Annotated in this window: 36 protein-coding genes and 1 riboswitch; of the genes, 18 read left to right on the top strand and 18 right to left on the bottom strand. The window is 68.5% G+C overall.

Going from position 1 to position 44,117, the window contains the following annotated elements; translation table 11 throughout:
- Positions 1-628: 628 nt before the first annotated feature.
- Complete coding sequence (locus ABFX36_RS17440; RefSeq protein ID WP_006897966.1) at positions 629-2,083, bottom strand: glutamate synthase subunit beta; 1,455 nt, start codon at positions 2,081-2,083, stop codon at positions 629-631.
- The gene (gene gltB, locus ABFX36_RS17435) at positions 2,076-6,710 is read right to left on the bottom strand and encodes a glutamate synthase large subunit (protein WP_006897965.1); all 4,635 of its coding nucleotides are present in this window, start codon (positions 6,708-6,710) and stop codon (positions 2,076-2,078) included. The genes ABFX36_RS17440 and gltB overlap by 8 nt, the downstream gene beginning before the upstream one ends.
- A 211-nt stretch (positions 6,711-6,921) precedes the next feature.
- On the opposite strand from gltB, the gene ABFX36_RS17430 reads away from it, so the two are divergent.
- From ABFX36_RS17430 to ABFX36_RS17415, 4 genes are all read left to right on the top strand, one after another.
- Positions 6,922-7,914 (top strand): alpha/beta hydrolase, encoded by a 993-nt coding sequence (locus ABFX36_RS17430; protein ID WP_039868056.1) that lies wholly within the window; start codon positions 6,922-6,924, stop codon positions 7,912-7,914.
- 129 nt (positions 7,915-8,043) lie between these two features.
- Positions 8,044-9,498 (top strand): catalase, encoded by a 1,455-nt coding sequence (locus ABFX36_RS17425; RefSeq protein ID WP_006897962.1) that lies wholly within the window; start codon positions 8,044-8,046, stop codon positions 9,496-9,498.
- A gap of 82 nt (positions 9,499-9,580) precedes the next feature.
- Complete coding sequence (locus ABFX36_RS17420) at positions 9,581-11,353, top strand: DUF2207 domain-containing protein (RefSeq protein ID WP_346077586.1); 1,773 nt, start codon at positions 9,581-9,583, stop codon at positions 11,351-11,353.
- A 70-nt stretch (positions 11,354-11,423) separates the two neighbouring features.
- Positions 11,424-11,987, top strand: coding sequence for a LemA family protein (locus ABFX36_RS17415; RefSeq protein WP_346077585.1), 564 nt, complete (start codon positions 11,424-11,426; stop codon positions 11,985-11,987).
- A gap of 37 nt (positions 11,988-12,024) precedes the next feature.
- On the opposite strand, the gene ABFX36_RS17410 is transcribed toward ABFX36_RS17415, so the two are convergent.
- Positions 12,025-12,288 carry a hypothetical protein gene (locus ABFX36_RS17410; protein ID WP_045538737.1) on the bottom strand — a complete coding sequence of 88 codons (264 nt, stop codon included), beginning with the start codon at positions 12,286-12,288 and terminating at the stop codon, positions 12,025-12,027.
- A 34-nt stretch (positions 12,289-12,322) separates the two neighbouring features.
- Here ABFX36_RS17410 and ABFX36_RS17405 point away from each other — a divergent pair, with 34 nt between their 5' ends.
- Positions 12,323-12,715 carry a YccF domain-containing protein gene (locus tag ABFX36_RS17405; protein ID WP_045538738.1) on the top strand — a complete coding sequence of 131 codons (393 nt, stop codon included), beginning with the start codon at positions 12,323-12,325 and terminating at the stop codon, positions 12,713-12,715.
- A gap of 79 nt (positions 12,716-12,794) precedes the next feature.
- Entirely contained in the window at positions 12,795-13,937 is a 1,143-nt protein-coding gene (locus tag ABFX36_RS17400) for an SLC13 family permease (protein WP_346077590.1), read from the top strand.
- 55 nt (positions 13,938-13,992) lie between these two features.
- Here ABFX36_RS17400 and ABFX36_RS17395 read toward each other — a convergent pair whose 3' ends face one another.
- The 5 genes from ABFX36_RS17395 to ABFX36_RS17375 all read right to left on the bottom strand — a co-directional run bounded on the left by ABFX36_RS17395 (position 13,993) and on the right by ABFX36_RS17375 (position 19,289).
- Entirely contained in the window at positions 13,993-15,687 is a 1,695-nt protein-coding gene (locus ABFX36_RS17395) for a SulP family inorganic anion transporter (protein ID WP_006897956.1), read from the bottom strand.
- Positions 15,677-16,342 (bottom strand): MBL fold metallo-hydrolase, encoded by a 666-nt coding sequence (locus tag ABFX36_RS17390; RefSeq protein WP_006897955.1) that lies wholly within the window; start codon positions 16,340-16,342, stop codon positions 15,677-15,679. Before ABFX36_RS17390 ends, ABFX36_RS17395 begins: the two co-directional genes overlap by 11 nt.
- The gene (locus tag ABFX36_RS17385; protein WP_346077584.1) at positions 16,339-17,427 is read right to left on the bottom strand and encodes an S-(hydroxymethyl)mycothiol dehydrogenase; all 1,089 of its coding nucleotides are present in this window, start codon (positions 17,425-17,427) and stop codon (positions 16,339-16,341) included. Before ABFX36_RS17385 ends, ABFX36_RS17390 begins: the two co-directional genes overlap by 4 nt.
- A gap of 36 nt (positions 17,428-17,463) precedes the next feature.
- Positions 17,464-18,009, bottom strand: coding sequence for a Rho termination factor N-terminal domain-containing protein (locus ABFX36_RS17380; protein ID WP_039868051.1), 546 nt, complete (start codon positions 18,007-18,009; stop codon positions 17,464-17,466).
- Positions 18,010-18,140: 131 nt separating this feature from the next.
- Positions 18,141-19,289: an N-acetylglucosamine-6-phosphate deacetylase gene (locus ABFX36_RS17375; protein WP_346077588.1), complete on the bottom strand. Its 1,149-nt coding sequence runs from the start codon at positions 19,287-19,289 to the stop codon at positions 18,141-18,143.
- 202 nt (positions 19,290-19,491) lie between these two features.
- Between ABFX36_RS17375 and ABFX36_RS17370 the strand changes: the two genes are divergently transcribed.
- A complete protein-coding gene (locus ABFX36_RS17370) occupies positions 19,492-20,079 on the top strand; it encodes a DUF2812 domain-containing protein (protein WP_006897951.1) in 588 nt (195 codons plus the stop codon).
- 59 nt (positions 20,080-20,138) lie between these two features.
- The gene (locus ABFX36_RS17365) at positions 20,139-20,618 is read left to right on the top strand and encodes a TY-Chap domain-containing protein (RefSeq protein WP_346077583.1); all 480 of its coding nucleotides are present in this window, start codon (positions 20,139-20,141) and stop codon (positions 20,616-20,618) included.
- A 10-nt stretch (positions 20,619-20,628) separates the two neighbouring features.
- Here the strand turns inward: ABFX36_RS17365 and ABFX36_RS17360 are convergent, their stop codons facing one another.
- Positions 20,629-24,384: an NACHT and WD repeat domain-containing protein gene (locus ABFX36_RS17360; protein ID WP_346077582.1), complete on the bottom strand. Its 3,756-nt coding sequence runs from the start codon at positions 24,382-24,384 to the stop codon at positions 20,629-20,631.
- Positions 24,385-24,574: 190 nt separating this feature from the next.
- Here ABFX36_RS17360 and ABFX36_RS17355 point away from each other — a divergent pair, with 190 nt between their 5' ends.
- Positions 24,575-25,252, top strand: coding sequence for an MspA family porin (locus ABFX36_RS17355; protein WP_006897948.1), 678 nt, complete (start codon positions 24,575-24,577; stop codon positions 25,250-25,252).
- A gap of 229 nt (positions 25,253-25,481) precedes the next feature.
- The gene (gene gdhA, locus ABFX36_RS17350) at positions 25,482-26,825 is read left to right on the top strand and encodes an NADP-specific glutamate dehydrogenase (RefSeq protein ID WP_006897947.1); all 1,344 of its coding nucleotides are present in this window, start codon (positions 25,482-25,484) and stop codon (positions 26,823-26,825) included.
- A gap of 61 nt (positions 26,826-26,886) precedes the next feature.
- On the opposite strand, the gene ABFX36_RS17345 is transcribed toward gdhA, so the two are convergent.
- The 7 genes from ABFX36_RS17345 to ABFX36_RS17315 form a co-directional block, all read right to left on the bottom strand.
- Positions 26,887-27,612, bottom strand: a complete 726-nt coding sequence (locus ABFX36_RS17345) for a hypothetical protein (protein ID WP_346077579.1) — start codon at positions 27,610-27,612, stop codon at positions 26,887-26,889.
- Between the two features lie 106 nt (positions 27,613-27,718).
- Positions 27,719-28,420, bottom strand: a complete 702-nt coding sequence (locus ABFX36_RS17340) for a hypothetical protein (protein WP_346077577.1) — start codon at positions 28,418-28,420, stop codon at positions 27,719-27,721.
- Positions 28,421-28,506: 86 nt separating this feature from the next.
- On the bottom strand, positions 28,507-29,241 hold the full coding sequence (locus ABFX36_RS17335; RefSeq protein ID WP_346077575.1) for a (2Fe-2S) ferredoxin domain-containing protein: 735 nt from the start codon (positions 29,239-29,241) through the stop codon (positions 28,507-28,509).
- On the bottom strand, positions 29,241-30,053 hold the full coding sequence (locus ABFX36_RS17330) for an ABC transporter ATP-binding protein (RefSeq protein ID WP_346077573.1): 813 nt from the start codon (positions 30,051-30,053) through the stop codon (positions 29,241-29,243). Before ABFX36_RS17330 ends, ABFX36_RS17335 begins: the two co-directional genes overlap by 1 nt.
- Complete coding sequence (locus ABFX36_RS17325; protein WP_346077571.1) at positions 30,050-31,090, bottom strand: FecCD family ABC transporter permease; 1,041 nt, start codon at positions 31,088-31,090, stop codon at positions 30,050-30,052. The genes ABFX36_RS17330 and ABFX36_RS17325 overlap by 4 nt, the downstream gene beginning before the upstream one ends.
- Before the next feature lie 7 nt (positions 31,091-31,097).
- The gene (locus tag ABFX36_RS17320; RefSeq protein ID WP_346077570.1) at positions 31,098-32,063 is read right to left on the bottom strand and encodes an ABC transporter substrate-binding protein; all 966 of its coding nucleotides are present in this window, start codon (positions 32,061-32,063) and stop codon (positions 31,098-31,100) included.
- Between the two features lie 29 nt (positions 32,064-32,092).
- A riboswitch (cobalamin riboswitch) is annotated at positions 32,093-32,278 on the bottom strand.
- 38 nt (positions 32,279-32,316) lie between these two features.
- Positions 32,317-33,117 carry an acyl-CoA thioesterase gene (locus ABFX36_RS17315; RefSeq protein ID WP_006897939.1) on the bottom strand — a complete coding sequence of 267 codons (801 nt, stop codon included), beginning with the start codon at positions 33,115-33,117 and terminating at the stop codon, positions 32,317-32,319.
- A 49-nt stretch (positions 33,118-33,166) separates the two neighbouring features.
- On the opposite strand from ABFX36_RS17315, the gene ABFX36_RS17310 reads away from it, so the two are divergent.
- The 6 genes from ABFX36_RS17310 to ABFX36_RS17285 all read left to right on the top strand — a co-directional run bounded on the left by ABFX36_RS17310 (position 33,167) and on the right by ABFX36_RS17285 (position 39,160).
- The gene (locus ABFX36_RS17310) at positions 33,167-33,724 is read left to right on the top strand and encodes a TetR/AcrR family transcriptional regulator (protein ID WP_346077569.1); all 558 of its coding nucleotides are present in this window, start codon (positions 33,167-33,169) and stop codon (positions 33,722-33,724) included.
- Positions 33,725-33,805: 81 nt separating this feature from the next.
- Positions 33,806-34,354 (top strand): TetR/AcrR family transcriptional regulator, encoded by a 549-nt coding sequence (locus tag ABFX36_RS17305; protein ID WP_346077567.1) that lies wholly within the window; start codon positions 33,806-33,808, stop codon positions 34,352-34,354.
- Complete coding sequence (locus tag ABFX36_RS17300) at positions 34,354-35,901, top strand: MFS transporter (RefSeq protein WP_346077565.1); 1,548 nt, start codon at positions 34,354-34,356, stop codon at positions 35,899-35,901. The genes ABFX36_RS17305 and ABFX36_RS17300 overlap by 1 nt, the downstream gene beginning before the upstream one ends.
- A gap of 100 nt (positions 35,902-36,001) precedes the next feature.
- Positions 36,002-37,138 (top strand): galactose-1-phosphate uridylyltransferase, encoded by a 1,137-nt coding sequence (gene galT, locus ABFX36_RS17295; RefSeq protein WP_006897935.1) that lies wholly within the window; start codon positions 36,002-36,004, stop codon positions 37,136-37,138.
- Positions 37,131-38,291: a galactokinase gene (gene galK, locus ABFX36_RS17290; protein WP_006897934.1), complete on the top strand. Its 1,161-nt coding sequence runs from the start codon at positions 37,131-37,133 to the stop codon at positions 38,289-38,291. The genes galT and galK overlap by 8 nt, the downstream gene beginning before the upstream one ends.
- 5 nt (positions 38,292-38,296) lie before the next feature.
- Positions 38,297-39,160, top strand: coding sequence for an SCO6745 family protein (locus tag ABFX36_RS17285; protein ID WP_346077563.1), 864 nt, complete (start codon positions 38,297-38,299; stop codon positions 39,158-39,160).
- Positions 39,161-39,331: 171 nt separating this feature from the next.
- On the opposite strand, the gene ABFX36_RS17280 is transcribed toward ABFX36_RS17285, so the two are convergent.
- Positions 39,332-40,678, bottom strand: a complete 1,347-nt coding sequence (locus tag ABFX36_RS17280; RefSeq protein ID WP_006897932.1) for a lipase family protein — start codon at positions 40,676-40,678, stop codon at positions 39,332-39,334.
- The gene (locus ABFX36_RS17275; protein WP_006897931.1) at positions 40,675-41,943 is read right to left on the bottom strand and encodes a hypothetical protein; all 1,269 of its coding nucleotides are present in this window, start codon (positions 41,941-41,943) and stop codon (positions 40,675-40,677) included. Before ABFX36_RS17275 ends, ABFX36_RS17280 begins: the two co-directional genes overlap by 4 nt.
- A gap of 290 nt (positions 41,944-42,233) precedes the next feature.
- On the opposite strand from ABFX36_RS17275, the gene ABFX36_RS17270 reads away from it, so the two are divergent.
- Positions 42,234-43,439 carry a CaiB/BaiF CoA transferase family protein gene (locus ABFX36_RS17270; RefSeq protein ID WP_006897930.1) on the top strand — a complete coding sequence of 402 codons (1,206 nt, stop codon included), beginning with the start codon at positions 42,234-42,236 and terminating at the stop codon, positions 43,437-43,439.
- 114 nt (positions 43,440-43,553) lie between these two features.
- The coding region (locus ABFX36_RS17265) for a DUF222 domain-containing protein (protein WP_346077560.1) at positions 43,554-44,117 on the top strand (564 nt) is incomplete at its 3' end.

The raw sequence follows: 44,117 nt of genomic DNA, 5'->3' as shown, positions 1-44,117 counted from the left end.
AAAACAAAAAATAGTGGCACAAGAAATCCAAAACACACTATCGAGTTCTCAAAGAACACACACCCACCAGAACCAACCCCCACAAACAAGGGCCGAACACCAGCAGACATCTGCAATTAACTGTCAGCCACCCCGTCTCCGGAGCAACCTCACCAGCCTAACACAATCCTCCAGACACCCACCAATCAGTGATCCCTCACAGGACTCACTGATAGTCGAAGCTTTCAGACCCGATTCGGCCGACCCCGCACAAGAACACCACGACCGAAATCGCGGCGATCAGAGTAAGGGGACGTCATCGCGGCCGGGCCGCTCTGACTCCGAATAAGTTACGCACAGATGGACGTGAGGTCAAATCGGCGCAGGTGTGACCTGCGACAAGTTCTTGGCGCAGTGGTGGTGGGAACGGCGCAGGGCGGCCCGGCTTTCGGCCGGACCGCCCTGTGGGGGTGTTTTGGTGGGGAATCTCGATGCGCTCCCCCGCTTCGCTCCTCCGCTTACTCGATGAGCCTAGTTCGCTCCTCCGCTTACTCGATGAGCCTAGTTCGCTCCTCCGCTTACTCGATGAGCCTGGGAGAGGTTCGATGAGAGTGGGGAAGCTCGACGATTCCTGACCGGCCCCGCGTCGCTACCGCTGCGCGACCGTCGTCGGGAGGATCGGCGACGGGAGCTGGGTGGAACCCATCAGGTACGCGTCGGCGCCGGCGGCGGCGGACCGTCCCTCGGCGATCGCCCAGACGATCAGCGACTGTCCGCGTCCGGCATCGCCCGCGACGAACACGCCGGGGAGTCCGACGGCACCGAAATCGCCTCCGCGGGCCACGTTGCCTCGAGCGTCGTAGGTGGCTCCGAGCTTGTCGAGCAGATCGCCGCGCTCCGGGCCGACGAAGCCCATCGCGAGCAGCACCAGGTCCGCCTTCAATTCGAAGTCCGTGCCCTCCACCTTCTCGAAGCGGCCGCCGGTCATCTTGACCTCGTGGGCCTTGAGCGCGGTGACCTTGCCGTTCTCTCCGACGAACTCCTCGGTGTTCACGCTGTACACGCGCTCGCCGCCCTCTTCGTGAGCGGACGAGACCCGGTACATCAGCGGGTACGTCGGCCACGGAGTCGATTCGGCACGCTCGATCGGCGGCTTGGGCATGATCTCGAACTGGTGCACCTGTGCGGCACCCTGGCGCAGCGAGGTGCCGAGGCAGTCCGCGCCGGTGTCGCCGCCGCCGATGATCACGACGTGCTTGCCCTCCGCCGTGATCTGGCCGTCCACCACGTCACCGTGCTGGACGCGGTTGGCCTGCGGCAGGAACTCCATCGCCTGATGGATGCCGTCGAGCTCGCGTCCCGGAATCGGGAGGTCACGGCCGATGGTGGAACCGTTGGCCAGGACCACCGCATCGAAGTCGCCGCGGAGTTGCTCCACCGTGACGTCGACACCGACGTTGACTCCGGTACGGAAGACGGTGCCTTCGGCCTCCATCTGCTCGAGCCGGCGGTCGATGAACCGCTTCTCCATCTTGAACTCGGGAATCCCGTATCGGAGGAGACCGCCGATACGGTCCGCGCGCTCGAAGACGGTCACATCGTGGCCGGCACGCGTGAGCTGCTGTGCGGCCGCCAGTCCGGCGGGTCCCGAACCGACCACGGCCACCTTCTTGCCCGTGCGCTGCGTGGGGATCACCGGAGTCACCGTCCCGTCGCCCCAGGCCTTCTCGATCAACTCCACCTCGACCTGCTTGATGGTCACGGCGGGCTGATTGATGCCCAGCACGCACGACGCCTCGCAGGGCGCCGGACACAGCCGCCCGGTGAACTCGGGGAAGTTGTTGGTGGCGTGGAGTCTGTCCATGCCTGCGTCCCACTGGTCGCGGTACACCAGATCGTTCCACTCGGGGATCAGGTTACCGAGCGGGCATCCGTTGTGGCAGAACGGAATTCCGCAGTCCATACAGCGGCTCGCCTGCGTCTGCAGGGTGCCCTTGTCGAACTCGGTGTACACCTCTTTCCAGTCGAGCAGCCGCAGTTCGACGGGCCGGCGGACCGGCGTCTCCCGCTCGGGGTGCTTGAGAAAACCTCTCGGATCAGCCACGTGCCGCCTCCATGATCGCTTCGTTCACATCTCGTCCGGAGCGCTCGGCGGCGTCGATGGCGACGAGCACCTTCTTGTAATCGCGGGGCATCACCTTCACGAAGTGCCCGCGGGCGACGTCCCAGTCGTCGAGGATCGCCGCGGCGACCGGCGAACCGGTCTCGTCGCGATGCTCGGTGAGCAGGCCCGACAGCACGGTCAGATCGTCGGCGTCGAGCTCTTCGAGCTCCACCAGTTCGGTGTTCAGGTCGGCCTCGAACTCACCGTGCGGGTTGTAGACGTATGCGACGCCGCCGGACATGCCCGCCGCGAAGTTCCGTCCGGTACGTCCCAGAATCACGGCGGTACCGCCGGTCATGTACTCGCATCCGTGGTCGCCGACGCCTTCGACGACCGCCTGGACACCCGAGTTGCGGACACAGAACCGCTCGCCGACCACACCGCGCAGGAAGATCTTGCCCGCCGTGCCGCCGAATGCGATCACGTTGCCGCCGATGATGTTGTCCTCGGCCACGAATTCGGCGGGCGCGTTGCGCGGCGGCCGAACGACGATCTTGCCGCCCGAGAGCCCCTTGCCGACGAAGTCGTTCGCGTCGCCCTCGATGCGCATGGTGATACCGCGCGGGACGAAGGCGCCGAAGCTGTTGCCCGCCGAACCGGTGAAGTCGATGGAGATCGTCCCCTCCGGCAGTCCCTGGGCACCGTAGGCCTTGGTGACCTCGTGGCCCAGCATGGTTCCGACCGTCCGGTTCACGTTGCTGATCGGGGACGCCAGCGTGACGCGGGTGCCGGACTCGATCGCGGCCCGGGCCTTCTCGATCAGCTCGTTGTCGAGGGCCTTGTCCAAGCCGTGGTCCTGAGTGCCGGAGCAGTACAGGTCCTGGTTCATGAACGGCGACTCGGGCATCGTCAGAATCGGCGTCAGGTCGAGCTTGCCGGCCTTGTGGTTCTTCCAGTGTTCGAGCGCCTTGCGCGTATCGAGCGCCTCGAACCGTCCGACGGCCTCCTGCAGGGTGCGGAAGCCCAGGCGCGCGAGCAGTTCGCGCACCTCCTCGGCGACGTAGAGCATGAAGTTCTCGACGAACTCCGGCTTGCCGGAGAACCGCTCACGCAGCAGCGGGTTCTGCGTGGCGACGCCCACCGGGCAGGTGTCGAGGTGGCACACGCGCATCATGATGCAGCCCGAGACCACCAGCGGAGCGGTCGCGAAACCGAACTCCTCACCACCGAGCAGGGCGGCGATCATCACGTCGCGGCCCGTCTTCAGCTGACCGTCGACCTGCACCACGATGCGGTCGCGCAGACCGTTGAGCAGCAGTGTCTGCTGGGTCTCGGCCAAGCCGATCTCCCACGGGGCGCCGGCGTGCTTCAGCGAGGTCAGCGGGCTCGCACCGGTGCCGCCGTCGTGTCCGGAGATCAGGACGACGTCGGCGTGCGCCTTGGAGACGCCCGCGGCGACGGTGCCCACACCCAGTTCCGACACCAGCTTCACGTGGATCCGGGCCTGCGGATTCGCGTTCTTCAAGTCGTGGATCAGCTGAGCGAGATCCTCGATCGAGTAGATGTCGTGGTGCGGCGGCGGCGAGATGAGGCCGACGCCGGGCGTGCTGCCGCGCACCTCGGCGACCCACGGGTACACCTTGTGCGGAGGCAGCTGGCCGCCCTCGCCTGGCTTGGCGCCCTGCGCCATCTTGATCTGGATGTCGGTGCAGTTGCTCAGGTAGTGGCTGGTGACACCGAAGCGGCCGGAGGCGACCTGCTTGATCGCACTGCGGCGCCAGTCGCCGTTCTCGTCGTGGACGAAGCGGCGCGGGTCCTCGCCGCCCTCACCCGAGTTCGACCGGCCACCCAGACGGTTCATCGCGATCGCGAGCGTCTCGTGCGCCTCCGCCGAGATGGAGCCGTAGCTCATCGCGCCCGTCGAGAAACGCTTGACGATCTCGCTGGCCGGCTCCACCTTGTCGATCGGGATCGGGTCGCGGTCGCCGAAGTTGAAGTCGAACAGACCGCGCAGTGTGCCCAGCTTGGCGGCCTGGTCGTCGACCAGCTTGGTGTACTCCTTGAACACCGAGTACTGACCGGTGCGGGTGGAGTGCTGAAGCTTGAACACCGTGTCCGGGTTGAACAGGTGGTACTCGCCCTCGCGGCGCCACTGGTACTCGCCACCGACCTCGAGTTCGCGATGAGCGCGCTCGGCGGGACGCTTGGTGAACGCGAGAGCGTGACGCTGGGCCACCTCGTCGGCGATCTCGTCGAGCCCGATGCCGTCGAGCTGGCTGTTCAGACCCGTGAAGAACTCGTCGACGACCTCCTGCCCCAAGCCGATGACCTGGAACAGCTGAGCGCCGGTGTACGACGGCACCGTCGAGATGCCCATCTTGCTCATCACCTTCAGGACGCCCTTGCCCGCCGCCTTGATGTAGTTGGCGCGCGCGACGGCGAAGGTGGCCTCGTGGCTCATGTCCTCGGTCCCCGGGACGTCGAGGCTGCCCGACTCGAGCATGTCCTCGATGGTCTCGAAGGCCATGTAGGGGTTGATGCCGCTGGCGCCGAAGCCGACGAGCAGCGCCATGTGGTGCACCTCGCGGGCGTCGCCCGACTCGATGATGAGGCTGGCCCGGGTCCGGGTCCGCTCACGCACCATGTGGTGATGAACCGCCGCGGTCAGCAGCAGCGACGGGATCGGCGCGAGGGTCTCGTCCGACTCGCGGTCGGAGAGCACGATGATGCGGGCGCCGTCGGCGATGGCCGCCGACACCTTGCTGCGGACTCCGTCGAGTGCCCGACGCAGACCTTCGCCGCCCTCGGCGACCGGGTACAGACCGTGGATGTGCACGGAGGGGAAGCCGGTGGCCGGGTCGATCTCCACGAGCCGCGCCAGATCGTCGTTGTCGAGAATCGGCTGGCTCAGCACGATCTGCTTGGCCGAACCCGCGGCCGGGTTCAGCAGATCGCGCTCACCGCCGATGCGGCCGCCGAGGCTGGTGACCACCTCCTCGCGGATGGCGTCGAGCGGCGGGTTCGTGACCTGGGCGAACAGCTGCTGGAAGTAATCGAAGAGCATCCGCGGCCGGTTCGACAGGACGGCGACCGGGGTGTCGGTGCCCATCGAGCCCAGCGCCTCGCCGCCCGTCGCGGCCATCGGCGAGATGAGCAGCTTCAGATCCTCGGTGGTGTAGCCGAACATCTGCTGACGCAGCGTCACGCGATCGTGCGCCATGTGCTTGTGCGGCGGCGCGGGCAGGTCGGACAGTGCGACCTGGTTGGCGTCGAGCCACTCCTGGTACGGCTGCTCGCCGGCCAGCGAGTCCTTGATCTCCTCGTCGGCGACGATGCGGCCCTGCGCGGTGTCGACCAGGAACATCTTTCCGGGCTGGAGTCGCTGCTTGGCGACCACATCGGCGGGGTCGATGTCGAGGACGCCGACCTCCGACCCCAGAACCACGAGCCCGTCCTTGGTGACCCAGATGCGGGACGGACGCAGTCCGTTCCGGTCCAGGACGGCGCCGATGACAGTGCCGTCGGTGAAGCAGACCGACGCCGGTCCGTCCCATGCCTCCATCAGTGCCGAGTGGTACTCGTAGAACGCCCGATGCTCGGGCTTCATGTCCTCGCTGCGCTCCCAGGCCTCCGGGACCATCATCAGCACGGCGTGCGGCAGGGTGCGTCCGCCCAGGTGCAGCAGCTCGAGGACCTCGTCGAACCGTGCGGTGTCCGACGCGCCGGGAGTGCAGACCGGGAACACCTTGTCGAGGCTGTCGCCGAAGACGTCGGTCTTGATGAGCGACTCGCGGGCGCGCATCCAGTTCTCGTTACCGCTGACGGTGTTGATCTCGCCGTTGTGCGCGACTCGGCGGAACGGGTGGGCGAGAGGCCACGACGGGAAGGTGTTCGTCGAGAAGCGGCTGTGGACCATGCCGAGCGCGCTCTCCACACGCTCGTCCTGCAGGTCCAGGTAGAAGTCGCGCAGCTGAGGCGTGGTCAGCATGCCCTTGTAGACGAACGTCTGCCCCGACAGGCTCGGGAAGTAGACGGTGTCGCGGCCGGGGCCGTCCTGGCCGGCGCCCTTCTCGCCGAGCTCGTACTGGACGCGCTTGCGGACCACGTAGGCCTTGCGCTCGAGTTCCATGATCTCCGCGCTGGACGGTGTGCGCCCGCTCGCCTCGCTCCCGGCGAGCGCGAGGAAGACCTGCCGGAAGGTCGGCATCGCATCGCGCGCCAGTGCGCCGAGCGAGCTCTCGTCCACCGGCACGTCGCGCCATCCGAGGAGAGTGAGCCCCTCCGCGGCGATGATCTCCTCGACGCCCTCGACCGCCTCGGCGGCGTCGCCGGCCGACTGGGGCAGGAAGGCGATGCCGGTGGCGTACGAGCCCTCGGCGGGGAGGTCGAAGTCCACCACCTCGCGCAGGAAGCGGTCGGGGACCTGAATCATGATGCCCGCGCCGTCGCCCGTGTTGGGCTCGGCACCGGCCGCACCGCGATGCTCGAGGTTCACCAGGGCGGTGATGGCCTTCTCGACGATGTCGCGGCTGCGGCGACCGTGCATGTCGACGACGAACGCGACGCCGCACGCGTCATGCTCGTTGATCGGATCGTAGAGCCCGACGGGCCCCGGCAAGTGCTTCATGAATCTGCCTACTCCGCACGCGACGCTGCGTACTGATACGTACTGGAGAGAGTCCCGGGTCAGAGGTCAGTGCGAACCAGCGCACCGCCCGGGGATTCAGCTTCATTGCTGGCCCGCTCAGGTCGCAGGGGGTGACCCCTCGACGCAAAGCGCAGTACTTCAAGTATTCCACTCGGGCCCGGCTGAGGCAAAAAGTGGATACAGTCCCACTGTGTACACCACGTCACACGCGGGTGAAAGTCGCGCGTCACTGCGTGCCCGCGCCTTCTCGAGGTCGACGTTCGCCTCGCGGCCGCTGATGGCCGCGGCGGGGCGGAGTGTCCTGGCCAGTCCGCGGCTCCTGACGATGACCCGCCCGGGCGTCAACCGCGGCCTGTCGCTGCTGAGCCCGGTTCCGCGCGGCACCCGCATCACCCCGGTCCGCGAACTCACCGACTCCGGGCAGGTCCGCGGCGAGTGGGTTCACGGGCGCGGGCGAGCCGACGTCCCGGCACCGTCGACCGACGACACGATTCTCTATTACCTGCACGGAAGCGGATACGTGATCTGCTCGGCGCGCACCCATCGCGGGCTGGTCGCACGGCTCGCCGGGCGCGCGGGGATCGGCGCGTTCAGCCTCGACTACCGGTTGGGTCCGGAGCATCGTTGGCCCAGCGGCGGCGACGACACCGTCCGCGGATACCGCTGGCTGCTCGATCAGGGGTTCGACGCCGGGCAGATCATCGTGGCCGGCGACTCGGCCGGTGGCCACCTGGCGCTCGACCTCCTGGCCGCCAATCACTCCGACGGCGTGCCGCAACCGCGGGCGATGGCACTGTTCTCGCCGCTGTACGACCCCACTTTCCAGCTCGCACGAGATCTGGCCGACCGCGGCGTCCGAGACCCGATCATCGACGTCGGCGCGGCGGTGACCTTCCTCGGTCTCTACACCGCGGGCGCCGATCCCGACCATCCGCGGATGCGGATCAAGCTCTCCCCCGCGATGGACCTGCCGCCGACCCTCATCCAGGTGGGCGCGCGAGAGATCATGGCCGACGACGCCCGCACCGTCCACCGCAGGCTGCTCGACGCCGGTGGACTGTCGGAGCTGCAGGAGTGGCCTGGTCAGGGGCATGTCTTCCAGATGTTCCCGTACTTCTCCCCCGAGTCGGAGCGGGCTGTGGGCGCGGCCGCTGAGTTCATCTCGCGGCAGCGCCGCCGATAGCGGACGCCACGCGGCGACCGATGTCCGTTTGTCGGGCACGTCTGCCGGACGGGCGATAGTGTCGAAGGCGGGGCCTCGGCAGGCGCCGAGCCCCGTACAGCCCGCACTCAACCTTCCTGGGAGGGTGATATGTCCGAGGAGACCACCAACTACACGACTACCGACTCCGGCGCTCCGGCCGGCAGCGATGAGCACTCGCTCACCGTCGGCCCCGGAGGGCCGATCGTTCTGCACGACCACTATCTGCTCGAGCAGATGGCCCAGTTCAATCGTGAACGCATCCCCGAGCGCCAGCCCCACGCCAAGGGAAGCGGCGCGTTCGGCACTTTCGAGACCACCGCCGACGTCTCGCCCTACACCTGCGCTTCGCTGTTCCAGCCGGGAGTGAAGACCGAGATGGTCGCGCGCTTCTCCACCGTCGCGGGCGAGCGGGGCAGCCCCGACACCTGGCGCGACCCCCGCGGATTCGCCCTGAAGTTCTACACCGACGAGGGTGTGTACGACATGGTCGGCAACAACACGCCGGTGTTCTTCATCAAGGACCCGATGAAGTTCCAGCACTTCATCCGGTCGCAGAAGCGGCGTGCCGACAACAATCTCCGCGACCACGACATGCAGTGGGATTTCTGGACGCTGTCGCCCGAGTCCTCACACCAGGTCACCTGGCTGATGGGCGATCGCGGCATCCCGCGCACCTGGCGGCACATGAACGGCTACAGCTCCCACACGTACCTGTGGGTCAACGCCGAGGGCGTCAAGCACTGGGTGAAGTACCACTTCATCACCGATCAGGGCATCGAGTTCCTGACCCAGGAGGAGGCCGACCGGCTCGCCGGGCAGGACAGCGACTACCACATGCGGGATCTGTACGAGTCGATCGATCGCGGCGATCATCCCACGTGGACGTTGAAGGTGCAGCTGATGCCGTTCGACGACGCCGCGGGCTACCGCTTCAATCCGTTCGATCTGACGAAGGTGTGGCCGCACGGCGACTATCCGCTGCACGAGGTCGGGAAGATGACCCTGCACACCAATCCGACGGACAATCACGCGCAGATCGAGCAGGCGGCCTTCGAGCCGAGCAACGTGGTCCCGGGAATCGGTTTCAGCCCCGACCGGATGCTCCTGGGCCGGGTCTTCTCGTACTCGGACGCACACCGCGCACGGCTGGGAGCCAACTACAAGCAGATCCCTGTCAACCGTCCGCGCAACGAGGTGCGCAGTTACTCGAAGGACGGGGCGATGCGGATCGATCCGGTCACCGACCCCGTGTACGCGCCCAACTCGAAGGGCGGTCCGGCCGCGGTGTACCCCGGACAGGCCGAACCGCAGTGGGCGGCCGACGGTGAGATCGTGCGCAGCGCCTACGTCGATCACCCGGAGGATGACGATGTGACGCAGCCCGGAACACTCGTCCGCGACGTGATGGACGACGCCGCGCGAAGCCGGTTGGTCGACAACGTGGTCGGTCACCTGCTCGACGGTGTCTCCGAGCCGGTCCTGTCCAGGGCTTTCGAGTACTGGCGGAACATCGACGCCGACACCGGTGCGGCGATCGAGGCGGGAGTGCGCGCGGCACAGTGATGCCGTCGCGGTAATCCTGGGCGTCGCCGGCCGAGTCATTCATCGAACAGAGAACTCGGCCGGCGGCGCATAGGATCGCCGCATGAAACGATTCCTGCTGTCGCTGGTGGCGCTCATCGCCACCGTGATCGGCGTCTTCTGGCCGCTGGTCGCGAACTCGGCGTCGTCGGGCGACGAGACCGTCGACACGGCCGTGATCACCGATTACCGCGCCGACTACGCCCTCGCGCGCGACGGCGAACTGGCCGTGGACGAGACGCTGACGGTCGATCTGCCGGAGGGCAAGCACGGGATCTTCCAATTCTGGGATGTCTCCGACGCGGACCCGGAGAACAAGGGCGTGCGTTACGAACCCCGCGACATCCGGATCACGATGGACGGGCAGGCGGTTCCGTTCGAGCTGGGTTCCGAGGAGGGCGGCAAGTTCGAGACGGCACGGATCGGCGACGCCGACACCCTCGTCTCGCCCGGCGAGCACGTGTACCGGGTGTCGTACCGGATCGCAGACACCATCGCGGACGGCGACCCGGGCCGCTTCATCTGGCGCGTGGTGGGCAACGGCTGGCGGATGCGGATGGAGCGCTCCACCAGCACCGTCCACTTCCCCGAGGCGCCGACGTCGTTCGCGTGCAGCACCAACAACGGAACCGCGTGCCAGGTGTCGGAACCGGACCCGGCCACGCGAGTGGTCACCACCGGCCCGCTGGAACCGAACGTCGGCGTCGCGGTGAAGGCCGACCTGCCCTTCCCCGGTCCCGGCCGCGCACAGTTGCCGTGGTCGGTGTCGATGGACCCGATTCTGGGCACCTCGAAGGCCATGCCGATCGTCATCGTTCTGCTCTCGCTTCTGACGTTCGCCGGGGGCTTCTACTGGATGTGGCGCAGCCGGGAGCACGCGCCGCTGCTGCCGGTCATGTACGAGCCGCCGGCCGACCCGCAGAATCAGAGCCGCGAGCTCGGACCGGTCCAGACCTACTACGTCGCATACGAGGACATGCCCAAGAAGGCGCTGGTCTCCACCCTCTTCCACCTCGCCGAGCAGGGACACGTCCGGCTCGACCGGACGTCGAACAAGGACTGGACCGTCATCTCGCAGCTCACGCCGGAGCGGTTCGCCTCACTCGATCCCGCCGCCAACGCGGTGGTCGCGGCACTGGGCCTGTCGCACGAGGGCTCGACCTTCACCGCCGACGGATCCAAGAACGCCGGACTGCGGCTGTCCACGGCGACCAAGGAGATGGACGCCGCGACCGCCAACTGGGGCACCGGGAGCGGAGCGCTGCGGGTCAGCCGCTCGGAGCTCGCTGGGCGCGTGGTCGTGGCGGCGGCGGTGGTCGTCGCAGCCGTGTTGATGATCTTCCAACTCCTCCCGGGCACGATCATGGCGCTGCCGTTCGCAGCGTTCGCGGTCGGCGGCGCCGGACTCTACGTGGCGGGGGTCGGCACCCGGCGTACGCGGCTGGGCCGTGAGGTGTGGTCGCGGGCCGGCGGTTTCGAGCGGCTCCTGTCGACGACGTCGAACCGGGAACGACTCGACTTCTCCGCCCGCAAGGACCTCTTCACCAGCTACATTCCGTACGCGATGGCCTTCGACTGCGCCGACGCGTGGGCCGCCAAGTATCGCTATGCGACCGGGCAGGAACCGCCCGACCCGATCTGGTTCCCCGGCTTCTACATCGGCAGCTCGCATGCCCTGTTCGGCGGCGCCGGCTCCGGCATGGACAGCTTCGAATCGAGCCTCTCGTCGTCCCTGTCTGCGTACAGCTCGTCGCAGTCGTCCTCAGGCGGCGGCGGAGGATTCGGCGGCGGCTTCGGCGGCGGAGGAGGCGGTGGCGGAGGAGGCGGTTCGTGGTGAGCCCGTCGCGGCCGACCGTCCCTCCATGCCATTCTCTGTGCACGTCCCTTAATAGAAAGAGGCACCAATCGTGATCTGGGCACTGATCGTCATCGTTGTCCTGCTCGTCCTGCTGGCCGTCTTCGCGATGGTCGGCTTCAACAAACTCCGCAAGGCGGACATCACCGCTCAGGAAGCGCTCGGCGGTATCGACGTCCAACTCACTCGGCGCGCCGATCTGATCCCCAACCTGGTGAACACGGTGAAGGGGTACGCGGCCCACGAGTCGGGCGTGCTGGAGGCGGTGACCGAGGCCCGCGCTCACATGCAGCAGGCGGCGCAGGGGGCGTCAGTGGCCGACAAGGCCGCCGCTGAGGCGCAGATGAGCGGAGCCCTCGGCCGGCTGTTCGCTGTCGCTGAGAACTACCCGCAGCTGCAGGCAGCGCCCAATTTCATGGCGCTGCAGACCGAACTCGGAGAAACCGAGAACAAGCTCTCGTTCGCGCGCCAGTACTACAACGACGCCGTCTCGCGCCTGAACCAGGCGGTGCAGACCATCCCGTGGATGCTGTTCTCCGGCATGGCCGGGGTTCGCGTCCGCGAGTTCTACCAGGCCCCGGCGGGACAGGAGCAGCCGCCGCAGGTTCAGTTCTGAGCAGCAGCGCACTCGCGAGCCGCCGGGAGGGAAGGCCTCAGGGCTCCCACCGGCGGCTCGTGCTCGGATAGCGGACCCGCAGGTAGCTGTACAGATACCAACTGATCGCCATGGCGATGGCCGCGCCGGCGGCCCACCACAGCCAGCCGTTGAGCAGGCTCGAACGCACCGCGGCGACCAGCCAGGCGATCGTGAAGAAGACGGTCGCGATGGTCGCCAGGACTCGGACGGTGAGCACGATGAGCGCGGCCGCCGACCAGATCGCTCGGCGACCGGCTCCGGGTTCGGGGTCAATACCCATTCCGAAAGCGTAGGCGACGCAGGACAATGGGGCCATGAGGACGATACTGAACGTGTTGTGGCTGGTCCTGTGCGGACTGTGGATGGCGATCGGTTATGTACTGGCCGGCATCGTCTGCTGCATCCTCATCATCACGATCCCCTTCGGTATCGCGTCGTTCCGCATGGCGAACTACGCGCTGTGGCCCTTCGGACGCACCGTGGTCCGCAAGCCGACCGCGGGCGCCGCGTCGACGGTCGGCAACGTCATCTGGATCATCGTCGCGGGTATCTGGCTGGCGCTGGGCCACCTCACCACCGGCCTCGCCCTGTGCATCACCGTCATCGGCATCCCGCTGGGTGTCGCGAGCTTCAAGATGATCCCCATCTCCCTGGTACCGCTCGGCGCCGAGATCGTCTCGACCAACGATCCGCGCGCGGCGTACTGAATCGACCGGTGACGGGGCGGTGCCGGCGGTGTCCGGTCCCGCGGGTCGCTGTTCGGCCGGGCATCATTGATCCGTGGCGATGGCGTGGATCGGCGGCGCACTGGTGCTCGCCGGTGCGACGGCCCTGGTGACGGGAGTTCTGCCCGCCGCGGACGCCGCCGCGACATTCGACCGAGCGTGGCCGGTGCTGCTGTTCGTCGTAGCGATCACGGTGGTCGCGCAACTGGCCGCGGAAGCCGGGGTGTTCGAAGTGGTCGCGGCGCGGCTCGGCGTTCTGGCCCGCGGCCGGGTCTTCGGCCTGTGGCTGCTGACGGTCCTCTTGGCCGTGGTCTGCACGGCCTTCCTGTCGCTCGACACCACCGCGGTCCTGCTGACACCGGTCGTACTCGCATTGGCGCGCGTCGCGGGCGTCGCGCCCGCACCGTTCGCGCTGACCACGGTGTGGCTCGCGAACACCGCTTCGTTGTTGCTTCCCGTCTCCAACCTGACGAATCTGCTGGCACTGGACCGTATGAACGTTCGCGGCGCCGCGGGCTTCGTCTCCCTGCTCGGGCTGCCGGCCGTGTGCGCAACGGCTGCAACGGTCGGGGTCCTGTGGCTGCTGCATCGACGCGAGCTCCGCGGCCGATTCCGTGCGTCGCCGGTCCCGTACGTCGGCGATCAGACACTGTTTCGGATCTGTTCGTCGATACTCCTGCTTCTCATCCCGCTGCTGGTGGTGATGCCCGCACCGTGGGTGCCTGCCTGCCTCGCCGCGCTCGCCCTCACGGCGACGTTCGCCCTCCGCCGACCCGAGGCGCTGCAGTTCGGCCTGATTCCGTGGTCGCTTCTGTTGTTCGCCGGCGGCCTGTTCCTGGTGGTGGGCGCGGTCGAGGCCTCGGGCCTGCTCGACCCCATCGGTCGGCTCTCCGAACACGGCACGGCGAGTGTCTGGGCGTTCGCGGGGGCGGGCGCAGTCGGCGCGAACCTGGTGAACAATCTGCCGGGCTTCCTGCTCCTCGAACCCGCGACCACCTCGCCGATCACCTTGGCGGCACTGCTGATCGGAGTCAACGCGGGACCCCTGGTGACGCCGTGGGCCTCGCTGGCGACGCTGCTCTGGCATCAGCGGCTGGTCGACGACGGAGTCGAGTTCGGCTGGCGCAGATACGTCTTCGTCGGTGCTGTCGCCGCTCCGGCCATCGTCGCGGCGGCCACGCTGACGCTGTCGGCGACATCCTGACAGGGCGGCCGGCGGTCCAGCGCCTGCGCGGCGTGACGACTCGGCGCGGACCGGCTCAGTGCGGTGACTGCTCGAACGCGCGAACCGCCGAGCCGACGCTCGGATACACGCTGTCGGGTGCCAGATCGGCGAGCAACTGCGCGGTCTCGAGTGCGCCCCGCAATTCCGGGGTCACACCGGCGAGGATGAACCTCGCATGCACCGAATGCACGTAGTCGATGAGATCGCGCAGTGCCTTCGCCGCCGAATAGTCGACGTCCGAGATCGCCGAACAGTCCAGCACCAGCCATCGCACCGGGTCGGGCGCAGCTTTGATCAGCGCGGTCACGTCGTCGGTGAACCGTCCGACGTTGGCATAGAAGAGGTCCGCGTCGTAACGGAAGACGATGAGCCCGGGCAGGGTCTGATGCCCGGGTCGGGCGCTCTCGTACTCGCGCTGCCCGTTCCGGCCGACCCCGACGACGAACCGCTCCGGGCGGTACTGACGGTGAATGATCTGCAGCACCGACATCACCATCGCGGCGACGATGCCGGTCAACACGCCGAAGACCACCACCATCACGGTCGTCAGCACCGCGATGGCGAACTCCACGCGCCGGATCCGCCAGATGTGCGCGAACCCCGCCCAGTCGATCAGATCGAGTCCGACCATGAACACGATCGCTGCCAGCACCGCCTCCGGGAGATCACCGAGCGGGCCGGACGCGGCGACCACCACCACGAGCGTCACAACGGCGGTCGTGATGTTCGCGACCTGAGTGCGGCCGCGCTGCCGGTCGAGGATCGCGGTCTTGGTGGGACTGCCGTTCACCACGAACGAGCCGGTGAGGGACGCGGAGACGTTCGCCGCCGACAGCCCGAGGATGTCGCGGTTGACGTCGATCCGATCTCCGTGGCGCTGAGCGAAGCTGCGTGCCGTCGCCGCACTCTGCGCCAAGATCACCAAGACGCACCCGAAAGAGACCGTGAGAACGGTGGGAAGGCGCCCGAGCACCTCGCTCATCGGTGGAAAGTCGATCGACGGCGGACCGGCGTCGACGGGCCCGACCGTCGGCACCCAGCGATCGAGGCCGAATACCGCCACGGCGACGATCGACCCGATCACGATCAGAATCGGCGTCGGCAGGCTGGGCCGCAGCCGTCGGACGCCGAGCAGGCCGGCCAGCGTCACCGCGGCGAACAGCATCGACTGCCAGTGCACTCGGTCGACGTCCCCGATCACGTGCGCCCACTTCTCGAGAGTGTGGCCGGCGTCGCGCTTCGGTTCGCCGAGCATACCGGGGATCTGCTCGGTCACCACGAGCACGCCGACGCCGGCCAGGAAGCCGACGAGCACGGAGGTCGACAGGAAATCGCCCAGGAAGCCCAGGCGCAGAACTCGGGCGACCAGCAGCATCACGCCGGTCACCAGTGCGATGAGGCCGGCCCAGGCGAGCCACTGCTCCGTGTCGGGCCGCAACCCGACCACTCCGAGACCCGCGATGCCCGAGGCGAGCAGCGCCGCGGTGGCCGAATCCGCTCCGACCACCAGCAGCCGAGACGCACCGATCAGCGCGAAGACCACCGCCGGCACGATCAGCGAGTACAAGCCGGCGCCGATCGGGACATGGGCGATGGAACTGTAGCCCATCGCCTCCGGGATCGCGACGGCTGCGAGCGACGCCCCGGCGAGGACGTCGGCCCGCAGCCAGGAGCGCTGATAGCCGCTCAGCGCGGGCGGGCGAAGACGCGTCAGCCGGTCAATGGCCACGACGAATCCACTCGTCGAGGTCACCTGCCTCGGCACCGACGGTGGTCTCGTCGCCGTGCCCGGTGCACACGCGCGTCTGCGGGTCGAGCACCAGGATTCGGTCGCGGATGGATGCGATGATGTCGTCGAAACTGGAGAACGAACGCCCGGTGGCGCCCGGTCCGCCCTGGAACAGGGTGTCGCCGCTGAAGAGCACGTTCGCCGACGGCGCCCACACCACGCACGAGCCGGGGGAATGGCCCGGCGTGTTGATCACCTCGAGTTCGTGGCCGCCGACCACGATCCGCTGTCCGTCCGAGAGTTCGTCGTGGGCCACTCCCGGGTGAGTCCGGTCCCACAGCATCTCGTCGGCCGGATGCAGCAGGATCGGTGCGCCGGTCGCCTCGGCGAGTTCCGGGGCGACTCCGATGTGGTCGTTGTGCGCGTGGGTCAGGACGATCGCCACCACGTCGCGGTCGCCGACGGCTTTCAGGATCGGCGCCGCGTCGTGCGCGGCATCGATGATGACGGCCTGGTCGTCGTCGCCGACCACCCAGACGTTGTTGTCGACGTCCCAGGTGCCGCCGTCGAGCGAGAACGTTCCGGAAGTGACGACTCGGTCGATCCGCAGACCGGCGGGGACCGATCCTTCGGGTCCGGTGGACTCGGTGCTCACAGCTCCACCACCGAACGCAGGACGCGGCCCTCCTCCATGGCCTTGAAGGCGTCGTCCACACCGTCGATGCCGATGCGCTCGGTGACGAACTTGTCGAGCGGAAGACGGCCCTGCAGGAACAGGTCGATGAGCATCGGGAAGTCGCGTTCGGGCAGGCAGTCGCCGTACCAGGACGATTTGAGCGCCCCGCCGTGACTGAAGAAATCGACCAGCGGCATCTCGAGGCGCATCTGCGGCATCGGCACACCGACCAGCACCACGACACCGGCGAGATCGCGGGCGTAGAACGCCGTCCGGTAGGTCTCGGGGCGGCCGACGGCGTCGATCACCACGTCGGCGCCGAATCCCCCGGTCAGTTCCTTGACGGCCTCGGCGACGTCGTCGATCGCCGACGCGTCGATGGTGTGGGTGGCGCCCAGTTCTCTGGCCCAGTCGAGCTTGCTCGGGTCGCGGTCGACGGCGATGATCGTCGTGGCACCGGCCAGGCGCGACCCGGCGATCGCCGCGTCGCCGACTCCACCGCAGCCGATCACCGCTACCGAATCGCCGCGACCGACCTCCCCGGTGTTCATCGCGGCGCCGAGCCCGGCCATCACCCCGCAGCCCAGGAGGCAGGCGACGGCTGGATCCGCGGCTTCGTCGACCTTGGTGCACTGTCCCTCGTGGACGAGCGTCTTCTCGGCGAAGGCGCCGATGCCCAGCGCCGGAGTCAGTTCGGTGCCGTCGGCGAGGGTCATCGGCTTACTGGCGTTGAAGGTGTCGAAGCAGTACCAGGGCCGACCGCGCTTGCAGGCGCGGCACTCGCCGCACACGGCACGCCAGTTCAGAATCACGTAGTCGCCGGCCGCGACGTGGGTCACCGCGTCGCCGACCGTCTCGACGATGCCCGCCGCCTCGTGTCCGAGCAGGAACGGGTACTCGTCGTTGATGCCGCCGGTGGCGTAGGCGAGGTCGGTATGGCAGACGCCGCACGTCTTGATCTTGACCACCACGTCATTGGGTCCGGGATCCGGGATCGTGATGTCGACCAGTTCGGTAGGCGCGTTCTTGCTGCGGGAGACGACTCCCTTGACGACGATGGGCACGTGTTCTCCTAGTCGGACGGCCGCACTTCGACGCGTTCAGCCGAGAGCGGCGATGAGTTCTGCCTTCTTCATCGTCGAGTATCCCTTGATTCCGGCCGCCTTGGCCTCGGCACGCAGATCCGCCACCGTCTTCGACGCGGTTCCCGACTTCGGCGCGGGCTTGGCGGAAGCAGCCGGCTTGGTGGCACCGGACTTGGCGGCGGTCTTCGCGGCGCTCGGCTTGGCAGCACCGGACTTGGCGGTGGCGGACTTGGCGGTGGCGGGCTTGGCGGTGGCGCCGGTGGTCTTGGCGCCGGGTTCGGCGGTCTTGGGGGTGGCGGGCTTCGCAGTCGCCGGCTTCGCGGCGGACTTGGGCTCAGCAGGCTTCGCGGCGGACTTGGGCTCAGCAGCCTTCGGCTCGGCGGGCTTGGGCTGCGCCGGCTTCACGGCGGTCGGTGCCTTGGATGCGGGCGCGGGCGTCTCAGGCTTCTTCGGCAGCATCGGAGAACGGGCGAGCATCGTGTCGCGGAGCGCGACCACTTCGGCGGAGAGGCGCTTGACCTCTTTCTCCAGTCGCTTGATCAAGCTCTTCTTGCCACTCATCACTGGTGTACCTCCATATGTCTGTGGCTCCAGCCGGAGTGCCCGACCGGGTCAATTGTGACCCTACTGTGAGCAAACCCCGCGATGCGACTCGCGGGTAGCATGCGTCGCCGCAGATCCGAACAGCGGGGTCAGCGTGCGGAATGAACGTGAACCACACGCAGGTCGGCGTCGAGCACCACCAGATCCGCGCGGCGGCCCGATGCCAGGGCGCCGATGTCAGCGCGCCCCAGAACGCGGGCGGGGTTGGCCGAGGTCATGGCCACCGCCCCGAGCAGGATCTCGTCGGAGACGCGGTCTCGCACGCCCGGGGCGTCGGAGCGCAGGCCCGCGACCGTCCGCGCGAACAATCCGGCCATGGTGGCGGTGCTTCCCGCGATCGCGCCGGTCCGCGCGACCCGCGCGGCGCCGTCGGCGACGGAGACGTCCAGAGCACCCAGTCGATACGCGCCGTCCGGCATGCCGGCGGCCGCCATCGCATCGGTGACGAGCGCGACGCGGTCGAAGCCGACGGCACGCTGCACGTCGCGCACCAGGGCCGGATGCAGATGCACCCCATCGGCCACCAGCTCGACCACCACGCGGGGATCCTCCATGAGGGCCAGCGGCGGTCCGGGTTCGCGGTGGCCGAGCGGCGCCATCGCGTTGAACAGATGCGTTGCGACCCGAGCTCCCCGCGCAATCGCCTCTCGGACCTGGTCGTAGGTGGCGTCGGTGTGCCCCACGGCCACCGTGACACCCGCACTCACGAAGCGGTCGATCGCCTCCATCGCGCCGGGAAGCTCGGGAGCCAGCGTCACCATCACGACGGCGCCGTCGGCCAGTTCGAGGAGTTCGTCGATCTCGCCCGGCGACGGCGGGCGCAGCACGTCCGGGTCGTGCGCCCCGCACCGCGCACCGCTGATCCAGGGTCCCTCGAGATGGATGCCCGCGCTGATCCCCTCGCCTACCAGAACGCTCAGACGCGCGACGATGTCGCGGAGCTCGGCGCGACCGGCGCTCACCGTGCTCGTCACCGTCGTCGTGGTTCCGTGCTCCCGGTGGAATCGGGCGGCGGCCCGCACGTCGTCGCCGATCCCGTCCGTGTACGACGATCCCCCGCCGCCGTGGACGTGCATGTCGACGAAACCCGGCACGATCACTCCGTCGGCGAAGGTCGCACTCGCCGCGGCCGGCGGCGGCCCCGCGCCGACACCGGTGATGAAGCCGTGCGCGATCTCCACCCAGCCCGGCCGGTGGACCACGCCGTCGGCGACGACCGTGCCCGCGGCGATGATCATCGTCTCGTTCAAGGGAGTCCCTTCCGCGAATCGACTCGACACCAGTGGCTCGGAGTGTATCGCCGGCGACGCCGCGGATCGGCGCCAAACTGCAGGAAGAGACGCCTGGTGAGTTCAGTCTCAAATTCCTTGACCGGGTCGTCCGACCGGCGGAACAGTGGAGTGCAAGCTCTACTCAGGCAGCTCTCCCCAGGAGGTTCTCATGAGCTCCTCATCGTGGTTCGTCGCGCTCCGGCACCCGTCGCCCGCCGATCTCGAACTGTGGCTCGAAGCCCAGGCGGCGGACGGCCGCGTGCTGACCGACTACTCGCTGCTCAGTCCGCTGCGAATGCGGTTCACCGAGTCCGCTCCGGCCCGGGTCCGGTACGCGGTGGAGCGGCGCGCCGTCCCCGCACCCGTCGACTACTTCCGGTTCCGCGAAGCGCAGGGCTGGGAGCACGTGGGTCAGGCCGCCGACTTCCACATCTGGAAGCGCCCGTACACCGGCGAGCGCCCGGCCGGGTTCATCGGCGAGGATCTCGGCCGCCGGGCCTCCGCCCTCGCGATCGGGCTCGGAGTGATCGGAGTCCTGGCCCTCGCCGTGGCCCTGGCTCTCGGCGCCGTCGCAGGTCTGGCGGCCTTCGAGTGGACGAACTCGGTGGAATTCTGGGCTCCGGCCGTCGCAGCAGCCGTGGTGGGAGTGCTCGCCGTGACCGCCGGCGTCGTGCTCGCGGTCTCGGGCCGCAAGGCGTCCGCCCGCACCGCGCCGGGCGAGACCGCCACGCGCGAACGCGCCGAGATCGGCGGCTGAGCGCGCCCGATCTGTCGGTGTCCGCTGTTACCGTAGGGCCATCCGCTCAGGAGGTCACGATGGACAGTTCATCCGGCGTCTTCTCCGAGGCCGCGTTCGACGCGGCGATCGATCGAGTCTGGGTCAGATTCCGGTGTGAGTTGGCCGACCAACTCGACCAGATGAGTCACGACCACCCCGTCACCGTATTCGCACTCTGGACCGAGTTGTTCGGCCCGCAGCCCACCGTCGTATTCACCCACACGCTGAACTCCCGCCTGCGGTTGACCGTCGCGCATCGCGATCTGTATCCGTACGGGCCAGAGGACCGGCAGCGGGTGGCCATGCTGACCGACCGGGGCTGGCGCTCGCTGCGCGACCAGACGTGCATCGTCGAGTTCGCCCGGCGCGGAGTCGACGCCGCGGCGATGGCCGCACAGTACGCCCTACGGGAGGTGTGGGGCGTGCCCGATCCGAGCTATCTGGTGGCGGATCAGGACGACGTGCTGCGGACGTTCATCACGTCGGACGCCGCCGCGCGCGAACCCAAGATGCGCTGAACCCGATAGGTCACGGGCAGCCGTCGTCCGCCGACAGTCTGCCGAGATAGCGGTCGCGTTCCGCACCCGAGAGCGGGTCGGTGGCACTGCACACCCAGCGGCGCGCGGATTCGCGGTCGGTGGTCTGCAAGTAGACGACGCCGGTGCCGTCGCCGGCGACCGGATACCCGGGACCCGAGCCGGCATCGGTCGGCACCACCCAGTTCGACACCGTCCGCGACCCGCCGAGCACAGGAGAGACCGCCGCCCCCTGAGTGAGCGAGCCGTCGGCGCCCAGGGCGAAGTCCACCACCTCCCGCGTCCCCGTGCTGATCATCAGCCGGCCTCCCGATCGGCCGATGGACTCGGCGTGCAGGTCGCTGACCCTGCTGACCACCGTCGGCGGGCCGTCGTCGATCCGCCACACCGCCAGATCACCGGCCGCCAGAACCACGTACCTGCCGTCGCGGGCGAACGTCGCGTCGGCCACCTCCTCGCCCATCGGCAGCACCAGCGGTCGGGAATCGGCCCGGTCGAGCCGGTAGACGTAGCCGTTGCCGTCGTCGGCGGTGACGGCTAACCGAGAACCGTCGACCGCATAGCTCACACTGCGGATGAGATCCCCCGGCCCGCCGAGCGGATCGCCGACCGGTCGCGGCGCCGCCGGATCGGTCAGATCCCAACGTTGCACGCGCCGGTCGTCGATCCCGGCGGCGAGTTCACGCGTGCCGGGAGCGAAGGCGAGCGCATTGGTGTATCGGGTCCCGACTCGGAGTTCGCCCACCCGGCGCGGGCGATCGGGATCGCCGAGATCCCACAGTTCCACCAGGCCGCCGTTGTTGTTGGCCGTCGCGGCGAGCATCCCGTCGGTGGTCACCGCGACGCTGGGCCGGTTGTTGGCCCGGCGATCGATGTCGACACCGCCGCGCTGGTGCCACTGCCCGTCGTCCCGGGTCCAGACGTTCAGCCGGGCGTCGGAACCGACCGTCACCAGCCGGCGGCCCGACGCGTCCATGTCCACGCCGCTGATCAGTGCGCCGCGGTCCGGGAGCAGGCCCGGCGGCAGGGTCCAGAGGTCCACCTCGCCATCCGACCGCCCGACGGCGAGTTCCTGACCGTCGGGGCTGAACACGGTGCTGACCATGCGCACCGCTCCGGGTGCGGCCGATCGCTGCAGCTCCCAGAGCGGCAACGGATCGGAGATCGACGTGGTGTTCCAGACATGCACGATCCCGTCGGTCCCGGCGCGGGCCAGCAGCGGGCGCACCGGGTTGGCGGCGATGGACCACGAGCCGCCGGTGACGCCGGCCAGCGACGTGGTGTCCGGCCGGGGCGCCGCCGGGTCGGTGACGTTCCACAACTGCACGTTGGCGCTGTCGCCGGTGACGGCAAGCACCGAGTCACCGCGGGTGAAGGCCAGCGCGTGGGTGATGCTGGGGAATCCGCGCAACGGTTCGCCCGCGGGCCGCGGGGTGTCGGTGTCGGCGGCCGTCCAGAGCCGTACCGTCTGGTCTTCCCCGCCGGTCGCCAGCACCGTGCCCGCGGAGTTGAACGCGAGCGAGCGGACCGCGCGGGTGTGGCCGCGCAGGACCGCGGTCTGCGTCGGCGGACGGTCGCCGTCGACGCGGTACACGGTGACCGTTCCGTCGTCGGACGAGGCCGCCAGGTGAGCGCCGCTGGGACTGAAGCGCGTGAGATACGCCGCGCCGCTGCCGGGCCTCAGTGTCGCGATCTCCCGAGGAGACCCGGGATCGGCGACGTTCCACAGCCGGACCGTGCCGTCGCCGCTCGCCGCGGCGAGCAGCCGGCCGGAGCGATCGAAATCCACCGAGGTGACGAACGACCCGAAGCCGCCCAACCGGGCCACCTCGCGGAAGGGCTTCACCGCACCATCGGTGCGCTGCCACACGCGAACCGTGCGGTCGTTGCTCGCCGACGCGAGCAGCCGTCCGTCGCGGGAGAACATGACGTCGTAGACCGCGCCGGTGTGCCCGTCGAGCGAGCGTGCGAGCGGTGAGGTGTATGCCGCGAGCAAGCCGCTGCTGACCTCGGTGTCGTCGGCGTAGTGCTGATCCGCCACCGCCAGCATCCGCGCGGCCAGCGACGGATCCGAACTCACCAGTCCTTCGATGCTGGACATGACGGCCGCGTGTTCGGCGCTGTTGCGCTGCCGTGCGAGATCGCTCGCCTGCCGGGTGGCGATGATCGCGGTGATCGCGGACGCCAGCCCGAGGACCACCACCAACGTGATCGAGGCGAACCGGAGGCGCTTGCGGACGGTCCGTTGCCTGCCTGCGGCGTCGAGGAACTCCGCGGCACCGGCCGGCAGCAGGACCTGACGGTGAGCGCCCAGTTCGGCGCGGTTGGCCTGCGAGGTCGCCAGCCGGGCTCCGCTGTAGAGGTGGTCCGCTGCGCGGCCGCTCTCGTTCCACGCGTCGGTGTCCGCCGCCAACTGCTGCATCCACTGGATCAGATCCGCGTCTTCGGCGATCCAGTCGGCCATCCGCGGCCATGCGGACATGACCGCCTCGTGGATGAAGGTGACCGATTCCGAACTCACCGTCAGCAATCGGGCGTCGGAGAAGGCGTCGATGATCCGCGTGGCCGATTCGGGGAAGCGCTCCCGCAGATCGCTCGGGGCGACGGCGTTGCGCATCGGCGTCCGGCGAGGACCGAACTGGACCAGCGCCAGCAGCAGTGCCCTGGCCTCCTCGTGGTCGGCCGGGTCGAGTGCGGCCCAGGTGCGTTCCGCGGTCTCGGCGAGCGCCGAGGTGATCCCGCCCGCGGCGCGGTACGACCCGACCGTCAGCCGGTTCCCGGTCCGTTTCGCCCACATCACCTGGAGAGCGTGGGCGAGCAGCGGGAGCCGTCCCGCGCGATCGCCCTCGGTGGAGGCCTGGTGCAGATCGTCGATCATCAGATCCGCCAGACCCTCGTCGATCCGGCCGCCGGCCATCCGCACCGGCTCGATGATGACCTGACGGAGCTGGTCGTCGGACATCTCGGACAGGATCATCGAACGGTCCTGCCACGCTCGGGCGAGCATCGGGTACTCGACGCAGGCGCGGAAGAAGTCGGCGCGGATACCCAGGACCACCACGCTCCCGGCGTCCGAGAGTTCCTGCACCCGATCGAGCACGGCGCGTCGCCGCGTCTCGTCGTCGAGCGCGAAGACCTCTTCGAACTGGTCGATCACCACCAGCGCCGCACCGGCGGCCACCTCGTCTCCGACGAGTCCGGACGGCCCCACGCGCAGCGCGATCGCGGTGTTCCACGGTTCACCGGCGCGGGCGAGCCCGGCACCGAGCAGTGACGACTTGCCCGCCCCCGACACTCCGGTCACCACGACGACCCGATTGCCCGCCGAGTCCCGTGCCTCGGAAAGCAGCCCCGAGAGGGCGGCGATCGTGTCGTCGCGTCCGAAGTACCTGTCGCGGTCGCGGGCACCCATCGAGGCGAGTCCGGGAAAGGGCGTGTCCAGCCTGGCGCCCGACGCGGGGTCGTGGTGGCGTTCCCAGAGCCGTCTCCATTCGGGCATGGACACGAGGTCGTCGGCACCGGCGTCGAGCGCCCGCCGGTTGAGCCACATGATCAGCGGCAGGACGGTGTCGAAGTCCCGCGGGACGTGTCTGCCGTTGCGCCAGTCGCTGATCCGCTGCGGCGTGGCCTCGGCGCGACCGAATCTGGCCATTCCCTCCGATGCCGCACGCAGCGTCGGCTTACCGGCTTGGCGGAAGAGTCTCGCGAGCGCCGGACCGAACTCGCTCTCCGGCGGCGTCGAGGTCACGACTGTGAGGTTATCCGAGCACCGGATTCCGGGGAATTTCTCCGGTCCGGATAACTCATCCACACCTGTGACCAGTGACGATGCGGACATCGGCGAGAGATTCGTTGAATCGGCACATCGCGGATTCCTACTGTGATATGGACTCGCCGCCGGGCGGGTCTCTCTCTTCTACCGTCGGGGTAATCAACACATGACCAAGCGTCTGATCACAGCGTTCACGCTGCTCGTCGCGTTCTTCGCGACCGCCGCACTGATTCCGGCCACCGCAACGGCGGCCACCCACCACACCCGTGAGGGTGTCACCGTGGAGCTGACCACCGGCCAGCTCTCGGCCAAGCGGATTCCGCCGCTGGACGGTTCTCCCACCTCGGCCGAGGCCCTGCTCTCGTCCGACGTGCACGCCGCGCTGACCGGCATCAAGGACAAGAAGGTCAGCGCCACGCTGGAGGTCGGCTACCAGATCGGGTATCCGGTCTCGATCGCACCCGGTGGCGTCAAGATCACCGCGCACACCCCGGATCTCAAGCTCACCGGCGGCGTCGACGCGAAGGTGAACCCGAACGTCACCGTCTCCGGTACCGGTGGCGGCGGCTCGGTCGGCGACGTGGGTGTCAGCCTGGGCGCGGAGTCGACGATCATCCCGGCCACCGACCTCGAGTTCGAGGTGGCCGCGGGCAAGATCACCACTGTCTCGCTCGCGAAGATCGCGCTCACCAAGCCGACGGCCGACATCGTGCTGTCCGGCGTCGAGCTTCACGCGACCAACGCGCTCGGCCCGATCTCGGTGCGTCCGTTCACGAAGATCTCCGTCACCACCGAAACCGGCGTCTACGTCTACTACGCGTACGGCAAGACCAGCCGGATCTGACCCGCTCTCCCGCGACGGGGCCGGTGCATCGCGCGCCGGCCCCGTCGTCGTGGCGGCTGCGCCGTAATAAGCATGTAATGCAGTGGTCAACCACACGAAACGAGCATCCGGTTTCATGCCGCACCCGCTGCGCCGATAGAGTGACCAACGGAAATTGGCCCGAGAGGACCGGAATTTGCGGTGTGCGCCGAGCCCGCCTCGTCCAGCGCACCAGTTGGGAGTACTACACATGACCGCATGGGACAGCGATCTCCAGGGTTGCTACGACATGGTTATCAACCGCAACCCCGGTGAGCCCGAGTTCCACCAGGCCGTTCAGGAAGTCTTCGAGTCGCTGAGCCCCGTCATGGTCAAGCACCCCGAGTACCAGGACGTCCTGGCCCGGATGTGCGAGCCCGAGCGTCAGATCATCTTCCGCGTGCCGTGGATCGACGACGCCGGCCAGGTCCAGATCAACCGCGGCTTCCGCGTCGAGTTCAACTCGGCCCTCGGCCCGTACAAGGGCGGCCTGCGGTTCCACCCGTCGGTGAACCTGTCGATCGTCAAGTTCCTCGGCTTCGAACAGATCTTCAAGAACGCTCTGACCGGCCTGCCGATCGGAGGCGGCAAGGGCGGCTCGGACTTCGACCCCAAGGGCCGCTCCGACCTCGAGGTCATGCGCTTCTGCCAGTCGTTCATGACCGAGCTGTATCGCCACATCGGCGAGTACACCGACGTTCCCGCCGGCGACATCGGCGTCGGCGGCCGCGAGATCGGCTTCCTGTTCGGCCAGTACAAGCGCATCACCAACCGCTACGAGTCCGGCGTCCTGACGGGCAAGGGACTGTCGTGGGGCGGTTCGCAGGTCCGCCCGGAGGCCACCGGTTACGGCGCTGTCTTCTTCGTCGACGAGATGCTGAAGGCCAAGGGCGACAGCTTCGAGGGCAAGAAGGTCCTCGTCTCCGGTTCCGGAAACGTCGCCACTTACGCGATCGAGAAGATCCACCAGCTCGGCGGCACGGTCATCGCCTGCTCGGACTCCTCCGGCTACGTCGTCGATGAGAACGGCATCGACCTGGAGATCCTCAAGGAGGTCAAGCAGGTCCGCCGGGCCCGCCTGAGCGAGTACGTCGAACTGCGCGGCGGCGGTGCCCGCCTGGTCACCGAGGGCAACCTCTGGCAGGTGCCCGCCGACATCGCGCTGCCGTGTGCGACGCAGAACGAGCTGGATGAGAAGGACGCCGAGGCACTGGTCCGCAACGGATGCAAGGTGGTCGCCGAGGGCGCCAACATGCCCACCACACCGGAGGCCACCAAGGTCCTGCTCGCTGCGGGCGTCGGCTTCGCGCCGGGCAAGGCCGCCAACGCCGGCGGTGTGGCGACCTCCGCGCTGGAGATGCAGCAGAACGCCTCGCGCGACTCCTGGACGTTCGAGTACGCCGAGGAGCGTCTGAGCTCCATCATGCGCACCCTGCACCACACCTGCCTGCAGACCGCCGACGAGTACAACGACCCGGGCAATTACATCCTGGGCGCCAACGTCGCCGGTTTCGTTCAGGTCGCCGACGCGATGAACGCGCTCGGCGTCATCTGACCGACGCAGTCATATGAGAAAGGCCCGCCGTCGGCGGGCCTTTCTCATTGTCCGGGAGTGGTCAGGCGGTCTCGGTGGCCACCCGATCGACGGCCTTGGTGAAGACCTTGTTGAACGCTGCCAGGTCGGGAGTCGACTGCGGGGAGGCGTCGCTGGCCTGCACGCTGACCAGGTAGCCGTTGACCATCGCGTAACCGACGATCATCGACGTCTTGGTGGTGGTTCCCTTGAAGTCGATCGTGGAACTCTGCTGCACGACGATCGCGTCGTCCGCCTTCGTCTTCGGCGCCGGAATCACCTTCGAGACGGCCGTGCCCTTCGCGCCCGCGGCCTGGCCCTCGGTGATCTCGACCTTGATCTTGCCGCAGTCGCCGGTCACGGCCTTGCGGAAGTCCTCCACGGAGTGGTCGACCACGGAGACGGTCTCAGCGAGCACGGAGGTGCCCTTCATCGCGATGACGAAGCCGGTCTTGGCGAGGTCGATCTTGTCTGGAAACGCACTCAGCTGCATGCAGTTCGCCGGCGTCACCTTCGCGCTCTTCGTCGAGCTGAGAACGGAATCGGCGACCTTCTGGATCTGGTCTCGCGGAACCGGGGTCACCTGGTACCCGGCCGGAAAATCGGCCTTGCCGATCACCAGCGTCGGCGCCTTGCCCGCATCTACGGACGGTGCGGCGGCCGACGATGCGGGACCCGGCACCGGTGCGCCGTCCTCGGTCGAGCCGCAGCCGGTCACGAGCAGCAATGCCGCGCTCGCGGCAGCGGCGGCGCCGGCAATCCTCTTCATTGTCATCACGTCGGTCTTCATCCCTATCTGGTGATACTGAGTAGACGGGACAATCCTGACCGATGCGGAATCCGGGCGCGGCACCGGCATCCCGTCGAGGCGGCGGTCAGCGCGCGGCCTTGGCGATCGCCCTGGCGAAGACGTCCTCGAAAACCGCACGATTCAGATCGGCGGTCTGGTCGACGGCGCTCATCTGTACGGTGACCGCGTAACCGTTGACGAGGGCGTTTCCTACCAGCAGACTCGTCTCACCGGATTTGGAACCGTTCACGGTCCTACTCCGGCTCTCCACCGCCAGGACCTGGTCGGCGGCCCCGCGCGGTACGTCGATCACGGTATGCGTGACGGTGATCTCCGCACCTTTGACCGGGCCGGCCTTCACGTGCACACGGACGACGCCGCAGTCGCCGGTGACCTGCTTGCGCGCAGCCTCGAGGTCGACGCCGCCGTCGATCTCGGCGACGGGCTGCACCGACTCGCTGATCGCATCGTCACCATCGGTCGCCGCCATCACGCCGACCCTCTTCGGGTCGATCGTGGTGACCATCGCTCCGGATGCCGCACACTGCGCGGGTGCGATGTCGACGTGTGCGGTGGAATCGGAGAGTTGCTCCGTCATCTGCGCGAGGGCGTCCTTGCTGAGCCGGGCGGTGTGGAAACCGGCGGGCAGTTCGGCCTGTGTCAGCGGCAGCTCGGCGGCCTCGCGCTCGGCAGCGGTGGACGAGCCGTCGGTGCTGCATCCCACCGAGGCGAGCACTGCGCCACCCGCCAGCATCGCCACCGACATCCGGATCGCCCTGCCCGCCATGTGTCCCCTTCGACTGTGGTTTCAGTACTGAATGTACTTGCCGGACATCCGGGCCGTCCCCGGCCGTCTCCGCTCGGGCGTCCGGTTCACCGGCTCGCCGATCGGTCTCCGAACCACTCCCGGATCGGTTCACCTCCCACCAGGTGCCGCTCCACCACATCGGCGACTCGCGCCGCTGTGAGTCCGGCGTACCAGACGTCGTCCGGATAGACCGCGACCACCGGCGCCTGCGAGCAGGGGAACAGGCACCCGGTGAGCGTGATGAGGACGTCGTCGTCGCCGAGCCGCCGGGCGTCGAGTTCGGCGGAGAGTTCCGACTGCGTCTCGGCGCCCCCTCGCGCCGAGCATCGGGGACCGCGGCAGACCAGCACGTGTCGCGCGAACCCGGGAACCGCGTCCCAGGCCTTCGTCGCGAGCGGGGCGGTGGTATCGCGGGCCGGGGCCCCGCCGTCGGCGGCAGCCCGCTCGATCAGATTCGCGTAATCCGTTGTCTGGCAAAGCGATCCGCCGATCCTGATATCCGGCGCGGAGCCCGCCGGGCGGTTCCGCAGCCAGTGCCCGATCACGCGGCGGAACCAAGCGTCCATCTTTCGGTCGGCGAGCGTCTGACCGCTCAGCACCACCACCGAGTCGGCGCCCTCGCGGGCCGCCTCGTCGAGCACCTCGGTGACGGTGTCGGACTCACCGCCCAGGACGGCGGAGCGGAAGACCGTGCCCGGATGGCGTTCGGCGACCTCTCCCAGCGCACGGGCGAGTTCGCCGTGCACATCCGCGCCGCGATCCGTCGGCGCCGTCACGATCACCCAGTCGGCGTCGATCATCACTTCTCCCCGCCTGTGGCCGAAACCACGCCGCACATGACGATCAGTGGCCCGCCGGTGACCGGATGGCGAAGCACCTGCGCGTCGAGGCCGTAGACGTCCGCCAGCAACTCGGGCGTCAGCACCTCGGAGGCGCTGCCCTGCGCACGGACGCGGCCCTCGTCGAGCACGACGAGGTGGTCGCAGTACATCGCGGCGAGTTGCAGATCGTGCAGGGCAGCGAGGACGGTGAGGCCGAGATCCCGGGCCAGCTGCAGCAGGTGAAGCCCGGCCGCCACATCGAGATGGTTGGTCGGCTCGTCGAGGACGAGGACCTTCGGGCGCTGCGCCAGCGCCCGCGCCATCTGGACCTTCTGCCGTTCGCCGCCGGACAGGGTCTGCCAGGTGCGGTGCCGCAGATGCTCGATGCCGAGCGTTCCGATGGCCTGATGCGCCTCGTGCGCGGCGTCTCCGAGCGGCCTGGCCCATCCCCCGGCGTGCGGGATGGTGCCGAGCTCCACAATCTGTTCCACCGACAGTTCCAGGACGGTCGCCGAGTGCTGTTCCACCTCGGCGACGGTGCGCGCGAACTCGCGGCGGCCCAACTCCCGGACGTCGGTGCCGCCCAGCAGCACCTGGCCGGCGTCGGGCCGCTGCCAACGCATCACCATCGACAGCAGGGTCGACTTTCCGGACCCGTTCGGGCCGATCACGCCGGTGAATCGGCTGGCGGGCGCCCGGGCCGTGACGTCGTCGAGGATTCTCCGCTCGCCGCGGGCGAAGCTCACCGCCCGCATCTCGATGCCGGGCATCCCGGTCTCGGTCCCGGTCATTCGGTGCCTCGCTGTCGCCGGAGCAGGTAGATGAAGGCGGGCACGCCGATCACCGAGGTGACGAGCCCGAGCGGCAGTTCCCGCGACGGCATCACGCCGCGGGCGATGATGTCGGCCCAGACCACCACCAATGCCCCGAGCACCACCGCCACCGGCAGGACCCGATAGTGCAGCGGGCCCACGAGAAAGCGCACCATGTGCGGCACCACGAGCCCCACGAACCCGATGATCCCCGACAGCGCCACCAGGACGGCGGTGCACAGCGACACCAGCGCGTAGAGCACCCAGCGAGTGCGGGCCACGTGAGTGCCCAGGCTCGCGGCGGCGCGTTCACCGAAGGCGAAGGCGTCCAGCGTTCGGGCGTGGGCCAGCACGGCGACGATCGTGCACACGGTGACGATCGCGGTCAGCGCGAGGGTGTTCCAGCGGATGCCGGCCACCGACCCCATCGACCAGAACATGACGCGGTCGGCGGTGCCGTGCGGGCCGAAGTAGATCAACGCCGAACTCAGCGCCGCGGCGAGTTGCCCGACGGCGACGCCGGCCAGGATCAGTCTGCCCGGAAGCAGCGCGCCCCCGCGCGTGACCGCGATCGCGAACACCAGCAGCAGCGAACCCATCGCCCCCAGAAACGCTGCGACGGAGACCACTGAGCCACCGGCCATGCTGCCCATGCCGACTCCCGTGCTCAACACCACCACGGCGCCGAGAGACGCACCGCCGGACATCCCGAGGATGTACGGGTCGGCCAGCTGGTTGCCCGTCAACGACTGCAGGACGGTGCCGCAGACCGCCAGGCCCGCACCGATGAGTGCCGCTCCGACCACCCGCGGCAGCCGCAGCTGAACGACGATGTTCTCGTCGAGCACATCGGACGTGCCGATGCCCACGCTGCTGCCGAGCGCTCGCACCACCGTGCCCAGCGGCAGATCGGCCGATCCGACCACGATTCCCAGCGCCATGCTGATCAGCAGCAGGACCGTCAGTCCGGCCAGCCAACCCGCCAGGGCCGGTGTACCGCGGAGCCGTTCGCGCACGCGCCGACTACTTCGCGAGCGCGTCCGACAGCTTGGCGGCGCCGTCGATCAGCCGCGGACCGGGGGTGCTCTCAGCGAACGGGATCACCACGAACGATCCCTTCGCGACGGCCTTCAGGTCCTTGAGCGCCGGGTCGGACTCCAGATACTTCCGCTTGGCGGCGGCCGGATCCCAGTCGGCGTCCACCAGGACGATCACGTCCGGATCGGCTTTGAGCACCGCCTCCCAGCCGGTCTCGGCCCAGTTGCCGGAGAGATCCCCGAAGACGTTCTTCGCGCCGACGGCGTCGATCACCAATTGCGGCCCGCCGTCGCCGGCACCGACGAAGGGCTTGTCGGTCGAGGAATCCCACCACAGAACCGTCTTGCCCCGTCCGGCCGACTTCGCGGTGAGGTCGGCTAGCTTCGCGCGCATGTCGGCGTTCACCCGGTCGGCATCGGCCGTCCGTCCGAAGAGCACGCCGTAGTCGCTGGTCTCACCGGCCACCGCGTCCCAGGACGAGGCCGGACGCTTCGACTTGTCCTCGCAGCCGAAGGGCGACACGTAGGTCGCCACACCGAGGTCGTCGAACGACTGCCGGCTTCCCAGCGCCTTGTCGTCGAAGGCGCTGCTGTACGACGCGGCGATCAGGTCGGGGTGCTTCTCGAGGACCGCTTCGCGGGTGGGGTACTTCTCCGACAGCACCGGGATCTCGCCGTAGGCTGCGGCCCATTGCGGGGCGATGGCGCTGTCGAGGTAGGCGGTGCCGACCAGTTGCCCGCCGGCGCCGACGGCCAGGGCCGACTCGGTGGCCCCCTGGTTGACGGTGATGGCCGCGTCGGCCGGCTTCTTCAGGGTGACGGTGCGGCCGCAGTTCTGCAGGCTGATCGCCGAGCCGTCGGCGCCCGATGCGGGATCGTCGCCGGAACAGGCGGAGACGGTGAGGACGGTGCCGGCGACGGCCAGGATCACCGCGTTCTTCAGGGTGCGCAATGCGACCCCCCTTTCCAGATACTCGTGGAACTTCGGGGTACGCCGCGGCCGGTCTCCTGGCTACACAGGACTGCCGGCGGTCGCACCTTCCCAGATGACGAGCACCCAGTGGCTGGAGTCCTGCACTCCCGGCGACTTCCGGACCTGTTCACAGTGGCGAGTACCGCGCCGGCTTCTCACCGGACTTCCCGAGCACCGTGACGTATCGCCCGAGTGTATCCGGGCACGGCCGGGACACTCGGGCGACCTCGAATCAGGCGGGGTCTTTGAAGTACACGAGCTGGTGCGTGGTCGCGAGGAGCACCTCGCCCGACCAGAGCTGTCCGTACTGGTCGAAGTGACCGTGCCCGAACCGGGCGGCGCGCGCCGTCGCGAGGACGTGTCCGGTTCCATGCGCCTCGAGTTCCTGCGCGGTGGCGTGGAAATACGTGGTCAGGGTGATGGTGCCCGCCGGCATGTAGGTTCCGTGCCGGAGAAAGACACGAGGGTAGAAGACATCGGTCATCGCGGTGAGCGCCGGGAAGTCGAGCGGCCGCTCGGGCCGGTCGCGCAGCCACAACGTCGACGTCGAGTCGGCGTCGTTCCTCCCGTCCATGCCGCCCGCGACGAACCGCTTGTCGTAGTTCTTGGCCCAGGCGATGAAGTCCACGTACTCGCTGACCTCGACCTCCTCGGCGGGCGGTGCGGCCGGAGGCGTCGGCTCGGTGTCGGACCAGGTGTCACGGGCGACGCCGAAGACCGCGGTGCCGGTGGCCGCCACCTGTCCGGATTGGCTGATCGTCACCACCCAGTGCTGATTGGTGCGGTTGGTCCGGACGGGCCGCAGGTCGAGATCCCACTGTCCTTCGGCGATCGGTGCCGCGTAATTGATGGTCAGCGCGAGCGGATCGCCGAGGACGTCGGGCCGCTGCTGGATGCCGTTGACGACGGTCGCGGCCGTGATGCCGCCGAACGGGCCGACCATGTTGTTGTACGCGGGATGCGTCTGCGCGCGGACCACATGGTCCGACGCCGTGGGCGTGAGGGCGATGGCCTCATCGAAAACGTGAGTCATGCGTCGACGGTAACAGAACGATCGTTCTACTCACGCGTACCCTGGGTGCATGGCAACACTCCCCGTCCGCGACCGACTGCTCCTGTCGGCGACTCAGCTGCTCCGGAGCAAGGGAGCCGACGGATTCGGAATGTCGGAGCTCATGGAGCACAGCGGCGTGGCGCGGCGCTCGATGTACCAGCACTTCCCCCGCGGCAAGGCGCAACTGCTGGAGCAGGCCACCGACGAGGCGGCCAGGCACGCCTCGTCGCGCCTCGCGGCCGCACTGTACGGCCGGACCGCTGTGGCGGGTCTGATCGTCATCGTGGACGAGTGGAAGCAGACCCTGGTGCGCCACGACTACCGCCTCGGCTGCCCCCTGGTGGCCGCCTCCACCTCCGCCGCGGAGTACCCGGGTGCGGCCGAGCGCGCCGCCACGGCTTTCCAAACGCTGGCGGGCCAGATCGCCGCGTCCTTCGAGGCCGACGGACTGGCCGCGGACGCCGCCCGACGCGCCGGCGACATGCTGGTGGCAGCCCTCGAAGGCGCCATCATCACCTCTCGCGCCACCCGTTCCACCGCACCGCTCGACGCCTTGTCGGCACACATCCGCGAGACGTGGGGCTGAGCCCTCCGATATTCGGTCGACAGACCTCCGCCAGCCCTGTACAAAAGTACATGTACATTCGTACAGAATTGTGAGGGAGTCATGGCCAAGCACGACCCGGAGGCACGGCGGGCGGCGATTCTCGCCGCGGCGGCGGATCTGGTGGTCGAACTCGGACCGGCCGCGCTGACGCACCGCCGCGTCGCCGAGCGTGCGGGTGTGCCGTTGGGATCGACGACCCAGTACTTCACCTCCATCGACGACCTGCGCACCCAGGCCCTGGAGCGGCTCGCCGCGGAGGTCGACGAAGACCTGGCCGCCGTGCGGAGCAGCCTGGTCGCGGCCGGCGGGTCAGCGGAAGCGCTGGTGGATCAGATTCACGACTACCTCGCCGACAGCCGCGCCGTCGCGGCCGACGTCTCGCTGATGTCGGCGGGCCTGTTCGATCCCGAACTGCGCGCGCTGTCGCTCCGCTGGCAGACCAATCTCGTCGAGATCTTGAGCGATTACGTCGGACCCGACAACGCGCTCGCCCTCGCGATCGTCTCCGACGGCGTCGTGATGCACGCGGCATTGCACAACACCGTCGTCTCCAAAGACTTCCTGCACACTCTCGTCGCGCCGTTCATGGCGCAGAAAAGACAACCGTGATGACTGCCTCACCCACCACGGGGAGCACCGGCTACTCCACCGTCCGCGCCTGGCTCGCGACCGCTGTGTTGAGTGCGAGCCTGCTCGTGATCGTGATGGATATGACGATCCTGAACATCGCTCTTCCCGCGATGTCGGCCGACTTGGAGCCCACCGCCTCCCAGCTGCTATGGATCGTCGACGTCTACTCGCTGGTGCTCGCCGGGCTGCTCGTCCCGGCCGCATCGTTGGCCGACCGCTGGGGACGCAAGCGGATGCTGTTGGCCGGGTACGCCGTCTTCGGCGCCGCATCGCTGCTCGTCCTGGTCGCCGAGTCGGCGACCGCGGTGATCGCCATCCGCGCCCTCCTCGGCATCGGCGGCGCGTTCATCATGCCGACCACACTGTCGACGATCCGCGTCCTGTTCACCGACGCGCGCCGGCGGGCGCGCGCACTCGCGGTGTGGTCGTCGGTCGCCGGTCTCGGTGCGGCGATCGGCCCGCTGGTCGGCGGTTTCCTGGTGGAGCACTTCTCCTGGCAGTCGGCTTTCCTCGTCAACGCTCCGCTGATGGCGCTGGCCGTGGTCGCCGGGGTCTTCCTGCTCCCCGAGTCGCGGTCGGCCGACCCGGGAGTCTGGGACTGGCTGGGCATCGCCCTCTCGTTCTCCGGCATGGTGCTCCTGATGTGGTCGGTGAAGCACTTCGGTGCCGAATCGAGTCTGCTGGTCCCCGAGGGCTGGGCCGCGTTCGCCGCAGGAGTGCTGCTGCTGACCGTCTTCGTCCGCCGCAGTCTGCGCCAGGACCGGCCGATGCTCGACGTCGGGCTGTTCCGCAGCCGCGTCTTCACCGGCGGTATCGCCGGCGCCCTCGGCTCGATGTTCGCGATGGCCGCGGCCCTGCTGCTGCTCGCCCAGTGGCTGCAGTCGGTGGAGGGCAGTTCACCGATCCGTGCCGGCCTGCAGCTGGTCCCGCTCGCTGTCGCCTCGGCCGCCGCCTCGCTCGCCGCACCGCGTCTGGCCGAACGCGTCGGTCCGCGAATCGTCATTGCCGGCGGCATCGCGGTGGCCGGCATCGGCATGATCGCCGTGTACCTGATCCCCGGAGAGCTGCACTACGCGTCGGCCGTCGTGTCGTTGATCCTGGTGGGTGTCGGCATCGGATCGCTGGCGATCGGCTCGGCGCTGATCATGTCGGGCAGCCCCGAGAACCGCGCGGGCAACGCCGCCGCGATGGAGGAGACCTCCTACGAACTCGGCAGCGTCATCGGTGTCGCGCTCCTCGGCAGCGTCGCCGCGGTGCTCTATCGCAGCCGGCTCGACGAGTCCGGCGCGCTGGACGACCTCGATCCCCGATTGCACGACGCGGCCCGCGAGTCGATCGGGTCCGCGGCGGGCGTCGCCGATCAGCTGCACATGCCGAACCTGGCACAGCAAGCCGGTACCGCGTTCACCGATTCGCTGCAGATCACCAGCCTCACCGGCGGTCTCATCATGCTGGCGGTCGCCGCGGCGGTGTACGCCCTGGTTCCCGCGGGTACGCGTATCGACGCCGAGGTGGTCGAGGGATGAGCCGGGCTCGGGGTCATCTCCCCGTGACGATCTGAAAACGCGTGCCGGGCTCCGGTCGCGGAAGGTCGTCGCGACCGGAGCCCGATGGTAGATTCGCCGCGTGTCGACGGCGAGGTCTCTCCCCGAACCGGTCCGCGGACGGCTCAGTGACGGACGCGAGATACTGCTGTTCGACGACGGCGAGGCCTCCGTCCTGCGCCCCGACCGCCGCGACCTGCCGACGGATCGCGGTGCGACGACCGTCCGCCGAGACCCCGTCACGAACGACTGGGTGATCGTGGCGCCCGCGCGCCAGGACCGTACCCATCTGCCGCCGCGGCGGCAGTGCCCGCTGTGCCCCGACCCGGAGGGTCTCCGAAGCGAGATCCCAGCGTCGGACTACGGGGTGGCGGTGTTCGAGAATCGCTTCCCGTCGCTCGCCGCACCACCGGAGCATGCCGGTGCCGGAGCGTCGCCGCCGGCGAGCGACGATCCGCTGCGGACCGAGATTCCGGGCACCGGCCGCTGCGAGGTGGTCTGCTTCACCAGCGACCACGACGGTTCGTTCGGCGCACTCCCCGAACGCCGCGCCCGCCTGGTCCTCGACGCTCTGGCGCACCGGACCGCCGAGCTCATGGCGTTGGACGGCGTGCGCGAGGTCCATTGTTTCGAGAATCGCGGCGAGGAGATCGGCGTGACCCTCGGTCACCCGCACGGCCAGATCTACGCCTACCCGTTCCGTACCCGACGCACCGAATCGATGCTGCGGTCGGCCGGTCGGTATCGGCGCGAGCACTCCGCAGACCTCTTCGAAGCGATCCTCGCCCGCGAACTCGAAGACGGCGAGCGAATTCTCCTGTCGACCGCGCACACCACCGCGTTCGTACCGTTCGCGGCGCGCTGGCCGGTGGAGGTGCACGTCTACCCGAACCGGCACGTCCGCGGTCTCGGCGAACTCACCGACCGGGAGGCCGACGACCTCGCGCGGACCCAGCTCGCGGTCCTTCGAGCCTGCGACGCCCTGTACGACGCCCCGCTGCCCTACGTCGCGTCGTGGCATCAGTATCCGGCCGACGCGGCCGAGGGCTACCTGCACGCCGAGATCTTCTCGATCCGCCGCAGCGCCCACAGACTCAAATACCTGGCCGGGTCCGAGTCGGCGCGCGATGCCTTCATCACGGACAAGACCCCCGAGAACATCGCCGAGCAATTGCGTGCGGCGCTCGGCCGACAGGCGGACCATGGCAGACATGCCTGAGGGATCGGCCGGCAGCACCTCGCCTCCCGGACCGCGGTCGCGGGAGCCGGAGGTGCGCGCATATGCGCCGGGCCGAGTCAATCTGATCGGTGAGCACACGGACTACAACGACGGGCTGGCGCTGTCGATCGCGCTGCAGCTCGGGACCACGGTGAGCTTCCGGCCGGACCCGGCCGCCGAATCGGTCGTCGTCTCCTCCGACCTCGCGCCCGGCCGGGCCGGCGTGCCCATCGACACCGCTCCCGACGATGACGCGGCGCACGGCACCCGGGTGACCGGCTGGGCGTCGTATGTGGCGGGCTGTGTCTGGGCGCTGCGCGAACACGGTGTCCGGGCGCCCGGCGGGCGCATGGCGATCCGCTCCGATGTGCCGGTCGGAGCGGGACTGTCGTCGTCTGCCGCTCTGGAGTGCGCGGTGCTCCACGCGCTGGCCGCCGCGGCCGAGGCCACCGTCGACCGGCGCACCCTCGCGCTGATCGCCCAGCGCGCCGAGAACCGATACGTGGGCGCCCCCACCGGTCTGCTCGACCAGTTGAGCAGTCTGTACGGCGCCGACGGCACCGCTCTGCTCCTCGACTTCCGCTCACTGCAGGTGACGCCGGTGCCGGTGACTCTGGGCGGCGCGGTGCTCCTCGTCATCGATTCGCGGTCCCCGCACCGGAACGCCGACGGCGAGTACCGGAGGCGACGAGCGGCGTGCGAGGACGCCGCCCGCCGCCTGTCGGCGCCCAGCTTGCGCTATGTCCGAGATGACGGCTGGCGAGCACTCCGCGGCGACGAACTGCGGCGCCGCGCCAGGCACGTTCTCACCGAGAACCGACGGGTCCGGGACGCAGCACAGGCGTTGCGCGACGGAGACTGCACGCGTTTCGGAGAACTGATGAATCAGTCGCACCACTCGATGCGCGCCGACTTCGAGATCACCACACCCGGCATCGACCGCATCGCGGAGACCGCCCGCGACCTCGGCGCCTTCGGGGCCCGGATGACCGGCGGAGGATTCGGCGGCAGCGTCGTCGCCCTGGCACCGGCCGAGGCCGCGATGCGGATCGAGAGCACGTTGCCGGGTCTCGTCGCCGATGCCGGCGATCCGCGTCCGACGGTGATCCGTGTCCGTCCGGGCGCGGGAGCCGGTCCGGTGATGGCACAGTGACACTCATGAGCACCGAACAGGCGGCGATCGCGCGCCGCGCCTACGAGACTCTTGAACCCTTCCACGTCCTCGCCTACTTCAATCCGGGCCTCGGCGACGCCCAGACCGACCTCGGGCTCGACGGCCACGCGTTCTACGTCGGCGCTCGCGGCGCCCCGATGGGCGAAGCCACGGGAGCGGTCGTAGCCGCCGCTTTCTACAACTTCTCACCCGCGCTCATCGAATCCGCATGGGACCGCGCTCGGGCCGTCGGCCTCGAGAAGGTCGCCGAACGGCGGTACGCGATGCTCGACGAGCAGTACCGCGCCATCCTCGGCGACGCGTGCGAGCGGATCACGCCGCTGCTGCCCGAGTACGAGAAGGCGGTCGGAGGACTGCCCGTCTCCGGTCGGCCCCTGGGCGCGGCGCGGGCGTCCACCCCGATTCCCGACGCGCCGCATCTCGCCCTCTGGCGTCACTTGTCGGTACTCCGGGAATGGCGCGGCGACAACCACATCGCCGAGCTGATCGGCCACGGTCTGGACGGGATCGACGCCGGCGTCTTCCACGAGGCCGCATTGCCCGACCCGACCGTCCGTCGACGGGTGATGGGGCATCGGTTCTTCCTACTCACCCGCGGGTGGTCGGAGGACGACTGGGACGCCTCCGTCGACCGACTGGCGCGGCGCGGTCTCGTCGAGATCGGCGACGACGGACACCGCCTCACTTCGGCGGGCTTCGACCTGTATCAGGACATCGAAGCACGCACCGACCTACTGACCGGCGCGAGTCTGGGCACCGACGTCGCCGACCTCATCGAGCGCACTCGCCCCTTCGTCAAGCCGGTGCTCGACGCCGGCGTGCTCCCCGGTACGTCGAAGAAGTCCTGACGAGCGCCTCCCAGGCCCTCCCCAGGCTGGTTGAGCGAGCGTCCTCCTCAGGCTTGTTGAGCGAGCGAAGCGAGTCGAAACCCCAGACCCCGCCCAGCGCACCTCCCAGGCTCGTTGAGCGAGCATCCCTCCCCAGGCTTGTTGAGCGAGCGAAGCGAGTCGAAACCCCCTCTACCCCTTCAGATTCGCCGCCAGCCAGTCGACGGTCTGCATGCCGAACAGGTCAGTGCCCCAGCCGTACATGTCGGTGATGAACTTGACCATGCTGCAGTCCGTCGGCTGGTAGTCGACGCGAGCGCCTCGGCTGCGCCACGCTCGGACCAGCTTGCGCGAATCCGCAGCCGGTACCAGCGACATCGGCGAGTCGTCGGCCACGCACGACGCGACGAGTGTGCGCACGCCCTTCGCTGCCGTCCCCTGCCCCATCACGTTGTCCCGGTAGGCGCGCTGGAACGCGGGAATCGTCGCAGGCGACTCATTCCCCTTGAACAGCGTGTTCAGCGGTACCAGCGGCAATGTGAAGTACGCGGGCGTCTGGCACTGGGTCCGGTAGTAATCGGCCACAGCGCGTCCCGCATCCGTGAGGTGGTCGTCGATCCGCATGTCCGGGTAGTGCGGCTCCAGGCCCAGAAGGGTCGCCATCGCGAAACCCGAACCGACGGAGCCGTCGGCGGTCGCGATGAAGTTCCGGTAGTTCGGAACCATTCCCTCGAGCACCGCGGCCTTGATGTTCAGTTCCGGCGCGTACTGATCCTTCATCTCCAACGCGTGACCGGTGCCGACACCGCCGCCGGCGATGCCGAACATGCCGATCGGAGACGATGCGGACAGGCCGGCATCGCGGACCGCGAGCGCGGCGCGCACCGCGTCGAGACTGGTGCGGGCGTTGTACTTTCCGGCGAACACGCCGTGCGGGCGCGGGTCGCCGTTGTTACCGACGTCCGACATCACGACGGCGTACCCCTTGCCGAACAACTGTGCCAGCGGCCCGAGGGCCGACCACGAGGCGCCGTCGATCGGATCGCCACCGGTCCACATCACCGACGGATGGCAGTTGGCGCCCACGCTGTCGTTGGCCATCTGGTAGCTGACGATCGGCCGCGTGGCGTTCTTGCGGCCGTCGCGCGGGATCATGATCAGCCCGGTGCTGATATCGGGCTCACCGTCGAGCGCCGTGGTGACGTACATGATCTTGTACGCATCCACGTCGCCCGGGCGGAAGCCGGCGAACTGGATGGCCACGGGCTCGGCCTTCAGCAGCGTCCCGGCCTTCTCCGACCCCGTGAGTCGCGGCTCCTTGTAGAACGGGTCGGTGGACTGCAGCGGCTTGAGGATCTCGTCGGGCGTACCCATCCGGCCGTGCTGGAAGGTCCCGAGTACGAAACCGTTGAAGACCTCGCCGAGTTGCGGAGTGCGGTTCGGCGGTCCGGCTGCGGCCGGCGCGGCTGTGAGGGAGGCACCGACGGTCAGGGCGCTCAGCAGTGCGACCGCCGCGACGATCCAACGCTGCGCTTTCATCGGACCTCCACCTTCAGCGTGTCGAGCGCCGACTGCATCATCGGCAGGAGATTGAAGATGGGGCGGTGCTGCTCCATCTGCGGATCGGCCGGCATCACCAGTTCTCGGCGCAGGTCCGGCCAGCGGTTCTCCACCTGGAATCGGTACTTCGGCAGCAGTTCGTGGGTGATGTAATCCCATCGCTCGTCGAAGACCGACCAGTTCCACGACGGCAGCGGCACGGTCGCGGTGACGGTCCGCCCGTCGGGCGTGGTCCCCGTCAGCTTCAGCGGCTTGTACGAGCGCAGCGGAAGGACTCCGGCCACCGACGGCGACCCGGCGAGGGTGCTCGCGTAGGTCATCGCCTCACCGACGTCCCCGCGGTAGGCGCGGACCGTGTCCCACTGCTCGTTGATGATCTCGCCCTGCTCACGCCTGAGCAGGCGCGCATTGCCCGCCGCGATCCCGTCGAGCGTCTTGCTCGCGACATCCTCCCACGCCTTCATGACGTCGGCGGGGAAGAGTCCCGCTCGGTACATCTCTCGCAGTGCCGACAGTCCGCCGGTCACGTATGCGCGGTGCATCGGCATCAGGTCGCTGAAGATGTTCTTCTGCATCACGAGGATCGAGCCCTGCACGTACTGGAGGTCGGCCGGCGTGAGGGTGGCGCCGACGCGGGCCAGCGCGCGCAGACCCTTGGGGAGCTTGTCGATCATCGTCGGTCCGAACGCCCTGTTGGTCTCGGTGACGATGGCGTTCGCCACCGGTGCCAACCGCGTGAACTCGTAGACGTCGGTGGCCAGCTCGAAGTCGAGGAGCCCGCCGCCGAAATCGGCACCGACGAGCCCGCCCATCCCGGCCCACTGGAGTTCGCGGTGCTTGAGCTGCAGGTTCTTGTAGAACTGGTACGACTTCGTGAGGTTTCCGCGGTTCGCAGTCACTCCCGCGCGCGGGTTCCACGACTTGAGGTCGATTCCCGCCGCCACTGTTGTGTCGGCCAGCCAGTACTGAAGCACCAGGGCCTGGTACGACGTAGGCGCGACCCCTCGTTCACGCGCCTCGTCGAGCAGGTTCTTCAGGACCTTCGGGTCGGTGGGGAGTGCCGGGTTGACCCCGCCGGGACCGTGATCCGCATGGCGATTGACCAGCGGCAGATCCAGGTACCGATCCAACTCTCCGGCGGCCGACGCGGGCGGCGCAAGGACGGCCGATCCGGCCAGGGCCACCACCAGAGCCGCTGCCATCAGAACGACGGCCCTCCAGCCGATCGTGCGAATTGAACGCATCGGTCACCTCCTGCGACTCGAGGCCGCACCGATCACGCGAGCCTGTCCGGCTCGCTGGTCCGGGATAGTGAATCACCGCGTTGTCACAACGACAAATGGCACGATCCGTCTCGACCTGCAGGTCAGAGCGCGATGAATCTGATAACGGTGCAGGTCCAAACCGTATGCAGCGGTCGCGAACGGCGGATTCGGGCGGGTCGCGGGAGCCGGTCGTCACACCACAAATCGCTCGATCGGGTGACACGCCGCCCGCCGGAGCCGCCCATCGCCGCGGTGCGATAGTGGAGTGCATGGCACTGCGTCCCGACCAACTCCTCCCCCTCGCCGGTTACACGGTCGTGACTCTCGAACAGGCCGTCGCCGCGCCGCTCGCGTCCCGCCATCTGGCCGATCTCGGCGCCCGCGTCATCAAAGTGGAACGGACCGACGGCGGCGATTTCGCCCGCGCCTACGACGACGCCGTGCACGGCACCGGCGCGCACTTCGTGTGGCTGAACCGCGGGAAGGAATCCATCGCCGTCGACCTGAAGTCGGACGAGGGGCGCAAGGTGGTCCGTGCGCTGATCCGCGACGCGGACGTCTTTCTGCAGAACCTGGCGCCGGGCGCTGCAGCGCGGCTCGGCCTGGGGGCCGACGAGTTGCGCGAGGAGCACCCCGAATTGGTCACGGTCGATCTGTCGGGCTACGGCCGAGGCGGTCCGTTCGAACAGCGCAAGGCTTACGACATGCTCATTCAGGCCGAGAGCGGCCTCATCTCCATCACGGGTACACCGGAGCATGCCGCCAAGACCGGGATTCCGACCGCCGACATCGCCTCCGGAATGTACTGCGCGCAGGCGGTTCTCGCGGCGCTCCTGCGTCGCTGCCGCACCGGAGTCGGAGCGGCGGTCGAGGTCTCGATGCTCGAATCGACCGTCGAATGGATGGGACATTCGCTCTACACGCAGATGTACACGGGCGTGCAGCCGCCGCGAATGGGCGTGAGTCATGTGTCGATCGCGCCGTACGACTCGTACCCCACCAGCGACGGACAGATCTTGATCGGCGTTCAGAGTGAAGGAGGCTGGAAGGCGCTCACCACAGTGTTGGGCGTCCCCGAGTTGACGACCGACCCGCGATTCGCCACCAATATGAAGCGAGTCGAGAACCGGGCGGCGTGCGACGCCGCAGTGGCGCAACGGACCAGGCTGTGGACCACTGCGGAGCTCGACGCGAAGCTTTCCGCCGCGGGTGTTCCGGCAGCCCAGATCAACGAGCTCGAACAGGTCGCCGAGCATCCGCAGCTCTCCGCACGGGATCGCTGGCGCACTGTCGGTACCGAGTTCGCGCAGGTCAAGGCACTACTTCCGCCGGTCACCTTCGATGACGTCGAGGCGGCGATGGGCGACGTTCCGGCACTCGGCCGCCATACAGCCGCGCTGCTCGCGGAACTCGGCTACGACGAGCAGGACGTGCAGCGGATGTCGGCCGCCGGTGTTGTTCGCGTCGGCGACTGAGAATCGAACGTAGGTCGATCGCGTCAATGTTGTTTGTCATAGGTGGGTGATAGCGTTCAGGTAGTCAAGAAAACGTGGTGTGACCAGCTGAAACACTCGGGGGAGGTGGCAGCGATGACCGATCCGATCACCACCGGTGTCACCGCTCTCGCGCTGCCGAACCAGCCCTCAGAGTTGTTCGCACTGATCGATGCCGCGGCGGTCAAACTCGCCGAGACCTCCCTGTCGCCGGAGACCGAACCGGAACTGCTGGCCCACACGCAGACCGCCGAACGGATCCGGCGCCGCTGGGACGGCATCTCCGCTGCGCTGCTGGTGGAGGTCTCCGACCGCAACGCTCACCGCACCGCCGGCTATCTGAATCCGCACCAATACCTCTCACAGGGCTTGCGGCTCGGAACCCGCGAGGCGGGTCGGCGGCTGCGGATGGCTGAGGCGATCGGCGAGTTCTCCAACTTTCAAGGGCAGACGCTGCCTCCGCGCAAGCCGGCTACCGCCGCCGCGGTGGCGGCCGGGACTGTCGGCGCCGAACACGCGTTGGTGATCTCGGGCGTTTTGGCGAAAGTGCCCGGCTGCATCTCGCCGGAAGTCAAAGCCCGTGCTGAGGCGGAGTTGGCCGAGGCTGCGGCCGGGTTGAATCCGGATGATCTGGGCAAGGTCGGCGACCGCCTGCTCGCT

It is taken from the genome of Gordonia cholesterolivorans (assembly GCF_039531975.1).
In the GTDB taxonomy this organism is placed as follows: Bacteria; Actinomycetota; Actinomycetes; order Mycobacteriales; family Mycobacteriaceae; genus Gordonia; species Gordonia sihwensis.
This window is presented reverse-complemented; position numbering and strand designations above follow the sequence as displayed.

What these genes read in the sequence shown, in the direction of transcription:
- ABFX36_RS17410 (WP_045538737.1), bottom strand. Translation starts at nt 12,288, where the DNA reads ATGGGTATTGACCCCGAACCCGGAGCCGGTCGCCGAGCGATCTGGTCG.
- ABFX36_RS17375 (WP_346077588.1), bottom strand. Translation starts at nt 19,289, where the DNA reads ATGATCATCGCCGCGGGCACGGTCGTCGCCGACGGCGTGGTCCACCGG.
- ABFX36_RS17345 (WP_346077579.1), bottom strand. Translation starts at nt 27,612, where the DNA reads ATGAAGAGGATTGCCGGCGCCGCCGCTGCCGCGAGCGCGGCATTGCTG.
- ABFX36_RS17405 (WP_045538738.1), top strand. Translation starts at nt 12,323, where the DNA reads ATGAGGACGATACTGAACGTGTTGTGGCTGGTCCTGTGCGGACTGTGG.
- ABFX36_RS17355 (WP_006897948.1), top strand. Translation starts at nt 24,575, where the DNA reads ATGACCAAGCGTCTGATCACAGCGTTCACGCTGCTCGTCGCGTTCTTC.
- ABFX36_RS17280 (WP_006897932.1), bottom strand. Translation starts at nt 40,678, where the DNA reads ATGAAAGCGCAGCGTTGGATCGTCGCGGCGGTCGCACTGCTGAGCGCC.
- ABFX36_RS17340 (WP_346077577.1), bottom strand. Translation starts at nt 28,420, where the DNA reads ATGGCGGGCAGGGCGATCCGGATGTCGGTGGCGATGCTGGCGGGTGGC.
- ABFX36_RS17285 (WP_346077563.1), top strand. Translation starts at nt 38,297, where the DNA reads ATGAGCACCGAACAGGCGGCGATCGCGCGCCGCGCCTACGAGACTCTT.
- galK (WP_006897934.1), top strand. Translation starts at nt 37,131, where the DNA reads ATGCCTGAGGGATCGGCCGGCAGCACCTCGCCTCCCGGACCGCGGTCG.
- ABFX36_RS17275 (WP_006897931.1), bottom strand. Translation starts at nt 41,943, where the DNA reads ATGCGTTCAATTCGCACGATCGGCTGGAGGGCCGTCGTTCTGATGGCA.
- ABFX36_RS17425 (WP_006897962.1), top strand. Translation starts at nt 8,044, where the DNA reads ATGTCCGAGGAGACCACCAACTACACGACTACCGACTCCGGCGCTCCG.
- ABFX36_RS17420 (WP_346077586.1), top strand. Translation starts at nt 9,581, where the DNA reads ATGAAACGATTCCTGCTGTCGCTGGTGGCGCTCATCGCCACCGTGATC.
- ABFX36_RS17370 (WP_006897951.1), top strand. Translation starts at nt 19,492, where the DNA reads ATGAGCTCCTCATCGTGGTTCGTCGCGCTCCGGCACCCGTCGCCCGCC.
- ABFX36_RS17335 (WP_346077575.1), bottom strand. Translation starts at nt 29,241, where the DNA reads ATGATCGACGCCGACTGGGTGATCGTGACGGCGCCGACGGATCGCGGC.
- gdhA (WP_006897947.1), top strand. Translation starts at nt 25,482, where the DNA reads ATGACCGCATGGGACAGCGATCTCCAGGGTTGCTACGACATGGTTATC.
- gltB (WP_006897965.1), bottom strand. Translation starts at nt 6,710, where the DNA reads ATGAAGCACTTGCCGGGGCCCGTCGGGCTCTACGATCCGATCAACGAG.
- ABFX36_RS17400 (WP_346077590.1), top strand. Translation starts at nt 12,795, where the DNA reads ATGGCGTGGATCGGCGGCGCACTGGTGCTCGCCGGTGCGACGGCCCTG.
- ABFX36_RS17315 (WP_006897939.1), bottom strand. Translation starts at nt 33,117, where the DNA reads ATGACTCACGTTTTCGATGAGGCCATCGCCCTCACGCCCACGGCGTCG.
- ABFX36_RS17380 (WP_039868051.1), bottom strand. Translation starts at nt 18,009, where the DNA reads ATGAGTGGCAAGAAGAGCTTGATCAAGCGACTGGAGAAAGAGGTCAAG.
- ABFX36_RS17310 (WP_346077569.1), top strand. Translation starts at nt 33,167, where the DNA reads ATGGCAACACTCCCCGTCCGCGACCGACTGCTCCTGTCGGCGACTCAG.
- ABFX36_RS17270 (WP_006897930.1), top strand. Translation starts at nt 42,234, where the DNA reads ATGGCACTGCGTCCCGACCAACTCCTCCCCCTCGCCGGTTACACGGTC.
- ABFX36_RS17330 (WP_346077573.1), bottom strand. Translation starts at nt 30,053, where the DNA reads ATGACCGGGACCGAGACCGGGATGCCCGGCATCGAGATGCGGGCGGTG.
- ABFX36_RS17305 (WP_346077567.1), top strand. Translation starts at nt 33,806, where the DNA reads ATGGCCAAGCACGACCCGGAGGCACGGCGGGCGGCGATTCTCGCCGCG.
- ABFX36_RS17365 (WP_346077583.1), top strand. Translation starts at nt 20,139, where the DNA reads ATGGACAGTTCATCCGGCGTCTTCTCCGAGGCCGCGTTCGACGCGGCG.
- ABFX36_RS17300 (WP_346077565.1), top strand. Translation starts at nt 34,354, where the DNA reads ATGACTGCCTCACCCACCACGGGGAGCACCGGCTACTCCACCGTCCGC.